We start from the raw sequence: 53939 nt of genomic DNA, 5'->3' as shown, positions 1-53939 counted from the left end.
CTGAAAGATCGAGTCGATTATGGATTCAGCAAAGCACTTACAGGTCGACGGAGTTCTGCAGCATCCCCCAATCAGTCCCCTCTCCCTCTGGGAGAGGGCTAGGGTGAGGGGCTTTTGATCTTTAGAGAGCCTTGGTCACCACCGGCGAATTCATCTTGGCCAACCCGAGATTCTTCAGCGCCAGTTGCAGCGAGCTGTGGATAACCTGCGGGTTATCGATCTTCATCAGTTCCGCCAGCATCTCCTGTGCCTTGCTCAGGTTCACCTGGCGCAACATCCACTTGACCTTCGGCAGGTTGGTGGCGTTCATCGACAGGCTGTCGAAACCCATCGCCATCAACAGCACCGCCGCCGCCGGATCACCAGCCATCTCGCCGCAGATGCTCACCGGTTTGCCTTCGGCGTGGGCGTCAGTGACCACGGTTTGCAGAGCTTGCAGCACCGCAGGGTGCAGATAGTCGTAGAGGTCGGCGACGCGCGGGTTGTTGCGGTCTACCGCCAGCAGATACTGGGTCAGGTCGTTGGAGCCGACGGAGAGGAAGTCGACCATCCGCGCCAGTTCCTTGGTCTGGTACACCGCTGCCGGGATTTCGATCATCACGCCGATCGGCGGCATCGGCACGTCGGTGCCTTCGTCGCGCACTTCGCCCCAGGCACGGTGGATCAGGTGCAGGGCCTCTTCGAGTTCGTGAGTGCCGGAGATCATCGGCAGCAGAATCCGCAGGTTATTCAGGCCTTCGCTGGCCTTGAGCATCGCCCGGGTCTGCACCAGAAAGATTTCCGGGTGGTCGAGGGTGACGCGGATACCGCGCCAGCCGAGGAACGGGTTGTCTTCCTTGATCGGGAAGTACGACAGCGACTTGTCACCGCCGATGTCGAGGCTGCGCATGGTCACCGGTTGCGGGTGGAACGCGGCGAGCTGTTCGCGGTAGATCGCCAGCTGTTCCTTCTCGCTCGGGAAGCGCTGGTTGATCATGAACGGCACTTCGGTGCGGTACAGACCAACCCCTTCGGCGCCACGCTTCTGCGCCCGCGCCACATCGGCGAGCAGGCCGGTATTGACCCACAGTGGCATGCGATGGCCATCGAGGGTCACGCACGGCAGGTCGCGCAGGGTGTCGAGGCCCAGCGCCAGTTGTTTCTCTTCTTCGACGACCTCGGCGAACTGCTTGCGCAGCACTTCGCTGGGGTTGGTGTAGACCTCGCCACGGGTGCCGTCGACGATCATTTCGATGCCGTCGACCTTGGCGTACGGCAGATCGACCAGGCCCATCACCGTCGGAATGCCCATGGCTCGGGCGAGAATCGCGACGTGAGAGTTACCCGAACCGAGCACCGAAACCAGACCGACCAGCGTGCCTTCCGGCACCTCGCCGAGCATCGCCGGCGTCAGCTCTTCGCTGACCAGAATGGTTTTTTCCGGGTAGACCAGGTTCTGCTGACGCTCTTCCTGCAGATAGGCGAGCAGACGGCGGCCAAGGTCTTTGACGTCCGAAGCACGCTCGCGCAGGTAGGCGTCGTCCATCAGTTCGAAACGGTTGACGTGCTCAGTGACCACCTGACGCAGCGCGCCCTGAGCCCACTGCCCCGTCTTGATCACGGTGGTGATTTCGCTGCCCAGCGAGGCATCGTCGAGCATCATCAGGTAGACGTCGAACAACGCGCGCTCTTCCGGGCGCAGTTGGGTCGCGAGTTTGGCGGACAAGGCGCGCATGTCGGCGCGCACGCCTTCGATGGCGGTCTTGAACAGCGCCAGCTCGGCGTTGATGTCGGTGATGGTCTTGTCCGGCACCACGTCCAGGTCCGCCGGCGGCAGCATGACCACGGCGGTACCGACGGCAGCACCCGGCGAACCCGGCACGCCGACGAACTTGGCTTCCTGAATGCCCTTGCCCTGCCGGCCCAGACCACGGATCGAACCGGTGGCCTCGGCGTGGGCGATTACGCCGGCGAGCTGCGCGCTCATGGTCACGAGGAAGGCTTCTTCACCTTCGTCGAACTGGCGGCGTTCTTTCTGCTGGATGACCAACACGCCGACGACGCGGCGGTGGTGAATGATCGGTGCACCGAGGAACGAGGCGTAACGCTCTTCACCGGTTTCGGCGAAATAGCGATAGCGCGGGTGAACCGAAGCGTTTTCCAGGTTCAGGGGTTCTTCACGCGTGCCGACCAGACCGACCAGACCCTCGTTGGGGGCCATGCTGACCTTGCCGATCGAGCGCTTGTTCAAGCCCTCGGTGGCCATCAGGACGAAGCGATTGGTTTCCGGATCAAGCAGGTAGACCGAGCAGACCTGGCTGCCCATGGCCTCTTTGACGCGCAACACAATAATCCCCAACGCCGCCTTGAGATCCTTGGCGGAGTTAACTTCCTGGACGATCTTGCGCAGCGTATTGAGCATGGCTCGGGGTCGAACTCCGTCGTCAGTCGCGCGCTAAAAGGCGCGGGGCAAGCTCTTTGAGAGCGCGTCGATACACCTCGCGCTTGAATGTCACCACCTGGCCCAACGGATACCAATAGCTGACCCAGCGCCAGCCATCGAACTCCGGTTTACCGGTCAGATCCATCCGCACCCGCTGCTCGTTGGAGATCAGGCGCAGGAGAAACCATTTCTGTTTCTGGCCGATGCACAGCGGTTGGCTGTGGGTACGCACCAGGCGTTGCGGCAAACGATAGCGCAACCAGCCTCGGGTACAGGCCAGTATTTCAACATCTTCACGTTCCAGGCCAACTTCTTCGTTCAGCTCGCGGTACAAGGCGTCTTCCGGCGTCTCCTCGGGGTTGATCCCCCCTTGCGGAAACTGCCAGGCGTCCTGATTGATACGGCGAGCCCATAGCACCTGGCCGGCGTCATTCGTCAGAATGATCCCGACATTGGGGCGGAAACCATCGGGGTCGATCACGGCAACAACCTCGCAAACGCATGTCGCCGCATTGTTCCACAAAGCTTGATGAGGCGGCAACGAAGGTTCCTACCTTATGTGCACTCTTGTGAAAAGACCGTATTCTTGTCGCCTTTTTACTGACTTTTCAGCGGGTAACTGCAATGCGCCTGGCTTTATTCGATTTGGACAACACCCTTCTGGGCGGCGACAGCGATCACGCCTGGGGCGATTATCTGTGCGAGCGCGGCTTCCTCGACCCGATCGCCTACAAGGCGCGCAACGACGAGTTCTATCAGGATTACCTGGCCGGCAAGCTCGACAACGCCGCCTACCTGAACTTCTGCCTGGAAATTCTCGGCCGCACCGAAATGGCCGTACTCGATGCCTGGCACAGCGATTACATGCGCGACTGCATCGAGCCGATCGTGCTGCCCAAGGCACTGGAGCTGCTGAAAAAGCACCGCGATGCCGGCGACAAACTGGTGATCATCACCGCCACCAACCGTTTCGTCACCGCGCCGATCGCTGTGCGCCTGGGCGTGGAAACCCTGATCGCCACCGAATGCGAAATGGTCGACGGCCGCTACAGCGGGCGCAGCACCGACATCCCGTGCTTCCGCGAAGGCAAGGTCACGCGCCTCAATCGCTGGCTGGAAGAGACCGGGCATTCGCTTGAGGACAGCTATTTCTATAGCGATTCGATGAATGATCTGCCGTTGCTGGAACAGGTGGCGAATCCGGTGGCGGTGGATCCTGATCCGAATCTGCGGGCCGAGGCCGAGAAGCGTGGCTGGCCGGTGATCAGTCTGCGCGGCTGACTCCGCCTTCGCGAGCAAGCTCGCTCCCACAGGGAATTTGTGAACGACACAGATCCAATGTGGGAGCGAGCTTGCTCGCGAATGGGATCGACGCGGTCTCAAGCCTTAAACCGGCTTGGCCCCCATCAACGCCGCTATGGCGACAAACCCGACGCCGCTGACAATCGCCAGGGCCAGATTGAACTTGCGATTGCCCACCCCGCTTGTCCACAGCCGATCCAGCCGGACCAGCAGCCAGACTGCGCTGAGCGTGGCCACGGCGTAGATCACGCTGGACCCCAGAATCCACAATTGCCCCAGTGGCCAGCCAACCAGGTGCACCAGCCACCAGCCAGTGAAAGGCATGCTGAGCATGCCGATCAGCATCAGACACCAGATGAACAGCCAGGGACGGCGCATCGTACTGGCAGGCCCTTCACTGCGATTTCGCCAGGTCAGGGCGGCGAGCACCAGCCCGCTCACGAGGATGACCACGGTCGCCGCGACGTGGAGGACTTTCAGGGTGGTCAGGGTTTCCATGTCGTTCTCTTCCGTAGATCCATGCCCATCAGCGTAGCCGCTTAGCCAAGAAACAGCTGATAGGCCGGGTTGTCGCTTTCATCCCAATACGGGTAGCCGATTTCCGCCAGTGCCGCCGGCACCAGATGACGCTCGTCATGGGGCACTTGCAGGCCGGCGACCACGCGGCCGTCCGCTGCGCCGTGGTTACGGTAGTGGAACATCGAGATGTTCCAGCGCCCGCCGAGCTTGTTGAGGAAGTTGAACAAGGCTCCCGGACGCTCCGGGAATTCGAAGCGCAGCACCACTTCATCGACCACCTGCGCCGCGCGGCCGCCGACCATGTGGCGGATGTGCAGCTTGGCCAGTTCGTTGTCGGTCAGGTCGATAACCGGAAAACCCTGCTCGGTCAGGCTCGCCAGCAAGGCGCTGCGCGGATCGTTGTCCGGGTGGGTCTGCACGCCAACAAAGATGTGTGCTTCGCTGCCGGTGTTGTAGCGGTAATTGAATTCAGTGATCTGGCGCTTGCCGATGGCTTCGCAGAACGCCTTGAAGCTGCCGGCCTTTTCCGGGATGGTCACGGCGATGATCGCCTCGCGACCTTCGCCCAGTTCGGCGCGTTCGGCGACGTGGCGCAAACGGTCGAAGTTGACGTTGGCACCGGAGTCGATGGCGACGAAAGTCTGGCCGCTGACGCCACGCTGCTCAACATACTTCTTGATCCCGGCCACGCCCAGCGCGCCGGCAGGTTCGGTGATCGAGCGGGTATCGTCGTAGATATCCTTGATCGCCGCGCAGATCTCATCAGTGCTGACGGTGATCACCTCATCAACGTAATCCTTGCAGATCTCAAAGGTGTACTGGCCGATCTGCGCCACCGCCACGCCGTCGGCGAAGATGCCCACGGTCGGCAGAACCACGCGCTCGCCCGCTGCCATTGCCGCTTGCAGGCAGTTGGAGTCGTCCGGCTCGACGCCAATTACCTTTATGTCCGGACGCAGGTATTTCACGTAGGCCGCGATCCCGGCGATCAGACCACCACCGCCAACCGGGACGAAGATCGCGTCCAGCGGCTGCGGGTGCTGACGCAGGATTTCCATCGCCACGGTGCCCTGCCCGGCGATGGTGTGCGGATCGTCGTACGGGTGGATGTAGACGTAGCCTTTTTCATCGACCAGTTTCAGCGAATAGGCCAGCGCTTCCGGGAACGAGTCACCGTGCAGCACCACTTTGCCGCCGCGCGAACGCACGCCTTCGACCTTGATTTCGGGGGTGGTCTTGGGCATGACGATGGTGGCTTTGACGCCCAACACTTTCGCCGCCAGGGCCAGCCCCTGCGCATGATTGCCCGCCGACGCGGTGACCACGCCACGAGCGCGCTCTTCGTCGCTCAATTGCGTCAGCTTGTTGTAGGCGCCGCGAATCTTGAACGAGAACACTGGCTGCAAGTCTTCGCGCTTGAGCCAGATGTCATTGCCCAGCCGCTCGGAGAGCTGGCGAGCGTTCTGCAGCGGGGTTTCTACGGCAACGTCATAAACGCGCGAGGTGAGGATCTTTTTGACGTACTGTTCGAGCATCGGAAAGCATCACTGGCGATTGGGCGGGACCAGCGAGTCTAACCCGCCTTTTGCCGAGGCGACCACACTAAACAGGTGGTTTTAGAGTCTGGAAACCCATTCTTGAGTGAGCACCGTTGTGGCGAGGGGATTTATCCCCGCTGGAGTGCGAAGCGCTCCCCTGCATTTTTTCAGTTACACCGCGTTCCAGGGTTTTACGACGACTGCGTTGCCGAACGGGGATAAATCCCCTCACCACAGCTTGTTTCCCCCTCTACCACCGCGAGGCCTATAATGCCGGCCTTTCTGCCCAACCCTTGCCCGCTTCCGGAGCCCGCATGACCCAGGATCAACTCAAACAGGCCGTGGCCCAGGCCGCTGTCGACTTCATCCTGCCGAAACTCGACGACAAGAGCATCGTCGGCGTCGGCACCGGCTCCACCGCCAATTGCTTCATCGATGCACTGGCCCAGCACAAGGGCGCGTTCGATGGCGCGGTCGCCAGCTCCGAAGCCACCGCCGCGCGCCTCAAGGGCCATGGGATTCCGGTGTATGAGCTGAATACCGTCAGCGATCTGGAGTTCTACGTCGACGGCGCCGATGAAAGCGATGCGCACCTGAACCTGATCAAGGGCGGCGGCGCCGCCCTGACCCGCGAGAAGATTGTCGCCGCCGTGGCCAAGACCTTCATCTGCATCGCCGACGCCAGCAAACTGGTGCCGGTGCTCGGCGAATTCCCGCTGCCGGTGGAAGTCATCCCGATGGCCCGCAGCCACGTTGCCCGCCAATTGGTGAAACTCGGTGGCGACCCGGTGTACCGCGAAGGCGTGTTGACCGACAACGGCAACATCATCCTCGACGTGTTCAACCTGCAGATCACCAACCCGGTGGAGCTGGAAGCGCAGATCAATGCCATCGTCGGCGTGGTCACCAACGGCCTGTTCGCCGCGCGCCCGGCGGATCTGTTGTTGCTGGGCACCAGTGAAGGCGTGAAGACGCTGAAGGCTGAATAACAGACTGCCCACTTGCCTTGGGCTGATAAATAAACCTGTGGGAGCGAGCCTGCTCGCGAAAGCGTCGGGTCAGTCAACATATTCAGAGACTGGTCCACCGCCTTCGCGAGCAGGCTCGCTCCCACAGTGTTTTGTGGTGTTGGTCAGTTTTGTGTGGGCTTCTTGAAGACGTAAAACAGATTCGGCTCGCTCACCAGGTACAACGTGCCGTCATCATCCATCGCAATTCCCTCCGCCTGCGGCACGGTTTTCTGCAAACCCTGACGCCCGCCGCTGATCGACATGGTGCTCAAGGGGCGCCCGTCGACATCCAGTTCGATAATCAACCGCGACTCGTCCGACAGTGCCAGCAAGTGCCCGCTGCGTTCGTCGTACTGCAGACTCGACAGATCACGCACGAACATCCCGGCATCGCGCTTGGGGTTGTTGATCACGTGCACCGCGTAGGTCTTGTCCGGTTTGAAGTGCGGAAAACCGTGGACCTCGTAGATCAGCATCGGGTCGCGTTCTTTCGCCACGAACAGCCGCTTGCCCACTGAATCGTAAGCCAGCCCTTCGAAACCCTTGTTGCCGGACATGTGCACGCCGAGAGTCATTTGCTCGGCATCTTCGGCATCGAGAAAAGTGGTGTCGGCCTCGAGGTGGATCTTGATCAGCCGTTGCTGACGCTCGTCGGTGATCACGTAGGTGTCGGCACTGATGTACTCGACGGCTTCCGGATCGCCAAACCCGACCAGAGCGATGCGCCGCAGAATCTTGCCTTCCAGGGACAATTCGACCAGTTCGGAATTCTTGTTGGTCACGGTGAACAGACTTTTACGCACCGGATCGTAGGTCAGCGCCGAAACGTCATCGTCGAGCCCGTCGATCGGCCGCGCCTCGATGGCCACCCGATATTGATCCAGGCCGATCGCCTCGCTGCTCACCGGTTGCCACAGCGTGTGCAGGTTGAACCAGGCGCGCTCGAACAGGCGCAGGTATTGGCCGATCGCGATCATGGCGATCAGGACAATCATCAACAGGACGAGAATCAGTGGTTTGGGGCGGGCAAGTCGACGCATTCAGGCAGGCTCGGATTCATGACAGGCCGATGAAATATCACGCCCGTCTGAATTGAAGCTTAATGGCCACTTGCCTCGCACGACAACTGCGCAATTCCGCAATTGCTGTAGGGAAAGTTACCGATGTTTTTCGAATCGGTAGAACAGGTTCGGTTCGCTGACCATGTACAGCGTGCCGTCCTCATCCATGGTCATGCCTTCGGCGCGGGGGATGGTGTCTTTCAGACCGTTGAAATTGCCGAGCAATGTCATGAAGCTGACTTGCTTGCCGGCTTCGTCCAGTTCCAGCAACAGGTGCGAATCGGCGGACAACACCAGCAGATGGCCAGTGCGCGGATCGACAGCCAGCGCCGACAGGTTGCGCAGATCCAGCTGATCGCTGGCCAGTTTCTGCTTGTCGCCCTGCAGGGTCTGGCCGCCATCGCTTTTCCACGCGAACAGCGCCGGGGGGCGTTCCTCCCCCAGAATAAGTCGCTGATTGCGCGGATCCCACGTGATAGCCTCAAAAGCCTTGTTCTGATCTTTCGACGGCCCGAGGTCGTATTTGGGGAAATCGGCGATGTTCAGCTCACGGGTCGCGGCATCGACCTTAACGATCGACAACGTATGCTCACGCTCATCGACAATGGCCAGCAAACCGTTTTCCATGACCGTCAAGCCTTCCGGATTGCTCCAGCCCACCAACGGCATCTTGCGCAAAACGTCGCCCTGAAGCGTCAGCTCGACCAGGAAGGCATTCTTGCCCATCACCGCAAACAGGGTCCTGGTCTGCGGGTTGTAGGCCAGATCCGAAGCTTCGTCCTTCTCCATGCCCGGCAGCGGCTTGGCATCGATCACCACCTGATAGTCCGGCAGCCAGACACTCTCCTTCTGCTCTGCCTTGCTCTCGAAGCGCTCCAGCACCCACAGCACGCCGCGATCATCCCAATGCATGGCGAACGCCAGCCCATAGGCTGCGGCGATGACCAGCAACAGCCAGACATACCAGCGCAGGACGAAGCGCGAACGGGAGGGGGATTTCTGCTGAGTTGGAGATGCCATCGAGGGATGCGTTCCGTTAATTCAGGCCGAGGGTAATAGCACAAAGAGGCCGGCTGAGACGCCAGAATCGCGGGAATTATCCAGAGAGGATGTGAAAAAAACGGGAAATGGCGGGATTGGCGTGTGCATTTTGCCAGCAGCAACACATTACAGATATGGAATGGCCCTTGTGGCGAGGGGATTTATCCCCGTTGGCGCGCGAAGCGCGCCCCTCTTGATCTTGAAGAGGGGCCTGCTGCGCAGTCCAACGGGGCGGTGCGACGTTTCGCTAAACCCCCTCACCACAAAGCTCACCCCTGCAAGGGGTTCTGCGGTTAGCGCACGCTGCTGCTGAAGCGGCTCGCCCCCGGCAGTTCGAGGACGATTTCATCGCCGACGTTCAGCGGGCCGACGCCCACTGGCGTACCGGTGAGGATCACGTCGCCGGCCTGCAGCGAGAAGCAGCCGGCCATGTGCTGGATCATCGGCACGATCGGGTTGAGCATCGCGCTGCTGTTGCCGTCCTGGCGCACTTCGCCGTTGATGGTCAGGCGGATGCCAATGTCGGTCAGGTCAGCGAAGGTGCTGCCGACCACGAACGGCGCGATCACCGCCGCGCCGTCGAACGACTTGGCGATTTCCCACGGCAGGCCCTTGGCTTTCAGCTCGGCCTGCTTGTCGCGCAGGGTCAGGTCCAGCGCCGGGGCGAAGCCGGAGATCGCATCGAGGACTTCTTCACGGCTTGGTTTGGTCGACAGCGGCTTGCCGATCAACACGGCGATTTCCGCTTCGTAGTGCACTGAACCACGCTCGGCCGGAATGCTGAACCCGCCTTCCAGCGGCACCACGCAACTGCCCGGCTTGATGAACAGCAGCGGCTCGGTCGGCACCGGGTTGTCCAGTTCCTTGGCGTGCTCGGCGTAATTGCGGCCAATGCACACGACTTTCCCGATCGGGAAGTGAATGCGCGTGCCGTCGACGTACTGGTGCTGATAGCTCATTTACCGACTCCTGCCTTTATTGATTCAACAGAGATTACCGATCAAACCGGGAAAATCTTGCCCGGGTTCATGATGCCGTTCGGGTCGAACACTGCCTTGACCGCTTTCATGTACTCGATCTCGGCCGGCGAGCGGCTGTAGGTCAGGTAATCACGCTTGGTCATACCTACGCCGTGCTCGGCCGAGATCGAGCCGTTGTACTTCTCGACGGTTTCGAACACCCACTTGTTGACGGAGGCGCACTTGGCAAAGAACTCGTCCTTGCTCAGATTTTCCGGCTTGAGGATGTTCAGGTGCAGATTGCCGTCGCCGATGTGGCCGAACCAGACGATTTCGAAATCCGGGTAGTGCTCGCCAACGATCGCGTCGATTTCGCGCAGGAACGCCGGCACTTTCGAGACGGTAACCGAGATGTCGTTCTTGTACGGCGTCCAGTGGGAGATGGTTTCGGAGATGTACTCGCGCAGCTTCCACAGATTGTGCAGCTGGGTTTCGCTCTGGCTCATCACGCCGTCAAGCACCCAGCCCTGTTCTACGCAGTGTTCGAAGGTCTCCAGCGCGCTGTTGGCCACTTCTTCGGTGGTCGCTTCGAATTCCAGCAGGGCGTAGAACGGGCACTCGGTCTCGAACGGCGCCGGCACGTCACCACGGCCCATGACCTTGGCCAGGGCCTTGTCGGAGAAGAATTCGAACGCGGTCAGGTCGAGTTTGCCCTGGAAGGCATGCAGCACCGGCATGATCGAATCGAAATCGGCGGTGCCGAGGACCATCGCCGTGAGGTTTTTCGGCGCGCGATCGAGGCGCATGGTCGCTTCGACAACGAAACCGAGGGTGCCTTCGGCGCCGATGAACAGCTGACGCAGGTCGTAACCGGTAGCGTTCTTGATCAGGTCCTTGTTCAGCTCGAGCACGTCGCCCTTGCCGGTGACGACTTTCATGCCGGCCACCCAGTTGCGGGTCATGCCGTAGCGAATCACTTTGATCCCGCCGGCATTGGTGCCGATATTGCCGCCAATCTGGCTGGAACCTGCCGAGGCGAAGTCGACCGGATAGTACAGGCCGTTTTCTTCGGCGACGTTCTGCAGATGCTCAGTGACCACGCCCGGCTGGCAGACGGCGGTGCGGTCGGTGAGGTTGACGTCGAGAATCTGGTTCATGTAATCGAACGAAACCACCACTTCGCCATTGGCCGCCACTGCTGCGGCGGACAGCCCGGTGCGCCCGCCGGATGGCACCAGCGAAATTTTGTGGGTGTTGGCCCAACGCACCACGGCCTGCACTTGCTCGATGGTCTTGGGAAACACGATGGCGCTCGGCGCCGGCGCGAAATGCTTGGTCCAATCCTTGCCGTAAGTGTTCAGGGAGTCGGCGTCGGTGAGGACTTTGCCAGGCTCAACCAGGGTCTTCAGTTCATCAATCAGCGCAGGATCGGTCATCGACAGAACTCTCGAACAATTCATGGTCATCCTGAGAACGCTTCACGTCGCAGGAATGAGTGTTTAGCGGGGTGGCTATGCTAGCATACCGACCCCGCAGGACAGTGCCCAAGGCCAGATCCGCGGTGACGGCTTTGTTGCCGTGCGGGTCAGCTCCAGGCTGCTCCCTCCCTGCCATTTTTCTCCGGGATACAGGTTTACGCAGATGAGCAAGACTTCTCTCGATAAGAGCAAGATCAAGTTCCTTCTTCTCGAAGGCGTCCACCAATCGGCTGTCGACGTCCTCAAGGCGGCGGGCTACACCAGCATCGAATACCTGACTGGTTCCTTGCCGGAAGCCCAGCTCAAGGAAAAGATCGCTGACGCTCACTTCATCGGCATCCGCTCGCGCACGCAACTGACCGAAGAGATCTTCGATCACGCGAAGAAACTGGTCGCGGTCGGCTGTTTCTGCATCGGTACCAACCAGGTTGACCTCAGCGCGGCCCGCGAGCGCGGTATCGCCGTGTTCAACGCGCCGTACTCCAACACCCGTTCCGTAGCCGAGCTGGTACTGGCCGAAGCGATCCTGCTGCTGCGCGGCATCCCTGAGAAGAATGCATCCTGCCACCGTGGCGGCTGGATCAAGTCCGCCGCCAACTCGTTCGAGATCCGTGGCAAGAAGCTGGGCATCGTCGGCTACGGCTCGATCGGCACGCAGCTGTCGGTGCTGGCTGAAGGCCTGGGCATGCAAGTGTTCTTCTATGACACCGTGACCAAGCTGCCACTGGGCAACGCTACGCAGGTCAACAACCTGCACGAGCTGCTGGGCATGTCCGATATCGTCACCCTGCACGTCCCGGAAACTGCGGCGACCCAGTGGATGATCGGCGAGAAGGAAATCCGCGCCATCAAGAAGGGCGGCATCCTGATCAACGCCGCGCGCGGCACCGTGGTCGAACTCGACGCCCTGGCGGACGCGATCAAGGACAAGCACCTGATCGGCGCGGCCATCGACGTGTTCCCGGTGGAACCACGCTCCAACGACGAAGAGTTCGAAAGCCCGCTGCGTGGCCTCGACAACGTGATCCTGACCCCGCACATCGGTGGCTCGACCGCCGAAGCGCAAGCCAACATCGGTCTGGAAGTAGCAGAGAAACTGGTCAAGTACAGCGACAACGGTACTTCGGTGTCGTCGGTGAACTTCCCGGAAGTGGCCCTGCCGGCTCACCCTGGCAAGCACCGCCTGCTGCACATCCACGAGAACATCCCGGGTGTGATGAGCGAGATCAACAAGGTTTTCGCCGAAAACGGCATCAACATCTCCGGTCAGTTCCTGCAGACCAACGAGAAAGTCGGTTACGTGGTGATCGACGTCGACGCCGAATACTCGGAGCTGGCGCAAGAGAAGCTGCAACACGTCAACGGCACTATCCGTAGCCGTGTTCTCTTCTGAAGAAGCAGCGGCAAGCTTCAAGCTACTAGGGGCAAGTGAACAGCGCTTTTGCTTCACCTTGCCGCTTGCAGCCAGCCACTTGAAGCTGAATTAAAAAAGGGAGCCCCGCAGGGCTCCCTTTTTTTATTTCACGTTGACCGTGATTTTTTCCGAAACGATCGATGGGTCGAACGGCATGTGGCCGCTGTCGCCGAGGATCAGTTGCAAGGTGTGTTTGCCCGGGGCCAGTTTGATCGTGGCTTCGGTCTGCGCCTTGCCGAAATGCATGTGATGGGCGTCAGTCGGGATCGGCGCGCCTTCGGCCGGCAGGTCGTCGACGTCGATCAGCAGGTGATGGTGGCCGGTGTTCTTGGTGGTGTCACCCGCCGGGGCCAGCGCGATGTTCTTGACGCCGAACTTGACCTTGAATTCCTGCGAGACGGTGGCGCCGTCCTCGGGAGAAACGATGAACACTTCAGCATCCTTCGGCGCCGGTGTCGCCGCACTGGCCAGCACCGAAACACCCATCAGCACACCGGCCAACGCTGCACGTGACAAAAAGCTTTTCATTTTCTTCTCCAGTTTTTCCGTAAAATCCGCACGGTCATGACAACTTCATGACCATTCGTTGTCGAAGGCACTCGACAACCATAGCAAAGCGAGCCTGAATCAGAGCGTCGCGATAATGATTTCAAAGGAGTGACCATGCGCCTGCTGCCTGGCCTGATCTGCCTGCTACCCCTTCTGAGCCCGCTGGCTCACGCCGAACTGATTGATGACGTCAACGACCGTGGCGAGCTGCGCATAGCCCTTGAGGCTAATACACCGCCCTTCAATTACAAGGAGGGCGACACCCTCACGGGGTTCGAGGTCGAGCTTGGGCAACTTCTGGCCCAAGAGCTGGATGTACGAGCCGACTTCATCGTCACCGACGAGGGCGACCTGCTCCAGGGCGTTGAAAGCGGCAAGTACGACGTCGCGCTCAACCACATAGCACTGACACCCGAACTCAAGGATCGTTTCGACTTCAGCGAGCCGTACGGCCAGGTCGACGGGCAGTTGTTGGCGAAGAAGGACGAGACGCCGCGGCCGATGGTGCTGGTGCAGGCGTTGACGGAAGAGAAGCCGAAAGCGGCGACGCCGGTGGAATTGGCGATACCGTTTCAGAAGGGTAATCCGGCGTTTCAGGCCAGCCTCAAGAGCGCGCTGGAGCGGATCAAGGCGGATGGGCGGTTGGCGGCGTTGTCCGAGAAGTGGTTGAAACCGTAAGAGCCCCTCACCCTAACCCTCTCCCGGAGGGAGAGGGAACTGATCCGGGGATGCTTTAGAGGTACGCCGACTTGGGATTGCTATACCGAATCCGAAATCGACTGATCATGGCTTTGTCGAATCCCTGGTCGCCAAGGTCTTTCAGGTCGATGGACAGCGCCAGACACCTCGGTTGGCCCCCTCTCCCCCCGGGAGAGGGCTGGGGTGAGGGCAACGATGGCGGATCAGTCCAAAGCCGCCAGAGTCACCGCCGCCTCAGCCAGTTCAAGCTCACTGAAAACCCGAACCCCATGACGCTTGAGCAACGCCGCCGTCACCCCTTCGCCATTGACCTTGACCCCGCTGAACGTGCCGTCATACGTCAACAGATTCCCGCAAGACGGACTGTTGGCCTTGAGCACCGCCACCCGAATGCCGTGCTTTTGCACCAGTTCCAGCGCTTGCCGCGCCCCCTCGAGAAACTGCGCGCTGACATCCTCGCCATCAGTAGTGATGACTGCGGCAATGCCATCCAGCACCTGACCGCCCTGCCCGCCAGGAATCTCCGCCGCCGCCCGCGGCGTCGGCAATCCACCCGCCACCTCCGGACACAACGGCACCACGCGCCCTTCTTCGATCCACTGCTCAAGCAGATCAAACGGCCCGCTCGCACCACCGTCATAACGCACGCGATGGCCCAGCAGGCAGCGACTGACCAGGATCTTTTCCATGTTCAGAACGGCTCGTTGCCACGGCGACGGAACCAGCCAGTCAGCGACAGGCGCTCGCGATGGGCCGGCATCACTTCGTGGGGCACTTCGCCGGAGAGAAACACCACCAGACAGCCGCCGGTCGGCTGTACGTCATGCACACGTTCTTCGCCCAGGTACATGCGCAACTGTCCGCCGTCCTCCGGCAACCAGGCCTCGTTGAGGTAAATGACGGCCGAGACCATGCGCCGGTCATCATCGCGAAAGCGGTCAACGTGCTTGAGGTAAAACGCGCCGGGCGGGTACAGGGCGAAATGGCATTCGAAATCCTCAAGCCCCAGAAACAAGCCGCGATTGAGTGCCTCGCGCAGACTGTCCATCAGGCTCAGGTAACGGTCGGTGGCCTCGGCCTGACCCGGGTCGATCCACTGGATGTGATCGCCGCGAATACCCTCGCGAATCTCCGAAAACGGCCCGCGACCGACCGCTGCCGGCGCCAGCTCACCTTCGGCTTCACGTTTACGGCACTCGGCCGCCAGCGCCCGGGTCAGATCGGCGGGCAGGAAGATGTTCTGCTGCGACCAGCCGTGTTCGGCCAGGTCGTCGACAATGCGTAACAGCAGCGGGTGTTCAGAGGATATCGGCATGGCGCGCATAGTATGCCGACGGCGATAAATCCGACAGAGCCACGCAGCGGCTTGCTACGAATTCTCGACAAGTACCGGCACCGCACGGACAATAGTCCGCTGCTGACAGGAGTCCCTATGCGCCGTTTGCTTTTTTCACTGTTGATGTTCTGCGTATTGCCCGCCTGGGCGGACGGCCACGATCAGTTGTACAAGGTCGCCGGCTGGCCAGAACAACGCGCGCATTTCAACGATGCCCTGAGCGCCGCCCAGCAGCGCTATCAGAACAGCCTGCCGCCTGCGGTATTTCAGGCGCTGGTCAACAACAGCAATCAACGCTTTGCCGCGCAGGCCATGGATCAGCGTGCCGAAGCGCAACTGCGGCAGAAACTCGCCGACCCTAAACCGGCGCTGACCTTCTTCCAGTCACCGCTGGGCAAGAAAATCGTCGCCGCCGAATTGCTGGCGACCCGCCGCGACCAACTGGCAAAAAACGCCCAGGGTCTGCCGAAGATGCAGGCCAGCGACAGTCGCTTGCTGATCATCGGCCATCTCGCCCAGGCCCTGCCAGCCCGAGAGGCTGGCGCCGAGGTCAGCCTGGCGATTGCCGGCGTAGCGGCGGACAGCTTGAGTTCGATGATCCCGGGACTGCTCGGCGGTGGACAGGCGCAGGGCATGTTGAACGGTCAGCGCCAGCGGCTGATGGATCAGATCGGCGCCGATCTGAACAACACGCTGCTCTATGTCTATCGCGACTTGTCGGATGAGGAGCTCGAAGAATTTGCGACGTTTGCCGAGTCGACCGAGGGCAAGGCTTATTACCAGGCGGCGCTGGCGGCGATTCGGGCGGGGTTGGCGGTCGGCCAATAATCTTCGTCGCCAGATAAGCCGCCTTCGCGAGCAAGCTCGCTCCCACAGGGTTTGCATTCCAATGTGGGAGCGAGCTTGCTCGCGAAGAGGCCGGCACAGCGCTACAGATTTCTGCCCCTGATCCGCTTGCTCAAGAATTCGAAATACTCCTCACGCATCTCCGCCGTTTCATTGGCCAGGTTATGCCGTGCCTCGGCCAACAGCAGAATCTGCGGCCGGTCGAACTTCCATTTCAACACCTGCAGATTGTGCTGCCAGTCGACAGTCATGTCCGCCTGCCCCTGAATGATCAGCGGCCGTCGCGGACTTTTTTTCGCGTGCTCGACGCGGATGATCCAGCGCGACAGCGCGCCCACCCATTTCGTCGGCAGGCGTCTTGGCTGTAACGGATCGGCCTGCAGAAACGGCAGAAAATCCGGATCATTGGAATTCTCGCTAAAGCGTCGCACCACGCCGCGCACAAACGGCCGCAGCAGGTAATAACTCAGCTGCGACCAGCCCCACGCCCTCGGCCTTACCAATGGCGCCAGCAGAATCACTTGCCCCTGCGCCGGGCTCTTCTCGCCATGGTTGAGCAGGTGATCGACGACAATCGCGCCACCGGTGCTTTGCCCGCACAAATGCCAAGGCTGCGGCAGCGCGATCGAGTTCGCTTCAGCAAACAGCGCCTGCAACACGTCCTGGTATTCAGAGAAATCACGAATGCTTGCCCGTGGCCCGCTCGACAGACCATGCCCCGGCAAGTCGCAGGCGATCACGGCGAAATCCTGATCCAGCGCCCACTCGATCACATGCCGGTACAGGCCGATGTGATCGTAGTAACCATGCAGCAGAAACAGCGTCGCCTTGACCTTCTCCGGCCACCAGCAATGGCTGACCAGCTCGTAGCCATCGACTTCGAAACGACCCATGCCGCGCCAGACGTCGCGCTCGGCAAAGTCGGTCTTGTAGAAGCGCTGATAAGCCTTCGCCTCATCCGATAACGGCTGCCACTCGGCCAATGGCTTGAGGCTCGCGCGTAAATGATCGGGGTCGAAAGTATCAGGCATGCGGGTATTCCAGAGCGGTAAACGGACTTTATCGGCCTGCGATATTCATCTGTCGGAGCAAGCATGGCAAGCTAGCCAACCTTTTCAGATTCCGAAATCATGCGTTCGCCCTACCGCACCGCACTGTTCGCCAGCCTGCTCGCGCTGATCTGCGCCGGGGTGCTGTGGGCGGCGTATGACTGGTTTCAGGGCCGCTATCTGCGCGCGTTCAGCGAACATACGGCGGTATTTTCCGGTGACCCGCTGCGCCTGCCGGACAACCTCGCCGGGCCGGGCAATATCCGCCTGGTGCACTTCTGGGACCCGGCCTGCCCGTGCAACGTCGGTAATCAACAGCACCTGAGCGAGATGGTCGAACAGTTCGGCCCTCGCGGCGTGGAGTTCTTCGCCGTGCAAAAGCCCGGCAGCCACGGCCAGTTGCCCGCCACCCTCGCCAGCCTGAAAACCATCATCGTCCTGCCCGGCGCCGAACAGATCCCCGCCAGCCCCGCCGTGGCGATCTGGGATCGTAGCGGCAAACTCGCCTATTTCGGCCCGTACAGCGAAGGCCTGACCTGCAACTCCAGCAACAGCTTTATCGAACCGATCCTGCATGCCCTGACGGAAGATCGCCCGGTCAATGCTACCCACACCTTGGCGGTGGGGTGTTATTGCCCGTGGCCGGCGGACGCGAAGTAAGGCATTCCGGACTTTTCAAGGACAGCGCTGCACCGCACAGATGCTCTGTGCTAAATGTTTGCAGCCCGACGGGCGGCCTTTTCGCCTGCACAAGGAGTCACCATGAAGCGTGCGTTGATCGTCGTTGCCTTGCTCATCGTTGTCCTGCTCGGCGCCGCCGGCGGGCATATCTACAGCAAGCAGCCGACGCGCCAGGGCCAGGTCGAGCTGCGCAATCTGCAAGGCTCGGTGACCGTGCGCTACGACGAGCGCGGTGTGCCGCATATCCGCGCCGAGAACGAAACCGACCTCTATCGCGCCCTCGGTTACGTGCACGCGCAGGACCGCCTGTTCCAGATGGAAGCCATGCGCCGCCTCGCCCGGGGCGAGCTGGCCGAAGTGCTCGGGCCGAAACTGCTCGACACCGACAAACTGTTTCGCAGCCTGCGCATTCGCGAGCGCGCGGCCAGTTACGTCGCCAGCCTCGACAGGCAGTCGCCGGCGTGGAAGGGCCTGCAAGCCTATCTGGATGGCATCAACCAATATCAGGACACCCACGCCGCGCCGATCGAGTTCGACGTGCTGGGCATCCCCAAGCGGCCGTTCACTGCCGAAGACAGCATCAGCGTCGCCGGCTACATGGCCTACAGCTTTGCCGCCGCGTTTCGCACCGAGCCGCTGCTGACCTACGTGCGCGATCAGCTCGGCGCCGATTACCTCAATGTGTTCGATCTCGACTGGCAGGCCAAAGGCGTTCTGGCCACCGATCACACCCGGCACGCACCGGCCCTCGCCGCCGGCGACTGGCAGGACCTCACCGCCCTCGCCCGCCTCAGCGAACAGGCGCTGCTCGACAACGGCCTGCCGCAGTTCGAGGGCAGCAACGCCTGGGTGATTGCCGGCAGCCGCAGTCAGAGTGGCAAGCCGTTGCTGGCCGGCGATCCGCATATCCGTTTCTCGGTGCCGTCGGTGTGGTACGAGGCGCAGCTGTCGGCACCGGGTTTCGAGTTGTACGGCCATCATCAGGCGCTGGTGCCGTTCGCGTTTCTGGGACACAACCTCGATTTCGGCTGGAGCCTGACCATGTTCCAGAACGACGATCTCGACCTGATCGCCGAGAAGGTCAACCCGGACAACCCCAATCAGGTCTGGTATCGCGGCCAGTGGACCGAGATGCTCGTCAGCGAACAACAGATCAATGTAAAGGGTCAGGCGCCGGTGACTCTCACCTTGCGCCGGTCCCCGCACGGCCCCATCGTCAACGATGCCCTCGGCAGCGCTGCCGGCAAGACCCCGATCGCGATGTGGTGGGCCTTCCTCGAAACACCCAACCCGATCCTCGACGGTTTCTACCAGCTCAACCGCGCCGACACGTTGGCCAAGGCCCGCGCGGCAGCGGCCAAGGTGCAGGCGCCGGGCCTGAATCTGGTGTACGCCAACGCCAAAGGCGATATCGCCTGGTGGGCCTCGGCCCTGCTGCCCAAACGTCCGGCCGGGGTGAAACCGGGCTTCATCCTCGACGGCAGCACGGCTGAAGCGGACAAGGAAGGTTACTTCCCGTTCAGCGCCAACCCGCAGGAAGAGAACCCGGCGCGCGGCTATATCGTCTCGGCCAACTTCCAGCCCGTGTCGCCGACCGGCATGGAGATCCCCGGTTACTACAACCTTGCCGATCGTGGTCAGCAGCTTGACCGTCAGCTCAGCGACAACCGGGTGAAGTGGAGCAACGAGGCCAACCAGCAACTGCAACTGGGCACGGCGACCGGTTACGGCCCGCGCCTGTTGGCGCCGCTGTTGCCGGTGTTGCGCGAGGTGGTGAGTGATCCGGCGCAGCTGAAACTGGTCGAGCAACTGGCGCAGTGGCCTGGCGACTATCCGCTCAATTCGATCAGCGCGACGGTGTTCAACCAGTTCCTCTATGACCTTGCCGATGCGGCGATGCGCGATGAGTTGGGCAATGACTTCTTCGAGACACTGCTGTCGACGCGGGTAATCGATTCGGCGTTGCCACGCCTGGCGGCCAAGGCGGACTCACCGTGGTGGGACAATCGCAGCACGCCAGCCAAAGAAACCCGCGCCGATGTCGTGCGCACGGCGTGGGCGGCAAGCATGGCGCATCTGAAACTGACCCTCGGCGATAACGTGGCCGGTTGGCAGTGGGGCGCGGCGCACACCCTCACCCACGGCCATCCGCTGGGGCAGCAGAAGCCGCTGGATCGCCTGTTCAACGTCGGCCCGTTCGCAGCGCCGGGCAGCCACGAAGTGCCGAACAACCTCTCGGCGAAGATCGGCCCGGCACCATGGCCGGTGACCTATGGACCGTCGACGCGACGTCTGGTGGATTTTGCCGATCCGGTGCATGGCCTGACGATCAACCCGGTCGGCCAAAGTGGCGTACCGCTGGACAGTCACTATGACGACCAAGCCGAGGCGTATGTGGAGGGGATTTATGCGCAGGCGCATTTCAGCGAGGAAGAGGTGCTGGCGAATACGCGCAGTACGTTGAAGCTGTTGCCTGCGCGCAAGCCCTGAAGAGCCCCTCACCCTAGCCCTCTCCCAGAGGGAGAGGGGACCGATTGGGGGATATTGGGGAGAAACGCCGACGTGCAAGATTGGCACCGAATCCATAATCGATAAGGTCTTTCAGGTCGATGTAACACGCCAGACAACGCGGTCGGCCCCCTCTCCCTCTGGGAGAGGGCTGGGGTGAGGGCTTTCGAGCTCAAGCCCGGATCAAACATCCAGCGCAAAATTCAGCCGAAACTGCTGGGGCGTCACGCCCAAGCGCCGGTTGAACACACTGCGCATATGCTGCGCATCACGAAACCCGCACTGATAGGCCACGGTCTTCAGCGGCGCCGTGGTGCTTTCCAGCATGACCCGCGCCGCATCCACCCGCGCCCGTTCGACAAACTCCGCCGGTGTCACTTTCGCTTCTCGCGCAAACACCCGGGAGAAATTGCGCGCACTCATGTTCGCGGCATTGGCCAGATCGGCGATCGTCAGATCGCCAGTGAGGTTGGCCAGCACATACAACTGCACCAGCGCCACCGCTGACGTCGGCTCGGCATGCGGCGTGAGGAACGGGCTGAACTGCGATTGCCCGCCCGAGCGCTGGGTGAACACCACCAGCCGTTTCGCCACACTCAGCGCGACCTCGGCACCGTGGTCGCGCGCCAGCAGGTACAACGACAGATCGATGCCTGCCGTGACCCCGGCCGAGGTATAGAGCGCGCCGTCCTCGACATACAGGCGATCCGCCTCGACCCGCGTGGTCGGGCACAATTGCGCCAACGCCTCGGCATCGTTCCAGTGCGTGGTGACAGTGCGCCCCTCGAGCAAACCGGCGCGGGCGAGCATGAACGCGCCATTGCAGATCGAGCCGCAACGCCGGGCGCGGCCACAGGCTTCACGCAGCCAGGCATCGAACGTGGGACCAAAATCCATGAACGGCAATTGCGGGCCGCCGGCGACCAGCAACAGGTCGTAGGCTTCGGTTGTTTCGCTGAAATGGCGGTGGGCATTCAGGCTCATTCCGTTGGAACAGGCCATCGGTCCATGCTCGACGCCGATCACTTGCAAGCGATAGTGATCCTGCAGCGCAAGAAAGCGGTTGGCTTCGGCAAACACGTCCATGGGGCCGCTGACGTCCAGTGACTGCACGCCGGGGAACACCACAATGGCGACGGATTTGTTCATGACTGAAACGTCCTCGATCCTTTGGCAAACACACAAACCCGTGGGAGCGAGCTTGCTCGCGAAGAGGCCAACACACGCAACATAGCTGTCGAATGAGAAACCGCTTTCGCGAGCAAGCTCGCTCCCACATGGGCCATGTCCAACTGGTTGGTCGAGCTAACCCTGGCCAGCCCACACCCGACAAGTGAGCTTGGCACGATTTGCCGGTGCAATGGCAAGGATCGCAGCCACGCCTCGATTGTTCGCTTGGCGCGCGGGGAACAGACTTTCCCCAGCAGCGCCACCACGGCGTTTTGACGAGGAAACCGTTATGACCAGCACCATCGCCGGCATCAAGATCCCTGACAGCGCCCTCGCCCGGGCCACCACCGAGTACATTCGCGACATCGAATCCGACCTGCTTTATCACCACTCGCGCCGGGTGTTTCTGTTCGGTGCCTTGAGCGGCGAGCGCCAGCAATTGGCCTATAACCCGGAGCTGCTGTATGTCGGCGCGATGTTCCACGACCTTGGTCTGGTCGCAGGCCATCGCAGCGATAACGAGCGCTTCGAAGTGGACGGCGCAAATGCCGCCGCAGCCTTTCTCAAACCGTACGGGCTGAGCGACGACGATATCGAGCAGGTGTGGCTGTCGATCGCATTGCACACCACGCCGGGCGTGCCCAGGCATCTGCGCCCGACCGTCGCGCTGGTGACCGCCGGGGTGGAGATGGACGTGCTGGGCATGGACTACGCGGCGTTCAGCAGCGTGCAGCGCGAAGCGGTGGTGCATGCGCATCCACGTGGGGAGGGTTTCAAGGAGTGCATCATCTGCGCGTTCGCCGACGGCTTGCGTCATCGCCCGCAGACCACGTTTGGCAATGTGAAGACTGATGTGCTGGTGGATCAGGAGCCAGGGTTCAAACCGATGAATTTCGTCGAGGTCATCCGCCAGTCTCCCTGGACTGCTTAAAACCAGATTTGGAGCTGGGCCCTGTGGCGAGGGGATTTATCCCCGTTGGGTTGCGAAGCGACCCCAAAAAAAAGGCCTGCTGCGCAGTCCATCGGGGATAAATCCCCTCACCACAAAAGCCCGCTCCCACATTTTGATTTGGGTTGGCCTCAGGAATGAAACCAACCCGCCGGCTCACACAGTCTGTGGCGCAGGCGCGCGTCGCGCGTCCGGTTGCTTCCACGAATCAGCCGCGCTTTCTTCGATGGCTTGCTGGATGGCTTTCTTGCGTGCTTCTTCGGCGCGGCGGCTGAAGAACCAGACGAGGAAGGTCACCAGCGACACCGCCAGCAGAATCAGACTGGCCACGGCGTTGATTTCCGGTTTCACACCCAGGCGCACGGCCGAGAACACTTCCATCGGCAGGGTCGTCGAACCCGGGCCGGACACGAAGCTTGCCAGCACCAGGTCATCCAGCGACAGCGCGAACGACATCATGCCGCCCGCCGCCAGCGACGGCGCGATCATCGGGATGGTGATCAGGAAGAACACCTTCCACGGCCGCGCACCCAGGTCCATCGCCGCCTCTTCGATCGACAGGTCCAGCTCACGCAAGCGCGCTGACACCACCACCGCCACATACGCCGCGCAGAACGTGGTGTGGGCGATCCAGATGGTGACGATACCGCGCTCCTGCGGCCAGCCGATCATCTGCGCCATGGCCACGAACAGCAGCAACAGCGACAGACCGGTGATCACTTCCGGCATCACCAGTGGTGCAGTCACCAGGCCACCGAACAGCGTACGGCCCTTGAAGCGGGTGATACGGGTCAGCACGAACGCTGCCAGGGTACCCAGTGCCACCGCCGCCACGGCGGTGTAGCAGGCGATTTCCAGCGAGCGCAACACCGAGCCCATCAATTGCGAGTTGTCGAGCAGGCCGACGTACCACTTGATCGACCAGCCGCCCCACACCGTCACCAGTTTCGAGGCGTTGAACGAGTAGATCACCAGGATCAGCATCGGCAGATAGATGAACAGCAGACCCAATATCAGCATCAGGCTGGAGAAACGGAAGCGCTTCATTCTTTACCCTCCATTTCCTTGGCCTGACTGCGGTTGAACAGAATGATCGGCACAATCAGGATCGCCAGCATCACTACCGCCAGCGCGGACGCCACCGGCCAGTCGCGGTTGTTGAAGAACTCTTGCCACAACACCTTACCGATCATCAGGGTTTCCGGGCCGCCGAGCAGTTCCGGGATCACGAACTCGCCGACCACAGGAATGAATACCAGCATGCAGCCGGCGATGATGCCGTTCTTGGACAATGGAATGGTGATCTTCCAGAAGCTGTTGAACGTACTCGAACCCAGATCGGACGCGGCTTCCAGCAGACTCTGATCGTGTTTGACCAGGTTGGCGTAGAGCGGCAGGATCATGAACGGCAGGTACGAATAGACAATCCCGATGTACACCGCCAGGTTGGTATTGAGAATCTGCAGCGGCTCGTCGATCAGGCCCATGCTCATCAGGAAGCCGTTGAGCAGGCCGTTGTTGCTGAGGATGCCCATCCATGCGTAGACGCGGATCAAGATCGCCGTCCAGGTCGGCATCATGATCAACAGCACCAGCACCGTTTGCAGCTCTTTGCGCGCGCTGGCGATGGCGTAGGCCATCGGATAGCCGATCAGCAGGCAGAGCAAGGTGCTGATAAAGGCCATTTTCAGCGAGCCGAGATAGGCCGCGATGTACAGCTCGTCGTCACCAAGCAACGCGTAGTTGCCCAGGTTCAGCAGCACTTGCAGCTTCTGCTCGGCGTAGGTGTAGATCTCGGTGTACGGCGGGATCGCCACGTCGGCTTCGGCGAAGCTGATCTTCAGGACGATGAAGAACGGCAGCATGAAGAACAGGAACAGCCAGATGAACGGCACCCCGATGACCAGCTGCCGGCCATTGGGGATGATTCGGTTTATACGGCGTTTGAATTTGCGCATGTTCATGAGCGAAGTACCACGCCGCTATCGTCTTCCCACCACACGTAGACCTGATCGCCCCAGGTCGGACGCGCGCCGCGACGTTCGGCGTTGGCGACGAACGACTGCACCAGTTTGCCGCTTGGCAATTCGACGTAGAACACCGAGTGCCCGCCCAGATAAGCGATGTCGTGGACCTTGCCGCTCGACCAGTTGTACTCGCAGGTCGGCATGTCGGCGGTGACCAGCAGTTTTTCCGGGCGAATCGCGTAGGTGACCGACTTGTCCTGCACCGAGGTGCTGATGCCGTGGCCGACGTAGATCTGCCGGTCGAGGTCCTTGCAGGTAATGGTCGCGTGGCCTTCGGCGTCGTCGATCACTTCGCCTTCGAAGATGTTGACGTTGCCGATGAATTCGCAGACCAGACGGCTGGTCGGGGTTTCGTAGATGTCGATCGGACTGCCGATTTGCGCGATCCAACCGAGGTGCATGATCGCGATGCGCTCGGCCATGGTCATGGCTTCTTCCTGGTCGTGGGTGACCATGACGCAGGTCACGCCAACGCGCTCGATGATTTCCACCAGTTCCAGCTGCATCTGCGAGCGCAGCTTTTTGTCCAGAGCGCCCATCGGCTCGTCGAGCAGCAACAGTTTCGGCCGCTTGGCCAGCGAACGGGCCAGGGCCACACGCTGGCGCTGACCGCCGGAGAGTTGATGCGGCTTGCGCTTGGCATACTGGCTCATCTGCACCAGCTTGAGCATCTCGGCCACGCGGGCGTCGATTTCAGCCTTGGGGATCTTGTCCTGCTGCAGGCCGAAGGCGATGTTCTGCGCCACGGTCATGTGCGGGAACAAAGCGTAAGACTGGAACATCATGTTGATCGGACGGTCGTACGGCGGCATGTCGGTGATGTCGACGCCGTCGAGGAAAATCCGCCCTTCCGTGGGCCGTTCGAAGCCAGCAAGCATCCGTAGCAAGGTGGATTTGCCCGATCCCGAACCGCCGAGCAGGGCAAAAATTTCGCCCTTCTTGATTTCCAGGGACACGTCGTCCACGGCAATCGTCTCGTCGAACTTCTTCGTGACCCGGTCGATTTTGACCAGCACCTGTTTCGGTGTCTGGTCGCCCTCGAGGGCTTTCTTGTAGGCGCCGGAGGCAACTGCCATTTACGAAACTCCCAACAGAAGCAGCAGTTCGCCCCGCAAGACGAACCCTGGATAGTTTGTGCGTTATTTGCCCGACTTGACCTTGGTCCAGCTACGGGTCATCAAACGCTGAATATTGGCTGGCAACTCGGTCGACACGTAGGTCTTGTCGAGGACTGCTTGCGGTGGGTAAACCGCTTCATCGGTGCGAATGGATTGTTCCATCAGCTTGTCCGAACCCGGGTTGGGGTTGGCGTAACCGACGTAATCACTGACCTGGGCGATCACCTCAGGTTTCAGCAAATAGTTGATGAAGGCGTGGGCTTCCTTGACGTTGGACGAATCCTTGGGGATCGCCAGCATGTCGAACCACAGCGCGCCGCCCTCTTTCGGGATCGAATAGGCGATGTTGACGCCCTTCTTGGCTTCCTCGGCACGGTTCTTCGCCTGGAAGATATCGCCGGAGAAACCGATGGCCACGCAGATGTCGCCGTTGGCCAGATCGCCGATGTACTTCGAGGAATGGAAATAGGTCACGTAGGGACGCACCGCGAGCAACTTGGCGGTGGCCTTTTCATAGTCTTTGGTGTTGGTGCTGTTGGCGTTCAGGCCCAGGTAATTGAGCATGGTCGGCATCATTTCATCAGCCGAATCGAGGAACGCGACACCGCAGCTGTGCAGCTTCTTGATGTTTTCCGGCTCGAACAGCACGGCCCAGGAATCGATCTTGTCGATACCGAGCACGGCCTTGACCTTGTCGACGTTGTAGCCGATGCCGTTGGTGCCCCACAGATACGGCACGGCGTAGAGGTTGCCGGGATCGTTCTGCTCCAGGCGCTTGAGCAGCACCGGGTCGAGGTTGGAATAATTGGGCAGTTGCGCCTTGTCGAGCTTCTGGAACGCGCCCGCCTTGATCTGCTTGCCAAGGAAGTGGTTCGACGGCACGACCACGTCGTAACCGGTACGCCCGGCGAGCAGCTTGCCTTCCAGGGTTTCGTTGGAGTCGAAAACGTCGTAGACCGGTTTGATCCCGGTCTCTTTCTCGAAGTCGGCCAGGGTCGATTCGCCGATGTAATCGGACCAGTTATAAATATGCACCGTACCGGCGGCCTGGGCTCCGACAGCGATTGTCAGGCCGGCAGCGACCAGCAGGGCTTTGCGCAAAGAAGAAAATACAGGCAAGTGGAGGTCCTCTAAATTGATTGGGCCCAAGTTGCCCCGCGCTGCATGACAGCCATGGCTGCCCGACAACAAAACCGGCGCGCAACTTACCCTCGAAAAACCGATCCAGCAAAACTTTCTGTCATTTAATTAACCGCTGGCCGCCGTCGCGACGACGACGGCCAGTGGTTGTGGCGACAAACCGGCTTATTTGCCCGATTTGATCTTGGTCCAGCTGCGCGTGATCAGACGCAGCGTTGCAGCGTCCAGATCGCTGATCGCATAGAGCTGCTTCTTCACTTCAGCCGACGGGTAGATGCTCGGGTCGCTGGTGATGTCCTTGTCCACCAGAGGCGTTGCCGCCTTGTTGCCGTTCGGGAAACGCACGGCGTTGGTGATGCCGGCCATCACTTGCGGCTCCAGCAGGTAGTTCATGAATTTGTAGGCGGCTTCGACGTTTTCGGCATCCTTGGGAATGGCGACCATGTCGTAGAAAGTACCGGCGCCTTCTTTTGGAATGGTGTAGGCCAGCTTGACCTTGTCACCGGCTTCCTGAGCGCGGGTCTTGGATTGCTCCAGGTCACCCGAGTAACCGACGGCGACGCAGATGTTGCCGTTGGCCAGATCGGAGATGTACTTGGAAGAGTGGAAGTAGGCGACCGAAGGACGGATCTTCAGGAACAGGTCTTCGGCGGCTTTCAGGTCAGCCTTGTCCTTGCTGTTGGTCGGCTTGCCCAGATAGTGCAATGCCGCCGGAATCATTTCGGTCGGGGCATCGAGGAAGCTCACGCCGCAGCTTTTGAGTTTCTCGATGTTTTCCGGCTTGAACACCACGTCCCACGAATCGATCTTGTCGATACCCAGCGCAGCCTTGACCTTGGCCGGGTTGTAGCCGATGCCGATCGAGCCCCACATGTACGGGAAGGCGTGTTTGTTGCCCTGGTCGCTGGCATCGCCAACGGCCTTGAGCAGATCTTCGTCGAGGTTTTTCCAGTTCGGCAGCTTGGACTTGTCCAGCTCCTGGTAAACGCCGGCCTTGATCTGCTTGGCGAGGAAATTGTTGGAAGGCACCACGATGTCGTAACCGGACTTGCCGGCCAGCAGCTTGGCTTCCAGGGTTTCGTTACTGTCGAAGACGTCGTAGACGACTTTGATCCCGGTGGCTTTTTCGAAGTTGGCCACGGTGTCCGGCGCGATGTAGTCGGACCAGTTGTAGACGTGCAGTACCTTGTCGTCCGCGTGCACCGCACCCGCCATCATGCCCGCCATGGACAGCGCGAGCAGAGTCTTGCCAGCTAGCTTTTTACATAATGCCTTCATGCGTCATGCTCCAAATTTTTCTTTTTTGAACCACTTTGTTCAGCGGCCGAACCCGGACAACTGGAACCGCGGCTAGTCTGGCAAGATCCGAGGCGGTCTTTCAACAAAAGACCAGCCTTTCTGACAGCTTTGAGCGAGTGCGCCGCAGCTCCCCCGCCCAAAGCCTAGCACCTAGGCCTGCAGCGCACCGAGGGTCAGGTCCAGACACTTGCGTGCTTTTGTAACCAGCTCATCGATCTCCGCTTTGCTGATCACCAGCGGCGGCGCGATGATCATGGTGTCGCCCACCGCGCGCATGATCAGGCCATTGTCGAAGCAGAACTGCCGGCAGATCATGCCCACACCCTTGCCTTCGTAACGCTTGCGCGTGGCCTTGTCCTGCACCAGCTCGATCGCCCCCAGCAGACCGACGCCGCGAACTTCACCCACCAACGGGTGATCGTTCAGCTCGCGCAGACGTTTCTGCAAATACGGTGCCGTTTCGTTGTGGGCGTTCTCGATAATTTTTTCATCGCGCAGGATACGGATGTTTTCCAGGCCCACCGCGGCTGCCACCGGGTGGCCGGAGTAAGTGAAGCCGTGGTTGAAATCGCCGCCTTCATTGAGCACGGCCACCACCGAATCACGCACGATCAACCCGCCCATCGGGATGTAGCCGGAGGTCAGGCCTTTGGCGATGGTCATCATGTCAGGCGCAAGGTCGTAGAAATCGCTACCGAACCACTCACCGGTACGGCCGAAACCGCAGATCACTTCGTCGGCAACAAAGAGAATGTCGTACTTGGCGAGGATTTCCTTGATGCGCGGCCAGTAGGTCTCGGGCGGAATGATCACGCCGCCGGCACCCTGGATCGGCTCGGCAATAAAGGCACCGACGTTGTCGACGCCGACTTCGAGAATCTTCTCTTCGAGCTGATTGGCCGCCCAGATGCCGAACTCTTCCGGCGACATGTCACCGCCTTCGGCGAACCAGTACGGCTGCGCGATGTGGACAATGCCCGGAATCGGCAGGTCGCCCTGCTCGTGCATATAAGTCATGCCGCCGAGGCTCGCGCCGGCCACGGTAGAACCGTGATAACCGTTCTTGCGGCTGATGATGACTTTCTTGTTCGGCTGGCCTTTGATCGCCCAGTAGTGGCGGACCATGCGCAACATGGTGTCGTTGCCTTCGGAGCCGGAGCCAGTGAAGAACACGTGGTTCATGCCTTCTGGCGCCACGTCGGCAATCGACTTGGCCAGTTCCAGTGCCGGCGGGTGTGCGGTCTGGAAGAACAGGTTGTAGTACGGCAGTTCGCGCATCTGTTTGGCGGCGGCATCGGCCAGTTCATCGCGACCGTAACCGATCGCCACGCACCAGAGGCCGGCCATGCCGTCGAGGATCTTGTTGCCTTCGCTGTCCCACAGATAAACGCCCTTGGCGTTGGTGATGATCCGCGGGCCCTTCTCTTTCAGTTGCTTGAAGTCGCTGAACGGGGCCAGGTGGTGATCGCTGCTCAGCGCTTGCCACTCACGGGTTTGCGGGTTGTTGCTGGTCATGCCAATTCTCCTTGTTATCGGTGAAGGCGCGACGGCTGGCCGCCGCGCCCGGCGCATCAGACGGCGAAGAGCAGGTACTCACGCTCCCAGGAGCTGATCACGCGCTTGAAGTTTTCATGCTCGGCCCGCTTGACCGCGACGTAGCCGGTGATGAAGGTCTTGCCGAGGTACTTCTCGATGGTCGCGCTGTTTTCCATGCGCTCCAGCGCGTCCTCGATGGTCAGCGGCAGGCGCAGGTTGCGGCGCTCATATCCACGGCCGACCACAGGGGCGCTCGGGTTCAGGCCCTCGACCATGCCGATGTAACCGCAGAGCAGGCTCGCGGCAATCGCCAGATACGGGTTGGCGTCAGCGCCCGGCAGGCGGTTTTCCACGCGGCGGTTCTGCGGTCCGGCATCCGGTACGCGCAGGCCGACGGTGCGGTTCTCTTCGCCCCACTCGACGTTTACCGGTGCCGAAGTGTCCGGGAGGAAGCGGCGGAACGAGTTGACGTTCGGCGCGAACAGCGGCAACAGCTCGGGAATCAGTTTCTGCAGACCACCGATGTGGTGCAGGAACAACTGGCTCATGGTCCCGTCTTCGTTGGAGAAGACGTTCTTGCCGGTCTGAATGTCGATGATGCTCTGGTGCAGGTGCATCGCGCTGCCCGGCTCGCCGGTCATCGGCTTGGCCATGAATGTCGCTGCCACGTCGTGCTTGAGCGCGGCTTCACGCATGGTGCGCTTGAACACCAGAATCTGATCGGCCAGCGACAGGGCGTCACCGTGACGGAAGTTGATTTCCATCTGCGCCGTGCCGTCCTCGTGGATCAGCGTGTCGAGGTCCAGCTCCTGCAATTCGCACCAGTCGTAGACGTCTTCGAACAGCGGGTCGAATTCGTTCGCCGCTTCAATGGAGAACGACTGCCGGCCGATTTCCGGACGGCCCGATCGGCCGATCGGCGGCTGCAACGGATAGTCGGGGTCGTCGCTGCGCTTGGTCAGGTAGAACTCCATTTCCGGCGCCACGATTGGCTGCCAGCCCTTGTCGGCATACAGCTTCAAGACTTTCTTGAGGACGTTGCGTGGCGACAGCTCGATCGGGTTGCCTTGCTTGTCGTAGGTGTCGTGGATCACCTGCGCGGTCGGCTCGATGGCCCACGGCACCAGGTACACGGCGTTCTGGTCGGGGCGGCAGATCATGTCGATGTCGGCCGGGTCGAGCAGTTCGTAATAGATGTCGTCTTCGACGTAGTCGCCGGTCACGGTCTGCAGCAGCACGCTCTCGGGCAGACGCATGCCTTTCTCGGCGATGAACTTGTTGGTCGGCGAGATCTTGCCCCGGGTAATGCCGGTCAAGTCGCCGATCATGCATTCGACTTCTGTGATCTTGCGGTCTTTCAACCAATCGGTGAGCTGGTCGAGGTTGTTACTCATAAATGCCTCTGGGCTGAGTCTGCTGACGCGATGTCAGGCAATTTTGACGCTTGCGGCGTCGCGTTAAAGGGGGCTTGCTCGCGCAGTGCCGGCTTACGCCTGGCACCGCGCATAGACAATGAAAGAGGAGCTTACCTGCCCTTGACGCTGGCGTTGCATTTCCCGTGCACTTTGCAAACGTGCAGAATCACAAGCATGACGCTGAGTGCGGCACGGGCTTTGGAAGGGAAAGAGTTCTATAGTGAAAGGAGACGCCATAAAGCGGATGCTGTGCCCGACGTCCAGAATATCGGACGCTGCCGTTTTGCCGGATGTGGACGAACGTGTCGTCGACAGGCTGCGCGCCTTGCTGGCTGCGCTACGGACGGATTGATCGCCACTGATGTGATGAGCATGCAGACCGGACTGTTGCGAGCAGTCGGTGATGCCGATTAACGGCAGGCGAGACATGAAGCACCCCGGTATTATTGCTGTTATGGGTTTGACCGGAGCTTAGCCTTGTTCATTTTTTTACACAACACCCCCGTAAAAAATACAACACGGCCTGCTCAAGCCCGCAGCTGAGCAACGTTCAAGGTTTGAAAAAACGCCCCAAAGTGCCCCATAAATGCCCTTCAAGCGCTTTTTCGGGGCAAAAAAGGCCTCGCTTGACTTCGGCAGGCCGTTCGGGTTGACTGAAACCAGAAAAGATCAATGATTGATATTTTTAACAACAAAGGTGTTGCATCATGTCGGTACCCCCGCGTGCCGTTCAGCTTAACGAAGCGAACGCGTTCCTTAAGGAACATCCTGAGGTTCTGTACGTTGACCTTCTGATTGCGGATATGAATGGTGTGGTGCGCGGCAAGCGCATCGAACGCACCAGCCTCCACAAGGTTTACGAGAAAGGCATCAACCTGCCGGCCTCTCTATTTGCTCTGGATATCAACGGCTCCACGGTGGAAAGCACCGGTCTGGGCCTGGACATCGGCGACGCCGATCGCATCTGCTATCCGATCCCCGATACCCTGTGCAACGAGCCATGGCAGAAGCGCCCGACCGCGCAGCTGTTGATGACCATGCACGAACTCGAAGGCGATCCGTTCTTCGCCGATCCCCGTGAAGTGCTGCGCCAGGTGGTGACCAAGTTCGACGAGCTCGGCCTGACCATCTGCGCCGCCTTCGAACTCGAGTTCTACCTGATCGACCAGGAAAACGTGAACGGCCGTCCGCAGCCGCCACGCTCGCCGATCTCCGGCAAACGCCCGCACTCGACGCAGGTCTACCTGATCGACGACCTCGACGAATACGTCGACTGCCTTCAGGACATTCTGGAAGGTGCCAAAGAGCAAGGCATCCCGGCCGATGCGATCGTCAAGGAAAGTGCCCCGGCGCAGTTCGAAGTGAACCTGCACCACGTCGCCGACCCGATCAAGGCCTGCGACTACGCCGTCCTGCTCAAGCGTCTGATCAAGAACATCGCCTACGACCATGAAATGGACACCACCTTCATGGCCAAGCCTTATCCGGGCCAGGCGGGCAATGGTCTGCACGTACACATTTCGATTCTGGACAAAGCCGGCAAAAACATTTTTGCCAGCGAGGATCCCGAGCAGAACGCCGCGCTGCGTCACGCGATCGGCGGTGTGCTCGAGACCCTGCCGGCGCAGATGGCTTTCCTCTGCCCGAACGTCAACTCCTACCGTCGCTTCGGCGCGCAGTTCTACGTACCGAACTCGCCGTGCTGGGGCCTTGACAACCGCACCGTGGCGATCCGCGTACCAACCGGCTCTGCCGATGCCGTACGTATCGAGCACCGCGTGGCCGGCGCCGACGCCAACCCGTACCTGCTGATGGCTTCGGTACTGGCCGGCGTGCACCACGGCCTGGTCAACAAGATCGAACCGGGCGCGCCTGTCGAAGGCAACAGCTACGAACAGAACGAGCAGAGCCTGCCGAACAACTTGCGCGATGCCCTGCGCGAGCTGGACGACAGCGAGGTGATGGCCAAGTACATCGATCCGAAGTACATCGATATCTTCGTCGCCTGCAAGGAAAGCGAGCTGGAGGAGTTCGAACACTCCATCTCCGACCTTGAGTACAACTGGTATCTGCATACCGTTTAAGCAGATTACAGCTTCAGGAAAAACGCCGTTGGCTGATTCAGCCAGCGGCGTTTTTTTATGGCCGAACACAAAACCTGTGGCGAGGGGATTTATCCCCGTTGGGTTGCGAAGCAGCCCCAAATCCATCCCACTCGGTATGTCAGGAATACCCGGCTCTCAGGGTTTACGACTGCTGCGCAGCCGAACGGGGCGGTGCGACGTTTCGCTAAATCCCCTCGCCACAGGGTACTGGCAGACAACACCTGAACCGCCTCGTACAATGCCCGCTGCCCCGCAGGAGACTTCCATGACGCGTCCCGCCACCGTCCGCAAACCCCGTGCCCGCAGTCAGGCGCGGATCGATTCGATCCTCGATGCCGCGCGCACGCTGCTGGCGGCCGAGGGCGTGGCCAGTCTGTCGATCTACAGCGTCGCCGAGCGCGCGCAGATTCCGCCCTCCTCCGTGTATCACTTCTTCGCCAGCGTCCCGGCGCTGCTCGAAGCCCTGACCGCCGACGTCCACGCAGCCTTCCGCGCCTGCCTGCAAGCGCCGATCGATCACGATGCTTTGCGTGACTGGCGTGACCTGTCGCGACTGGTCGAACAGCGCATGCTCGAGATTTACGACGAAGACGCCGCCGCGCGGCAATTGATCCTGGCGCAACACGGCCTGACCGAAGTGACCCAGGCTGACCGCCAGCACGATCTGGAACTGGGCGACCTGATGCACAAGCTGTTCGACCAGCATTTCGAATTGCCGAGGCTGCCGGACGATGTCGATGTGTTTGCCCTGGCGATGGAACTGGGCGACCGGGTTTATGCCCGTTCGGTGCAGCAGCACGGGCAGATCACCCCGCGCATGGCCGAGGAAGGGATGCGCGTGTTTGATGCCTATATCGGGTTGTACCTTCCGCCATATTTACCCAAAAGAAATCTCTAGCGCATGCACCGGCCCTTTCGCGAGCAGGCTCGCTCCCACATTTGAAATGCGTTCCCCTGTGGGAGCGAGCCTGCTCGCGAAAGCCGCGCCGCCGAATCCGCGACAGGCACAAAAAACCCCGCAGGGCTCACACCCTCCGGGGTTGTTTTTTGCTCACCGGCTTACAACTTGGCGATCGATACCTCGGTGGATTTCACAAAGGCGATCACTTCGCTGCCGACCACCAGCTCCAGCTCTTTCACAGAGCGGGTGGTGATCACCGAAGTGACGATGCCCGAAGCGGTCTGCACGTCGATTTCCGACAGCACGTCGCCGAGGACGATTTCCTTGATCGAGCCTTTGAACTGGTTGCGCACGTTGATGGCTTTGATAGTCATGGCATTTCTCCTAGGATCGAAATGAGCTGCAAGCAGCAAGCTATAAGCTGCAAGTAAAAGCACCAGGCTTGTTCTTGCGGCTTGTAGCTTGAAGCTTGCAGCTGCTTCATTGCGCCCAACGCAATTGCGCAGGCAGGGGTGAAACGGGTTCCGGCGCCGGCGGTTCGCCGGGCAGGGACAGAACACGGTTGAGCACTTCGGTTTCCAGTGCGGCGAGGCGATGCGAGCCACGGACACGCGGGCGCGGCAGTTCGACGTGCAGGTCGAGGCCGACTTCGCCGTCCTCGATCAAAATCACCCGATCAGCGATCGCCACCGCTTCACTGACGTCATGGGTTACCAGCAGCACGGTAAAACCGTGTTGCTGCCAGAGCCGTTCGATCAGTTGCTGCATCTCGATGCGGGTCAGCGCATCCAGCGCGCCGAGCGGTTCGTCGAGCAGCAGCAGACGCGGCTGGTGAATCAGCGCCCGGGCCAGCGCCACGCGCTGCTTTTGGCCACCGGACAACGCCGCCGGCCACTCATTGGCACGATCAGCCAGACCCACGGCTTCCAGTGCATCCAGTGCTTGCTGGCGCCAGTTGCCCTTGAGGCCGAGACCGACGTTGTCGATGATCCTTTTCCACGGCAGCAGCCGCGCTTCCTGGAACATCAGCCGCGTATCGTCGCGCGCCTGGCTGAGCGGCGCGGAGCCGGCCAGCAGCTCGCCGCCAGTCGGTTGATCGAGGCCGGCGAGCAAGCGCAAGAACGTGCTCTTGCCACAACCGCTGCGCCCGACCACGGCGACAAACTGCCCCGCCGGAATGTGCAGATCGATGTCGCGCAGCACCTGGCGCGCGCCGAAGGTTTTCTGCAGGTTGCGCACCGCCAGTGGAATCCCGCGCAACAGGCGTGGAGGTTGTTGAGCGGTCATGCCGCACCTCCCTTGGCAACCTGATAGGCCGGATGCCAGCGCAGCCACACACGTTCAAGTCCACGGGCGGCGAGGTCGGCGAGTTTGCCGAGCACCGCGTAAAGCAGGATCGCCAGCACCACCACGTCGGTCTGCAAGAACTCGCGGGCGTTCATCGCCAGATAGCCGATACCGGAGCTGGCCGAGATGGTTTCAGCGACGATCAGCGTCAGCCACATGAAGCCCAGGGCGAAGCGCACGCCGACCAGAATCGACGGCAACGCTCCCGGCAGAATCACCTGCCAGAACAGGCTGAAACCGCTCAGACCATAACTGCGCGCCATTTCCACCAGCGCCGGGTCGACGTTGCGGATGCCGTGGTAAGTGTTGAGGTAAATCGGGAACAAGGTGCCCAGCGCCACGAGGAAAATTTTCGCTGATTCGTCAATGCCGAACCACAGGATCACCAGCGGAATCAGCGCCAGATGCGGCACGTTGCGGATCATCTGCACCGAGCTGTCGAGCAGGCGCTCGCCCCACTTCGACAGGCCGGTGATGAAGCCCAGCACCAGACCAATGCTGCCGCCGATGGTAAAACCGAGTGCCGCGCGCCAGCCGCTGATTGCCAGGTGTGTCCAGATCTCGCCGCTGCGCACCAGACTGACGCCGGCTTCGATCACCGCTACCGGTGCCGGCAGAATCCGCGTCGACAACCAGCCCGCCGACACCGACAACTGCCACACCGCCAGCAGCAACACCGGCAACGCCCAAGGCGCGAGGCTGTGGATAAATTTCTTCATGGCCGCGCCTCAGCTCTGCGATGCGGCTTTGGGCAGAATGTCGTTGGCGACCATCTCGCCAAACGGGCTGACATAACCGGCGCTCTTCGGCAGTTCCGGGCGTTCAACGTCAAGATGCGGGAACAGCAGCTCGGCCACGCGATACGATTCTTCGAGGTGTGGATAACCGGAGAAGATGAAGGTGTCGATGCCCAGATCGGCATATTCCTTGACCCGCGCTGCCACGGTCGGGCCATCGCCGACCAGCGCAGTACCGGCACCGCCACGTACCAGACCGACGCCGGCCCAGAGGTTCGGGCTGACTTCCAGATTGTCGCGGCTACCGCCGTGCAGCGCGGCCATGCGTTGCTGGCCGACCGAGTCGAAACGCGCCAGCGACGCCTGCGCACGTTGGATGGTGTCGTCGTCCAGGTGCGAGATCAGCCGGTCCGCCGCCTGCCAGGCTTCGGCGTGGGTTTCACGCACGATCACATGCAGACGAATGCCGAAGCGCACGGTACGGCCGAGTTTGGCGGCTTTGGCCCGGACTTGTGCGATCTTCTCGGCCACCGCTGCGGGCGGCTCGCCCCAGGTCAGGACCATCTCGACTTGCTCGGCGGCCAGATCCTGCGCCGCTTCGGAGGAGCCACCAAAATACAGCGGCGGACGCGGTTGCTGGATCGGCGGATACAGCAGCTTCGCGCCCTTCACGCTGATGTGCTCGCCGTCGTAATCGACGGTTTCGCCTTCCAGCACACGGCGCCAGATGCGGGTGAATTCCACCGAGGCTTGATAGCGTTCCTCATGGTTGAGGAACAGGCCGTCGCCGGCCAGTTCTTCCGGGTCGCCACCAGTCACCAGATTGAACAGCGCACGCCCGCCGGACAAACGATCCAGCGTCGCTGCCTGGCGCGCCGCGACCGTCGGGGAAATGATCCCGGGGCGCAGGGCGACGAGGAATTTCAGACGCTGGGTCACTGGAATCAGTGAGGCCGCCACCAGCCACGAGTCTTCGCAGGAACGCCCGGTCGGAATCAGCACCCCGCCAAAACCCAGACGATCCGCCGCTTGCGCGACCTGTTGCAGGTAACCGTGATCAACCGCGCGGGCGCCTTCGGCGGTGCCAAGGTAATGGCCGTCGCCGTGGGTCGGCAGGAACCAGAAGATGTTGAGGCTCATGGAGTGGTCTCCTTGTGGATTCGAATTACTGGGCGGGGGAGCTTTGGGCCACAGCGGCCGGCGGGGTCCAGATCACATCCTTGATGCTCAACGGCTTGGGAATCAGCTTGAGCTGGAAGAACGTGTCGGCGATTTTCTGTTGCGCCGCGACCACTTCCGGGGTCAGGAACAACGCGCCGTAGCCCTGGCGTTTCACCGAGGTCAGGGTGATGTCCGCCGGCAGGCCAAGCAGTGGCGCGACCTGTTGCGTCACGTCTTCGGGATTGGCTTGCGACCATTCACCCACCGCGCGCACTTCTTCGACGAGGGTCTTGATCACCTCGGGATTTTTCTGCGCGTAAGGTTTGGTCGCGAGGTAGAACTGATGGTTGTCGACGATGCCTTTGCCGTCACGCAGGGTGTGCGCTTGCAGTTGTTTCTCGGCAGCGGCCTGGTACGGATCCCAGATGACCCAGGCGTCAACGCTGCCACGTTCGAACGCAGCGCGGGCATCGGCCGGCGGCAGGAACACGGTCTGAATATCGCTGTACTTGAGGCCGGCGTCTTCCAGTGCACGCACCAGCAGGTAGTGCACGTTGGAGCCTTTGTTCAGGGCGACTTTCTTGCCTTTGAGATCGGCCACCGATTTGATCGGCGAGTCTTTCGGCACGAGGATCGCTTCGCTGTTCGGCGCTGGCGGTTCGTAGGCAACGTAGAGCAGATCAGCGCCGGCAGCTTGAGCGAAAACCGGTGGGGTTTCGCCGGTCACACCAAAGTCGATTGAGCCGACGTTGAGGCCTTCGAGCAGCTGCGGGCCGCCGGGAAACTCAGTCCATTGCACGTCGACGCCTTGCGCGGCGAGGCGTTTTTCCAGCGTGCCCTTGGCTTTGAGCAGCACCAGTGTGCCGTACTTCTGATAACCGATCCGCAATGTCTCGGCTTGAGCTTGGGTGATGGCGCCGAAGGTGACAGCCGCAGCAAACAGAGCGACCAGACCACGACGCAAAAATACAGTGCGCATAGCGCTCTCCTTTTTGCTGTTGGGTTTTGGCTGCACCTGCTTGCCCGTTGGCGGGCGAGTAAGGCCAGTACTTCAAATTTCGATGAGGCTTAAATGCTCCAGCGAGCACTCAACAAACGTTCGTTCAGCAGGCCTGGCTCCAGCGGTTTCGGCCGGCGCGCCATGGCGCCGATGAACTGGTCCAGGGCCTCGTGCAAGCGCTGCTCCAGGGCCGGCGCCAGTTGCGCGGCGGCACTGCCTTCGCCATAAGCGATCTGGCTGTCCTCGGCGAAAATGCCCTGAAGCATTTCCTGCGCTTTGAGTGCCGACAGCACGGGCTTGAGGGCGTAATCGACCACCAGCATGTGGGCGATGCTGCCGCCCGTGGCCATCGGCAAGACAATCTTGTGGTTCAAGGCACGCTCGGGGAGCAGATCCAGCAGGGTCTTCAGCGCACCGGAAAACGAGGCCTTGTACACCGGCGTGGCGATCAGCAGGCCATCGGCGTTTGCGATCTGTTGCAGCAGGTCGAGGACCTTCGGGCTGTCGAAGCGCGCGTGGAGCAGATCCTCGGCCGGAAAGTCCCGCACCTGATAACTCACCACTTCCACCCCTTGCTGTTGCAACCAGCGTTGCGAGCGCTCCAGCAGCACCCCGGAACGGGAGCGCAGACTGGGGCTGCCACCGAGTGAGACGACCAGCATTGCAGATACCTTTAAGCGTTACGGGCGATTCGCAGGCTGCGATCTCGCTTCAATGGCAGTGACCTTACCAGCTGATTTATATATCCATAAATCATATTTATTCATTTGGTTATGCATTTAAGAGATATACCACCGAGCAAAATCCAGCCGAAAAAAAAGGCCGTCGAAACGGCCGAAATTCCCCTGCGTTGTAGTCACACGAAGATCGTTCCCACGCTCTGCGTGGGAATGAATCCATGGACGCTCCGCGTCCACTGTGACGCGGAGCGTCACGGGCGGCATTCCCACGCAGAGCGTGGGAACGATCAAAATCTCACTGACTTATTTGTTCGGCTGCGGCGTCAGGCGCAGGTACGGCTTCACCGCGCGATAGCCTTTGGGGAAGCGCTGCTTGATCTCGTCCTCATCCTTGAGCGACGGCACGATCACCACCTCTTCACCGTCCTGCCAGTTGGCCGGAGTGGCGACCTTGTAGTTGTCGGTGAGCTGCAGCGAGTCGATCACCCGCAGAATCTCGTGAAAGTTGCGCCCGGTGCTCGCCGGGTAGGTAATGGTCAGGCGGATCTTCTTGTTCGGATCGATGACGAACAGCGAACGTACCGTCAGGGTGTCGTTGGCGTTCGGGTGGATCAGGTCGTAGAGATCGGAGACCTTGCGATCGACATCGGCCAGGATCGGGAAGTTGACGGTAGTGTTCTGGGTTTCGTTGATGTCTTCGATCCACTTGTGGTGCGAGTCCACCGGGTCGACCGACAGCGCGATGGCTTTGACGCCGCGTTTGCTGAACTCATCCTTGAGCTTGGCGGTGAAGCCCAGCTCGGTGGTGCACACCGGGGTGAAATCCGCCGGATGGGAAAACAGCACGCCCCAGCTATCGCCCAGCCATTCGTGGAAACGAATCTTGCCGGCGCTGGAGTCTTGTTCGAAATCGGGGGCGATGTCGCCGAGTCTGAGGCTCATGGTGCTGCTCCTGATGAGGGATGGGAGACAACAACTGTAGCTCGGGATCAATCAGCGTGAAAAAGAATAAATAAATAGATATCTAGATGATTCGGGAATATTAAAGATCTGTTCATTGGACACCGGCCTGCATCGCGACGAACATCGGTTGCAAGGTTCGAGAAGGCCTTGAGTTGCAGCAAAGAGGGAAATCGAGAAGGGCTTACGGGGGTGAGCCTGACTCGAAACGCAAAAGCCCCGTCCGGCGCGATGCCGGACGGGGCTTTTTTTGCTTCAGTTACTTGGTCGAGCTGTTACAGCAGCGGGATCGAGTAGCTGAGGATCAGGCGGTTTTCGTCCTGGTCGCGTTGACCGGCGATATCGGTGCGCCACGAAGCGTTTTTCCACATGAAGCCGACGTTTTTCAACGGGCCTTCTGGAACAACGTACGCTACGGTCAGATCGCGTTCCCACTCGGAAGCGCCATTGGAAGTCTGGACGCGACGAGCGTAGGTATCAACGTTGTCACCGCGCAGGTAAACCATGCCGGCGGTCAGGCCTGGCACGCCAACTTTGGCGAAGTCATAGGAGTAGCGTGCTTGCCAGGTGCGCTCGCCGGCACGGGCGAACTTCTGGATCTGCATGTCGGTGATGGTGTAGTTCGACGAGCCGTCACCCTGGTTCAGCCAAGGGAAGTCGCTGCTGCCATTGCTCACCTGATAGCCACCACCAAAGGTGTGACCGGCAACGGTGTAAAGGAACAAGCCGCTGTACAGGTTGTTGTCGACCTTACCTTTGCCGTTACCCAGCGTACTGTTGCCGTACGCACCGTTGCTGAAGTAGTCCGAATCGTTGCCATTGCGGCCGTCATCGGAGCTATTGAAGTACCGGAAGTCGGACTTCAACACACCTGGGCCAATCGACCAGTTATGCACCAGACCCAGGAAATGCTGCTTGTAGAAGTTTTCCAGGTTGCCGTAGTAGTACTGGGCCGTCAGATCCTTGGTGATCTTGTAGTCACCACCCGCGTAGATGAACTTGTTGCTGTTTGTGGTGCGCGCAGTTGCGCCACCGATCGACAGCTGCTCATTGTTGCTGGAGTTACGACCTTTCACGTGTTCGATCTGGCCACCGACCAGAGTCAGGTCCTTGATCTCGCCGGAAGTGATCTGGCCACCCTGCCAGGTTTGTGGCAGCAGACGACCATCGTTGGTCACGATGACCGGGTTCTTCGGCTGCAAGGTACCCAGCTTCAGTTCGGTCTGGGAAATCTTGGCCTTGGCCGTCAGACCCAGGCTGGAGAAGTTATCAACCGCCTGACCGTTGGATTCGCTTGGGAAAACAGTGCCGCCGTAGGCACTGCCAGGGGTGCCATCACCGTTAACGTTGCCGTTGGTGCCGCCGCCCGAATCCAGACGTACGCCCAGCAGGCCGATGGCATCGATACCGAAGCCGACAGTGCCTTGGGTGTAACCCGAAATGAAACGCAGATCGAAGCCTTGGCCCCATTCTTCGTTGCGACTTGGTTCGGCAGTGCCGTTACGGTTGTCAGTGTTGATGTAGAAGTTGCGCAGACCCAGAGTAGCCTTGCTGTCTTCGATGAAACCGGCGGCGCCTGCCTGCTGCGCCATAACCCCAACGGCCACAGCCAGGGCCAAGGTGGACTTGTTCATGTATCGCTCCTCTCGTTCTAATTCTTGTGTTCCTGGTTCGGGGTCGATTTGCCCTGAATCCTAAGATGCGCGATTAGCGCCAGACCGTGACTGCCAAGTCAATCGTAACCTTGTGTGTCTACGACCATCGTCTAATCGCCAGTGATTGGGTCCCTGCAGCGTAAAGACTTCCTGATAATCCCAAAAAGAATTTATTCATCCTTTTTCATACCATTCGGACATATGGCCCATTAATGGCCCTTTGCGCCGGGAAACAGCGTATCGGCGCCTAAGCTCATTCCTAAATGGTATTTGTTGACCTTTTTTTAGATCGATTAGCTTTGCCGTGCTCCCAACACGGCAAATCCCATCGAAAAGGCGACGCATCATGGCGAAACGCGCACTATCAAGTCAATTTGTTACAGTTTGTGTGTCGGCACTGTTTTCTTTTTCCGCACATGCCGCCGGTCTGACGGTCGGCTACCAGACCGGGATCGATCCGAGCAAAGTGCCGCAGGCCGATGGTGTCTATGAAAAAACCATCGGCGAGAAGATCGACTGGCGTCGTTTCAACAGCGGCCCGGAAGTCGTCACTGCCATTGCTTCTGGCGACGTGCAGATCGGCAACCTTGGCTCAAGCCCACTGGCGGCAGCTACTTCACGCAATCTGCCGATCGTGGCGTTTATCGTTTCGGCGCAGATTAATGCCGCAGAAGCCTTGGTGGTGCGCAACGGCAGCGGCATCGACAAACCGCAGGACCTGATCGGTAAAACCATCGCCACACCGTTCGTGTCGACCTCGCACTACAGTCTGCTTGGGGCGCTGAAGCACTGGGGCCTGAATACTTCGCAAGTCAAAGTGGTCAACCTGCAACCGGCGGAAATCGCCGCCGCGTGGAAGCGTGGCGACATTGACGGGGCGTTTGTCTGGTCGCCGGCGCTGGGCGAGATCCGCAAGACCGGCAAGACCCTGACCGACGCCGCCCAAGTCGGCCAGTGGGGTGCGCCGACCTTCGAGGTGTGGGTGGCGCGCAAGGACTTTGCCGAGAAGCATCCCGAGGTCGTGGCCAAGTTTGCCAAGGTCACCCTGGAGTCGTTCGCTGATTACGCCGCACACAGAGACAGCTGGACGGCCGACTCGGTGCCTGTGCAGAAAATCGCCAGATTGACCGGTGCCAACGCAGCAGATGTGCCGGAACTGCTGGCCGGTTCGGCGTTCCCGGATGCCAAGGCGCAGCAAAGCACGGCGCTGCTGGACGGCGGCACCGCCAAGGCCATTGCCGAAACGGCGAAATTCTTGAAGGAACAAGGCAAGGTCGAGACGGTGCTGCCTGATTATTCGCCGTACGTCAGCGCCAAATTCATCACTGACTGAATGCAGAACCCTGTGGTGAGGGGATTTATCCCCGCTGGGTCGCGTAGCGACCACCTATGGTTTCACTTGGAAACGCAAGGGGACTGCTGCGCAGTCCAGCGGGGATGAATCCCCTCGCCACAGGAGACCTCGCCGTTGTTCAGAGGGTCTTTTCGAAGATCTTCGAATTGCGCTGATAGTTGTACAGCGACGCCCGCGCCGCTGGCAGGCGTTCGACGCTGCTTGGCTCGAACCCGCGCTCGCGGAACCAGTGCGCAGTACGCGTGGTGAGTACGAACAGGGTCTTCAAACCCTGCGCCCGTGCGCGGGTTTCGATGCGTTCGAGCAATTCGTCGCCGCGACCGCCATGGCGATACTCCGGATTCACCGCCAGACACGCCAGTTCGCCGGCATCGGAATCGGCAATCTGATACAGCGCCGCACAGGCGATGATCATGCCTTCGCGCTCGACCACGCTGAACTGCTCGATCTCGCGCTCCAGCACTTCCCGCGAGCGGCGCACCAGAATGCCCTGCTCTTCCAGCGGACTGATCAGGTCGAGCAAACCGCCGACGTCTTCAATCGCCGCCTCGCGCACCAGTTCGAATTGCTCTTGCGCAACCAGCGTACCGCCACCGTCGCGGGTGAACAGCTCGGTCAGCAGCGCGCCGTCTTCGGCGTAACTGACGATATGACTGCGCGCCACGCCGCCACGGCAGGCTTCGGCGGCGGCATCGAGCAACTCCGCTTGATAGTTGCTCATGCCCAGACGCTGCAAATGGGCCGGCACTTGCTGCGGGCGCAGCTCGCGTACCAGCTTGCCGTTTTCGTCGATCAGGCCGAGCTCGGCGCCGAACAACAGCAGCTTGTCCGCGCCCAGATCAATCGCGGCGCGGGTGGCGACGTCTTCGCAGGCAAGGTTGAAGATTTCGCCGGTCGGCGAATAGCCCAGCGGCGACAGCAGCACGATCGAGCGCTCGTCGAGAAGGCGATTGATGCCCTTGCGGTCAACCCGACGCACTTCACCGGTGTGGTGATAGTCGACACCTTCCAGCACACCGATCGGCCGCGCGGTGACGAGGTTGCCGCTGGCCACGCGCAGGCGCGAGCCCTGCATCGGCGACGAAGCCATGTCCATCGACAGCCGCGCTTCGATGGCGATGCGCAACTGGCCGACCGCATCGATCACACACTCCAGCGTCGCGGCATCGGTGATGCGCATGCCGTGATGGTAATGCGGGGTCAGGCCACGGGCGGCGAGGCGGGTTTCGATCTGCGGGCGCGAGCCGTGCACCAGCACCAGACGCACGCCCAGACTGTGCAGCAAGACCAGGTCGTGGACGATGTTGCCGAAATTCGGATGCTCGACGCCGTCGCCGGGCAGCATGACGACGAAGGTGCAATCGCGATGGGCATTGATGTAAGGGGACGCGTGGCGAAGCCAATTGACGTATTCGGGCATGAACCTGGGCCTGTAATAAAGAGCAGCCGAAAAAAGGGGCGAAACGAAAAACGCACAGCGGGCTGATGGTTATCGTCGGAACAGGCTTGGCGACACGCGCGCTCTCCTCATGAATACGGGTTGTGGTGCAGGCAATTTACCGGGTTGATGCAAGACATTTAACCCAGTGGGAGCGAGCCTGCTCGCGAAAGCGGTGGATCAGGTTCATCAATGGCGACTGACAAAACGCTTTCGCGAGCAGGCTCGCTCCCACACAGGGCCGTCATCGTTCGTCTGTCGTCAGGCAGTAATGTTCAATCAACTGCCGAATCAGATGCACGGTAGGCTGCAAACGTGACATTTCTAGGTACTCGCCGGGTTGATGCGCGCAGGCAATGTCGCCGGGGCCGAGGACGATGGTTTCGCAGCCGAGGCGCTGAAGATAAGGCGCTTCGGTGCCGAACGCTACTGCTTCGGCGCGATGGCCGGTGAGCTTTTCGGCGATGCGCACCAGTTCGGCATCTTCGGACTGCTCGAACGGCGGCACTTCCGGGAACAGCGGTCGGTAATCGATTTTCACCTTATGCCGCTCGGCCACCGGGTTGAGCTTGCGCAGGATTTCCGCGCGCAGCACGCTCGGGTCCATGCCCGGCAGCGGCCGCAGGTCGAACTCCAGCGAACACTGGCCGCAGATGCGATTGGGGTTGTCGCCGCCATGAATGCAACCGAAGTTCATCGTCGGTTGCGGCACGCTGAATTGTGGATTGCTGAATTCGCGCTGCCACAACAGGCGCAGACCGCGCAGTTCGCCGATGGCATCGTGCATCGCTTCAAGGGCGCTGTGGCCCAGACGCGGATCAGACGAGTGGCCGCTCTGCCCGAGAATGTCGATGCGCTCCATCATGATGCCTTTGTGCATGCGGATCGGCTTGAGCCCGGTCGGCTCGCCGATCACCGCCGCGCGGCCCAGCGGTTGCCCGGCCTCGGCCAGTGCGCGGGCGCCGGACATCGAGCTTTCTTCGTCGCAGGTGGCGAGAATCAGCAGCGGTTGCTTGAACGGCTGATCAAGCAGCGGCTGCACGGCTTCGATGATCAGCGCGAAGAAGCCCTTCATGTCACAACTGCCCAGCCCGACCCAGCGGCCATCAACCTCCGTGAGCTTCAGCGGGTCGGTCTGCCACAACGCGTCGTCGTACGGCACGGTGTCGCTGTGCCCGGCCAGCACCAGGCCGCCGGGGCCGCTGCCGAAACTGGCGAGCAGATTGAATTTGCCGGGGCTGACCTGCCGGATATCGCAGCTGAAGCCCAGGTCACCAAGCCAGCCCGCCAGCAGATCGATGACGGCGCGGTTGGACTGGTCCAGGTTCGGTTGAGTACAGCTGACCGATGGCGCGGCAATCAGCGCGGCGAACTGGTCTTGCATGGACGGCAATGGCATCACTGACTCCAGGTCCCGGATTGAGGCCCACTATAGAACCATCCGGCGCGCGGAATAAACCGCCGCAGGGCGTAGGAAGTTTGACTCCTGTACACTGCACGGCCTTGGCAGCCACACATTCCCCCGGCTGCGCTCCCGATTCTGGATGTTCCGGCCATGCAAAAAGAAACTGAAATCAAACTCCGCGTCAGCCGCGAAACCCTCGCTGCCCTGCGCGAGCACCCGCTGCTGAAGAAACGCAACAAAAGTGGCTGGGAACGCCGTGAGTTGATGAACCAGTACTTCGACACCCCCGAGCGCGACCTCGCCCAAGCCAAAGTCGCCCTGCGCCTGCGCAAGGACGGTGACGAAGTGATTCAGACCCTCAAGACCCGTGGCCAGAGCGTCGCCGGTCTGTCCGAGCGTAACGAGTACGACTGGAAACTGGCGAAAGCCAAGCTCGACGTGAAAAAACTCGACGGCGAATGCTGGCCCGAGTCGCTGGCCGAGCTGGACAAGAAAACCCTCAAGCCGATCTTCACCACCGATTTCGTCCGCGAGCGCGCCGAAATCGCCTGGGGCCGTGGCAAGACCAAAGTGGTCATCGAAGCCGCGCTGGACCTCGGTCATGTGGTGGTCGGCAAGCAGAAGGAAGAAATCTGCGAGCTGGAACTGGAACTGCGCGAAGGCGAGCCTGCCGCGTTGCTGGAACTGGCTGCCGAATTGGCCGAAACCCTGGCGCTGATGCCATGCGATATCAGCAAGGCTGAGCGCGGTTATCGTCTGCACGACGCCAACAGTTACTCGCTGAGCCTGCCGGCGCCGCAGCTGACCACCGAAACCCGTCTCGACGACGCCTTCGCCGCGCTGAGCTGGCATCTGCTCGGCAGCAGCCAGCGTCTGGCCGAACAATATCGCTTCAACGGTCACTGGCGTCTGTTGCAGGACTGGGTCGAGAACCTCGCGGAAATGCGCGCCCTGCTCAGCAGCCTCGGCCAGGCGGCGCCGCGTCAGTCGACCCACGATTTGCGTGTGGCCCTCGATGCCTTGCTCGAAGACTGGCGCCCGTTGGTGCAGGTCGGCATCGAAGATGAAGACGTGCGCAAAGCCGCGCCGGAGCAGTTCCTCGAAGAGCTGGAAGATCCGCGCTGGGGCCAGTTCTCGCTGAACGCTTCACGCTGGCTGTTGGCCCGCACCTGGACCGCCGACCGCAACACCCGTGGCAACCGTCAGGGTGACGCGCAACTGCACAGCTGGTTGCCGCGTCTGTTGGGCGAAGAAGCCACCGCTCTGCAGCTGCAACGCTATCAGCAGCAGCCGGAAGATCTCGCTGAACAACTGCCGCGTATCGAACGCATTCAGGTCTGGTTGCACCACGCGCGCAACGTGCTGGACATCCCGGAAATGGATCGCCTTTACGGTGAGCTGAACAAACTGGCGCAACTGGCCAACGAGCCGACCATCACCGACGAACTGCTCGATGCACGCAAGCATCAGGCGATTGCGGTGTACCAGAACCGCGCCTGGAAAATCCTGCTGCGCATGTGATGACCCTGTGGCGAGGGGATTCATCCCCGCTGGGTCGCAAAGCGGCCCCGTTCTTAAAAAAGCGGGGACTGTTGCGCAGCCCAGCGGGGATAAATCCCCTCGCCACAAAGGCCATCCGCACTAGACCGGCAGGCTGGTGGTGGACTTGATCTCCGACAGCGCCACGATCGAATTCACTTCCTGTATCCCCGGCACCAGCGATAGCTTCTCGAAGAAGAACCGCTCGTACGCCTCGATATCCGCCGCGACAATGCGCAGCATGAAATCCACCGCCCCCATCAGCACATAACACTCCAGCACTTCCGGAAAGCCGCGAATCGCCTCGGTGAACTCGGTGAAGTTCGAACGCCCATGAGCGTTGAGTTTGATCTCGGCAAAGATCTGCGTGTTCAGGCCGATCTTCTTGCGATCCAGCAAGGTCACCTGGCCGCGAATGATGCCCTCCTCCTTCATCCGCTGAATCCGCCGCCAGCACGGCGATTGCGACAGGCCGACCTGCTCGGCGATCTGCGCGCTCGACAGTGAAGCGTCTTCCTGCAGCAAGGCGAGGATCTTGCGGTCGTAGGCGTCCAGCTCGCTGTGCATAAAAAATCCTCAAAGATCAGCTTTCACGAATCAACTCTTTCGATAAATCCGTTCAGACGCCGATCATAGCCAAGAAATACCCCGCACCGAATGTAAAAATTTCTCCAGTGATTTTGGAGACTCGCCATGCCGCACCTTGAAGCCGTAAACACCCCCGCCGCCCGCGCTGATGTCTGGAACGTCAACAACGCCCACTGCCTGGCGCAATACCAAATCCTCGCCGAGGCCGAGCCGGATCTGCTGGTGCGCGTGTTGAATCTGTTCGCCTTGCAATTTCTGACGCCGGAGCAGGTCAAGGTCCAGCGCCAGGACGATCTGCTGTCGATCGATCTGCTCATGAGCGGCCTGAGCTGGCATCGCGCGCAAGTGATCGCGGAGAAACTGCGTAACCTGATCAGCGTCTGCGCCGTGGACCTGCACAACGCCGACACGGCGTGGCAGGCGCCCGCACAGGCTGCCGGCTGACAAATTCGGCAACGGCTTCGTCGGGTAGTGGCCCAACGGTCAGCGGGGCCACGACTATCCTTTTGCGCATGACGCTTAAAAAGGAAAGCCGCATGTCCGTTCAATTTGTCACTCAGGACCGCTGGCTGGACCTCAACGATGTATTACGGGAACTGGTCGCCCAAGGCTTCATCTGCCAGGACGCGGCGGAACAGGCGCTCAATGCCCGCCGTCGCCATGCTGCTCACGGGCAGATGCATCCGCTGGAATTCATCGCCAGCCAGCAACTCGACGACCTCAGCCGTCCGGGCAAACATCTGGATCTGGAAAGCCTGACCCTGTGGCTGGCGCAACAGGCCGGTCAGCCGTATTTGCGCATTGATCCGCTGAAAATCAATGTCGCGGCGATCACGCCGCTGATGTCCTACGCCTTCGCCCAGCGCCACAAGATTCTCGCCGTCGCCGTGGATCGCGACTCGGTCACCGTGGCCAGCGCTCAGCCCTACGTCAGCGGTTGGGAAGCTGACCTGACCCACGTATTGAAGCTGCCGATCAAACGGGTCGTGGCCAACCCGGTCGACATCCAGCGCTTCAGCGTCGAGTTTTTCCGGCTGGCCAAATCGGTCAGCGGTGCCAGCAATGCCGACGCCCAGGGCGGCAATCTCGGCAACTTCGAACAACTGCTCAATCTCGGCGCCAGCGACCAGGAACCGGACGCCAACGACGCGCACATCGTCAACATCGTCGACTGGCTGTTCCAGTACGCCTTCCAGCAGCGCGCCAGCGATATCCACATCGAACCGCGCCGTGAGCACGGCACCGTGCGCTTTCGCATCGACGGCGTGTTGCACAACGTCTATCAATTCCCGCCGCAGGTGACCATGGCGATCGTCAGCCGCCTGAAAAGCCTTGGCCGCATGAACGTCGCGGAAAAGCGCAAACCCCAGGATGGCCGGGTCAAGACCAAGACCCCGGACGGCGGCGAAGTGGAGTTGCGTTTGTCGACCTTGCCGACGGCGTTCGGCGAAAAAATGGTCATGCGGATTTTCGACCCGGAAGTGCTGCTGAAGAATTTCGACCAGTTGGGTTTCAGCGCCGACGACCTGCGCCGCTGGCAGGACATGACCCGCCAGCCCAATGGCATCATTCTGGTCACCGGGCCGACCGGTTCTGGCAAGACCACCACCCTGTACACCACGCTGAAAAAACTGGCGACGCCAGAGGTCAACCTCTGCACCATCGAAGACCCGATCGAAATGGTCGAGCCGGCCTTCAACCAGATGCAGGTGCAGCACAACATCGAACTGACCTTCGCCGCCGGGGTGCGCGCGCTGATGCGACAGGACCCGGACATCATCATGATCGGCGAGATCCGCGATCTGGAAACTGCGGAAATGGCGATTCAGGCCGCGCTCACCGGGCACTTGGTCCTGTCCACCCTGCACACCAACGACGCGCCGAGCGCCATCAGCCGTTTGCTCGAACTCGGTGTGCCGCATTACCTGATCAAAGCCACCGTGCTCGGCGTTATGGCTCAGCGTCTGGTGCGCACTTTATGTCCGCACTGCAAGGCGCCGCTGACGCTCGAAGATGAAGACTGGCAAACCCTGACCCGGCCCTGGCAGGCGCCGCTGCCGAGCAATGCGCAACGGGCGATCGGATGCCTGGAATGCCGCGACACCGGCTATCGCGGGCGCGCCGGCGTGTACGAAATCATGCAACTGAGCGACAGCCTCAAAGCATTGATCACCCCGGATACCGACCTCACCGCGATCAGGCGTCAGGCCTTCAAGGAAGGCATGCGCAGCCTGCGCCTGTCCGGCGCGCAGAAAGTCGCGGCGGGGCTGACCACGGTGGAAGAAGTGCTGCGGGTGACGCCGCAAAGTGAGTTGAAATAATTCAGCACGGAACTGGATCGGGGGATCGGCTATCCAACCCCGTAGTCAATCCCAGGAGTCACCTCATCATGCGTCTCAAACTCGCTGTCGCCACCTTGGCCCTGCTGTCGCTTCCCGTTGGTTCGGCCATGGCGGACAGCTTTTGGCGTAACGTCATCTCCTCCGGCGCCACCACCGGTTCGACCTACCTGACCTTCAAGGATCACAAGCTGATCGTCGCCGCCCAGGACGACGCCGGCAGCTTCGTCGCCAGCGACGGCGGCATCCGTGGCCCGTACCTGGAAGCAGCGATGCAGAAAGTCCGCGCCGACAACCCGGGCCTGCAGGCTTCGGACATGGAACTGGCGAACGCGATTCTGGCGAAGAACGCCGTGGCTTCCGAGTAAGCCTCGCACCCTCAAAAATGCCGCTCGATCGAGCGGCATTTTTTTGCCCGGATTACCGCCTCACCACCATGCCTTGTGGGAGCGAGCCTGCTCGCGAAAGCGGTGAGCCAGTCACCGAAAATGCTGGCTGGACGATTGCTTTCGCGAGCAGGCTCGCTCCCACAGGGAGGTGGTGGATTTAGAGATCAGCGGTAATCATCCACCGGCACACACGCGCAATACAGATTGCGATCGCCATAAACGTTATCCACCCGATTCACCGCCGGCCAATATTTGTGCAAGCGTGTGTGCGCATCCGGGGTGATGGCCTGTTCGATGCTGTAAGGCCGTTCCCAGATCCCAGTGACATCGGCCAAGGTATGCGGCGCGCGTTTGAGCGGATTGTCTTCGCCCGGCCAGTTGCCCTTCTGCACTTCATTGATCTCGGCGCGAATGCTCAGCATCGCCGCGATGAAGCGGTCGAGCTCTGCCTTGGACTCGCTCTCGGTCGGCTCGACCATCAACGTACCCGGTACCGGGAAGGACATGGTCGGCGCATGGAAGCCGTAATCCATCAGACGCTTGGCGACGTCCTCCTCGCTGATGCCGGTCTGCGCCTTCAGTGGGCGCAGATCAAGAATGCATTCATGCGCCACCCGGCCGTTGCGCCCGGCGTAAAGCACCGGGAATGCTCCGGATAGATGCTGCGCCAGATAATTCGCCGCCAGTATCGCCACCTCGCTGGCGTCCGCCAGTTGCGGGCCCATCATGGCGATGTACATCCAGCTGATCGGCAAAATGCTCGCACTGCCCCACGGCGCTGCGCTGACTGCGCCGTTCTGTGCCAGCGGCCCGTCAATCGGCACCACCGGATGATTGGCGACGAACGGCGCCAGATGCGCGCGAACCCCGATCGGGCCCATGCCCGGCCCGCCGCCGCCATGGGGAATGCAGAAGGTCTTGTGCAGGTTCATGTGCGACACGTCGGCGCCAATGTCCGCCGGTCTGGCCAGGCCGACCTGGGCATTGAGATTGGCGCCATCCATATACACCTGGCCGCCGTGCTGATGGATCACTGCGCAGATTTCGCTGATGCCTTCCTCGTAAACCCCATGGGTCGACGGATAAGTCGCCATCAGGCACGACAACTTGTTCCCGGCCTCGGCGGCTTTCAGCTGCAAATCATCCAGATCGACATTGCCCGCCTCATCGCATTCGACAATGACCACACGCATCCCGGCCATCTGCGCAGACGCTGGATTGGTGCCGTGGGCCGACGACGGAATCAGGCAGATATCTCGCGCGCCCTCCCCTCGGCTCTCGTGATATTTACGGATCGCCAGCAGCCCGGCGTATTCGCCCTGCGCGCCGGAGTTGGGCTGCATGCAGATCGCATCGAAACCGGTAATCGCACACAGCCAACGCTCAAGCTCTTCGATCATCAGCGTGTAACCGACAGCCTGCTCCCTCGGCACAAACGGATGCAGATGGGCGAACTGCGGCCAGGTGATCGGGATCATCTCGCTGGTGGCGTTGAGCTTCATCGTGCACGAGCCCAGCGGGATCATCGATTGGTTGAGCGCCAGGTCCTTGTTTTCCAGCTGTTTGAGGTAACGCAGCATCTCGGTTTCGCTGTGGTGAGCGTTGAACACCGGATGTTGCAGGTACGGCGTACTGCGCTGGAGTTCGTCGGGAATTCCCGAGGCAATGTCCTGCGCATCAAGCGCATCCACGATCAGGCCGTGATCGGCGCCGAGCAGCACGTCAAACAGTTTCGCCACGGTGTGTTCATCACAGGTCTCGTCCAGACTCAGACCGACACGGCCGCGCCCAAGAATGCGCAGGTTGATCTGCGCTGCCTGAGCGCTTTCGATGATTGCGGTTTGTGCACCGCCGACCTCCAGAGTCAGCGTGTCGAAGAACTGCCTGTTGAGCCGTTTGATGCCGTTGCGCTCGAGTCCCGCCGCAAGGAGGCAGGTCAGGCGATGCACGCGCTGGGCGATACGCTTCAAACCCTCCGGGCCGTGATACACCGCATAACAACTGGCGATATTGGCCAGCAGCACCTGCGCTGTGCAGATGTTCGAATTGGCTTTCTCGCGGCGGATGTGTTGCTCGCGGGTTTGCAGGGCCATGCGCAGCGCGACGTTGCCGCGAGCATCTTTCGACACACCGATGATCCGCCCCGGAATCGCTCGTTTGTATTCCTCGCGGCTGGCGAAAAACGCCGCGTGCGGGCCGCCATAACCCATCGGCACACCGAAACGCTGGGACGAACCGAACACCACATCGGCACCCAACTCACCCGGCGGCGTCAGCACCAGCAGGCTGAGCAAATCGGTGGCGACGCAGGCCAGGGCCTGTTGTGCGTGCAGGTGGTTGATCAAGGGTTTGAGATCGCGAATTTCGCCGTGGGTGTCGGGGTATTGCAGCAGCGCGCCGAACACCTCGTGCTGCGCCAGGTTATCCACCGCGTCGACGATCAGCTCGAAGCCGAAACCTTCGGCGCGGGTCTGTACCACGGAGAGGGTTTGCGGATGGCAATTTTCATCCACAAAAAACAGATTGCTCTTCGACTTCGCCACGCGCTTGGCCAAAGCCATGGCTTCGGCCGCTGCGGTAGCCTCATCGAGCAGCGAGGCGTTGGCCAGTTCCAGGCCGGTGAGGTCGATGGTCAGCTGCTGAAAATTCAGCAGGGCTTCGAGCCGGCCCTGGGCGATCTCTGGTTGATATGGGGTGTACGCGGTGTACCAGCCGGGATTTTCCAGCACGTTGCGCAAGATGACGGTCGGCGTGACGGTGCCGTGGTAGCCCATGCCGATCAGGCTGGTGAACAGCTGATTCTGCTCGGCATAACCGCGCAGCTTCTCCAGTGCAGCCTGTTCGTCGAGAGCCGGCGGCAGATCCAGTGCGCGATTGAAGCGAATGCCCGGCGGCACGGTCTGCTCGATCAGCTCGGCGCGACTGCCCAGGCCCAGGCTGTCGAGCATCGCCTGCTGCTCGGCGGCATCCGGGCCGAGGTGGCGGCGCAGAAAGGCTTGGGGATCGCGTAACTGGCTCAGGGACGGCGACTGGGACATGACGGGCTCTCCTGGCTGGCGCTTGGCGTCAATCGACACGGTCAAACCAGCATAGCAGGCGAATTTTCAAGATCACGCCGCCCCTGTGGGAGCGAGCCTGCTCGCGAAAGCGGTGTTTCAGAAACCTTGGCATTGACTGATATGGCGCTTTCGCGAGCAGGCTCGCTTGTATGGTAGGACTTGAAGGGAGGAGGAGGGACAAGGCTCGATTCTGACTGTTAGCGCAGTACAGACCGT

Annotated in this window: 48 protein-coding genes; 15 read left to right on the top strand and 33 right to left on the bottom strand. The window is 60.8% G+C overall.

Translation table 11 applies throughout. From position 1 onward, the window contains the following. Positions 1–121: 121 nt before the first annotated feature. Together ptsP and AAEZ10_RS25490 are read right to left on the bottom strand one after the other, a co-directional pair. The gene (gene ptsP, locus AAEZ10_RS25495; RefSeq protein ID WP_024014698.1) at positions 122–2401 is read right to left on the bottom strand and encodes a phosphoenolpyruvate--protein phosphotransferase; all 2280 of its coding nucleotides are present in this window, start codon (positions 2399–2401) and stop codon (positions 122–124) included. 22 nt (positions 2402–2423) lie between these two features. Then, positions 2424–2903: an RNA pyrophosphohydrolase gene (locus tag AAEZ10_RS25490; RefSeq protein ID WP_003229203.1), complete on the bottom strand. Its 480-nt coding sequence runs from the start codon at positions 2901–2903 to the stop codon at positions 2424–2426. A gap of 143 nt (positions 2904–3046) precedes the next feature. Between AAEZ10_RS25490 and AAEZ10_RS25485 the strand changes: the two genes are divergently transcribed. After that, on the top strand, positions 3047–3703 hold the full coding sequence (locus AAEZ10_RS25485; protein WP_073471005.1) for a histidinol-phosphatase: 657 nt from the start codon (positions 3047–3049) through the stop codon (positions 3701–3703). Positions 3704–3808: 105 nt separating this feature from the next. On the opposite strand, the gene AAEZ10_RS25480 is transcribed toward AAEZ10_RS25485, so the two are convergent. Both AAEZ10_RS25480 and ilvA read right to left on the bottom strand, forming a co-directional pair. Beyond that, on the bottom strand, positions 3809–4222 hold the full coding sequence (locus tag AAEZ10_RS25480) for a DUF2269 family protein (protein ID WP_122612339.1): 414 nt from the start codon (positions 4220–4222) through the stop codon (positions 3809–3811). A gap of 41 nt (positions 4223–4263) precedes the next feature. Then, positions 4264–5778 (bottom strand): threonine ammonia-lyase, biosynthetic, encoded by a 1515-nt coding sequence (gene ilvA / locus AAEZ10_RS25475; protein WP_071172186.1) that lies wholly within the window; start codon positions 5776–5778, stop codon positions 4264–4266. A 317-nt stretch (positions 5779–6095) separates the two neighbouring features. Here ilvA and rpiA point away from each other — a divergent pair, with 317 nt between their 5' ends. Continuing rightward, the gene (gene rpiA / locus AAEZ10_RS25470) at positions 6096–6770 is read left to right on the top strand and encodes a ribose-5-phosphate isomerase RpiA (RefSeq protein ID WP_007913886.1); all 675 of its coding nucleotides are present in this window, start codon (positions 6096–6098) and stop codon (positions 6768–6770) included. Between the two features lie 143 nt (positions 6771–6913). Here the strand turns inward: rpiA and AAEZ10_RS25465 are convergent, their stop codons facing one another. The 4 genes from AAEZ10_RS25465 to AAEZ10_RS25450 all read right to left on the bottom strand — a co-directional run bounded on the left by AAEZ10_RS25465 (position 6914) and on the right by AAEZ10_RS25450 (position 11288). Continuing rightward, a complete protein-coding gene (locus AAEZ10_RS25465) occupies positions 6914–7831 on the bottom strand; it encodes an SdiA-regulated domain-containing protein (protein WP_350571495.1) in 918 nt (305 codons plus the stop codon). Positions 7832–7948: 117 nt separating this feature from the next. Then, on the bottom strand, positions 7949–8872 hold the full coding sequence (locus tag AAEZ10_RS25460; RefSeq protein WP_243241367.1) for an SdiA-regulated domain-containing protein: 924 nt from the start codon (positions 8870–8872) through the stop codon (positions 7949–7951). Positions 8873–9186: 314 nt separating this feature from the next. Then, a complete protein-coding gene (locus tag AAEZ10_RS25455) occupies positions 9187–9852 on the bottom strand; it encodes a fumarylacetoacetate hydrolase family protein (protein WP_130928465.1) in 666 nt (221 codons plus the stop codon). 41 nt (positions 9853–9893) lie between these two features. Then, entirely contained in the window at positions 9894–11288 is a 1395-nt protein-coding gene (locus AAEZ10_RS25450) for a D-2-hydroxyglutarate dehydrogenase (RefSeq protein WP_350571501.1), read from the bottom strand. Between the two features lie 205 nt (positions 11289–11493). Between AAEZ10_RS25450 and serA the strand changes: the two genes are divergently transcribed. After that, on the top strand, positions 11494–12723 hold the full coding sequence (gene serA / locus AAEZ10_RS25445) for a phosphoglycerate dehydrogenase (RefSeq protein WP_024014707.1): 1230 nt from the start codon (positions 11494–11496) through the stop codon (positions 12721–12723). A gap of 123 nt (positions 12724–12846) precedes the next feature. On the opposite strand, the gene AAEZ10_RS25440 is transcribed toward serA, so the two are convergent. Then, positions 12847–13272: a DUF4399 domain-containing protein gene (locus AAEZ10_RS25440; protein WP_024014708.1), complete on the bottom strand. Its 426-nt coding sequence runs from the start codon at positions 13270–13272 to the stop codon at positions 12847–12849. 135 nt (positions 13273–13407) lie between these two features. Here AAEZ10_RS25440 and AAEZ10_RS25435 point away from each other — a divergent pair, with 135 nt between their 5' ends. Continuing rightward, on the top strand, positions 13408–13971 hold the full coding sequence (locus tag AAEZ10_RS25435; protein WP_282387028.1) for a transporter substrate-binding domain-containing protein: 564 nt from the start codon (positions 13408–13410) through the stop codon (positions 13969–13971). 224 nt (positions 13972–14195) lie between these two features. Here the strand turns inward: AAEZ10_RS25435 and AAEZ10_RS25430 are convergent, their stop codons facing one another. After that, positions 14196–14681, bottom strand: coding sequence for a 2-thiouracil desulfurase family protein (locus AAEZ10_RS25430; RefSeq protein WP_122506166.1), 486 nt, complete (start codon positions 14679–14681; stop codon positions 14196–14198). 2 nt (positions 14682–14683) lie between these two features. After that, entirely contained in the window at positions 14684–15316 is a 633-nt protein-coding gene (locus tag AAEZ10_RS25425) for a 2OG-Fe(II) oxygenase (RefSeq protein ID WP_071172179.1), read from the bottom strand. Positions 15317–15424: 108 nt separating this feature from the next. On the opposite strand from AAEZ10_RS25425, the gene AAEZ10_RS25420 reads away from it, so the two are divergent. After that, positions 15425–16156, top strand: coding sequence for a DUF2059 domain-containing protein (locus AAEZ10_RS25420; RefSeq protein WP_024014712.1), 732 nt, complete (start codon positions 15425–15427; stop codon positions 16154–16156). 101 nt (positions 16157–16257) lie between these two features. On the opposite strand, the gene bipL is transcribed toward AAEZ10_RS25420, so the two are convergent. Further along, a complete protein-coding gene (gene bipL, locus AAEZ10_RS25415; protein ID WP_350571490.1) occupies positions 16258–17205 on the bottom strand; it encodes a phospholipase BipL in 948 nt (315 codons plus the stop codon). Between the two features lie 99 nt (positions 17206–17304). Here bipL and AAEZ10_RS25410 point away from each other — a divergent pair, with 99 nt between their 5' ends. Together AAEZ10_RS25410 and AAEZ10_RS25405 are read left to right on the top strand one after the other, a co-directional pair. Continuing rightward, positions 17305–17883, top strand: a complete 579-nt coding sequence (locus AAEZ10_RS25410; protein WP_024014714.1) for a DUF6436 domain-containing protein — start codon at positions 17305–17307, stop codon at positions 17881–17883. Positions 17884–17985: 102 nt separating this feature from the next. Beyond that, entirely contained in the window at positions 17986–20394 is a 2409-nt protein-coding gene (locus AAEZ10_RS25405) for a penicillin acylase family protein (RefSeq protein ID WP_350571488.1), read from the top strand. A gap of 201 nt (positions 20395–20595) precedes the next feature. Here the strand turns inward: AAEZ10_RS25405 and AAEZ10_RS25400 are convergent, their stop codons facing one another. Further along, positions 20596–21561, bottom strand: a complete 966-nt coding sequence (locus AAEZ10_RS25400; RefSeq protein ID WP_243241357.1) for a GlxA family transcriptional regulator — start codon at positions 21559–21561, stop codon at positions 20596–20598. Between the two features lie 310 nt (positions 21562–21871). Between AAEZ10_RS25400 and AAEZ10_RS25395 the strand changes: the two genes are divergently transcribed. Then, positions 21872–22513, top strand: coding sequence for an HD domain-containing protein (locus tag AAEZ10_RS25395; RefSeq protein WP_243241355.1), 642 nt, complete (start codon positions 21872–21874; stop codon positions 22511–22513). Positions 22514–22687: 174 nt separating this feature from the next. Here AAEZ10_RS25395 and AAEZ10_RS25390 read toward each other — a convergent pair whose 3' ends face one another. From AAEZ10_RS25390 to AAEZ10_RS28050, 8 genes are all read right to left on the bottom strand, one after another. Beyond that, positions 22688–23578, bottom strand: coding sequence for an ABC transporter permease subunit (locus AAEZ10_RS25390; RefSeq protein ID WP_323166945.1), 891 nt, complete (start codon positions 23576–23578; stop codon positions 22688–22690). Next, a complete protein-coding gene (locus AAEZ10_RS25385) occupies positions 23575–24456 on the bottom strand; it encodes an ABC transporter permease subunit (RefSeq protein ID WP_177180879.1) in 882 nt (293 codons plus the stop codon). The genes AAEZ10_RS25390 and AAEZ10_RS25385 overlap by 4 nt, the downstream gene beginning before the upstream one ends. 35 nt (positions 24457–24491) lie before the next feature. Beyond that, entirely contained in the window at positions 24492–25634 is a 1143-nt protein-coding gene (locus tag AAEZ10_RS25380) for an ABC transporter ATP-binding protein (protein WP_016772662.1), read from the bottom strand. Between the two features lie 63 nt (positions 25635–25697). Beyond that, the gene (locus AAEZ10_RS25375) at positions 25698–26795 is read right to left on the bottom strand and encodes a polyamine ABC transporter substrate-binding protein (protein WP_051600552.1); all 1098 of its coding nucleotides are present in this window, start codon (positions 26793–26795) and stop codon (positions 25698–25700) included. Positions 26796–26981: 186 nt separating this feature from the next. Then, the gene (locus AAEZ10_RS25370) at positions 26982–28094 is read right to left on the bottom strand and encodes a polyamine ABC transporter substrate-binding protein (protein ID WP_350571485.1); all 1113 of its coding nucleotides are present in this window, start codon (positions 28092–28094) and stop codon (positions 26982–26984) included. A gap of 171 nt (positions 28095–28265) precedes the next feature. Continuing rightward, a complete protein-coding gene (locus AAEZ10_RS25365) occupies positions 28266–29630 on the bottom strand; it encodes an aspartate aminotransferase family protein (protein ID WP_122506170.1) in 1365 nt (454 codons plus the stop codon). Positions 29631–29686: 56 nt separating this feature from the next. Then, the gene (locus AAEZ10_RS25360; protein ID WP_016772658.1) at positions 29687–31045 is read right to left on the bottom strand and encodes a glutamine synthetase family protein; all 1359 of its coding nucleotides are present in this window, start codon (positions 31043–31045) and stop codon (positions 29687–29689) included. Between the two features lie 93 nt (positions 31046–31138). After that, on the bottom strand, positions 31139–31495 hold the full coding sequence (locus tag AAEZ10_RS28050) for a glutamine amidotransferase (protein ID WP_143170051.1): 357 nt from the start codon (positions 31493–31495) through the stop codon (positions 31139–31141). Positions 31496–31773: 278 nt separating this feature from the next. On the opposite strand from AAEZ10_RS28050, the gene AAEZ10_RS25350 reads away from it, so the two are divergent. Continuing rightward, the gene (locus AAEZ10_RS25350) at positions 31774–33150 is read left to right on the top strand and encodes a glutamine synthetase family protein (RefSeq protein ID WP_016772657.1); all 1377 of its coding nucleotides are present in this window, start codon (positions 31774–31776) and stop codon (positions 33148–33150) included. A 286-nt stretch (positions 33151–33436) separates the two neighbouring features. Beyond that, positions 33437–34069 carry a TetR/AcrR family transcriptional regulator gene (locus AAEZ10_RS25345; protein ID WP_041476873.1) on the top strand — a complete coding sequence of 211 codons (633 nt, stop codon included), beginning with the start codon at positions 33437–33439 and terminating at the stop codon, positions 34067–34069. 161 nt (positions 34070–34230) lie between these two features. Here the strand turns inward: AAEZ10_RS25345 and AAEZ10_RS25340 are convergent, their stop codons facing one another. The 8 genes from AAEZ10_RS25340 to AAEZ10_RS25305 all read right to left on the bottom strand — a co-directional run bounded on the left by AAEZ10_RS25340 (position 34231) and on the right by AAEZ10_RS25305 (position 41591). After that, the gene (locus AAEZ10_RS25340; RefSeq protein WP_003229256.1) at positions 34231–34446 is read right to left on the bottom strand and encodes a TOBE domain-containing protein; all 216 of its coding nucleotides are present in this window, start codon (positions 34444–34446) and stop codon (positions 34231–34233) included. 106 nt (positions 34447–34552) lie between these two features. Further along, the gene (ssuB, locus tag AAEZ10_RS25335) at positions 34553–35359 is read right to left on the bottom strand and encodes an aliphatic sulfonates ABC transporter ATP-binding protein (protein WP_122748322.1); all 807 of its coding nucleotides are present in this window, start codon (positions 35357–35359) and stop codon (positions 34553–34555) included. After that, positions 35356–36138 carry an aliphatic sulfonate ABC transporter permease SsuC gene (ssuC, locus tag AAEZ10_RS25330; protein WP_011336451.1) on the bottom strand — a complete coding sequence of 261 codons (783 nt, stop codon included), beginning with the start codon at positions 36136–36138 and terminating at the stop codon, positions 35356–35358. Before ssuC ends, ssuB begins: the two co-directional genes overlap by 4 nt. Positions 36139–36147: 9 nt before the next feature. Beyond that, positions 36148–37296 carry an FMNH2-dependent alkanesulfonate monooxygenase gene (ssuD, locus tag AAEZ10_RS25325; protein WP_350571481.1) on the bottom strand — a complete coding sequence of 383 codons (1149 nt, stop codon included), beginning with the start codon at positions 37294–37296 and terminating at the stop codon, positions 36148–36150. A gap of 25 nt (positions 37297–37321) precedes the next feature. After that, on the bottom strand, positions 37322–38296 hold the full coding sequence (locus tag AAEZ10_RS25320) for a sulfonate ABC transporter substrate-binding protein (protein WP_071172169.1): 975 nt from the start codon (positions 38294–38296) through the stop codon (positions 37322–37324). An 89-nt stretch (positions 38297–38385) separates the two neighbouring features. Then, the gene (gene ssuE, locus AAEZ10_RS25315; RefSeq protein WP_041476877.1) at positions 38386–38979 is read right to left on the bottom strand and encodes an NADPH-dependent FMN reductase; all 594 of its coding nucleotides are present in this window, start codon (positions 38977–38979) and stop codon (positions 38386–38388) included. Positions 38980–39300: 321 nt separating this feature from the next. Continuing rightward, on the bottom strand, positions 39301–39939 hold the full coding sequence (locus tag AAEZ10_RS25310) for a peroxiredoxin (RefSeq protein ID WP_350571478.1): 639 nt from the start codon (positions 39937–39939) through the stop codon (positions 39301–39303). A 293-nt stretch (positions 39940–40232) separates the two neighbouring features. Further along, complete coding sequence (locus AAEZ10_RS25305; protein WP_016772649.1) at positions 40233–41591, bottom strand: OprD family porin; 1359 nt, start codon at positions 41589–41591, stop codon at positions 40233–40235. A 364-nt stretch (positions 41592–41955) separates the two neighbouring features. On the opposite strand from AAEZ10_RS25305, the gene tauA reads away from it, so the two are divergent. Further along, positions 41956–42945 (top strand): taurine ABC transporter substrate-binding protein, encoded by a 990-nt coding sequence (gene tauA, locus AAEZ10_RS25300; RefSeq protein ID WP_350571499.1) that lies wholly within the window; start codon positions 41956–41958, stop codon positions 42943–42945. A gap of 139 nt (positions 42946–43084) precedes the next feature. Here the strand turns inward: tauA and argA are convergent, their stop codons facing one another. Together argA and argE are read right to left on the bottom strand one after the other, a co-directional pair. Beyond that, the gene (argA, locus tag AAEZ10_RS25295; RefSeq protein ID WP_016772647.1) at positions 43085–44386 is read right to left on the bottom strand and encodes an amino-acid N-acetyltransferase; all 1302 of its coding nucleotides are present in this window, start codon (positions 44384–44386) and stop codon (positions 43085–43087) included. A gap of 262 nt (positions 44387–44648) precedes the next feature. After that, positions 44649–45803 (bottom strand): acetylornithine deacetylase, encoded by a 1155-nt coding sequence (gene argE / locus AAEZ10_RS25290; RefSeq protein WP_122705617.1) that lies wholly within the window; start codon positions 45801–45803, stop codon positions 44649–44651. Between the two features lie 156 nt (positions 45804–45959). Here argE and AAEZ10_RS25285 point away from each other — a divergent pair, with 156 nt between their 5' ends. Then, positions 45960–47330, top strand: coding sequence for a CYTH domain-containing protein (locus AAEZ10_RS25285; RefSeq protein WP_350571475.1), 1371 nt, complete (start codon positions 45960–45962; stop codon positions 47328–47330). A 120-nt stretch (positions 47331–47450) separates the two neighbouring features. On the opposite strand, the gene AAEZ10_RS25280 is transcribed toward AAEZ10_RS25285, so the two are convergent. Beyond that, complete coding sequence (locus tag AAEZ10_RS25280) at positions 47451–47915, bottom strand: Lrp/AsnC family transcriptional regulator (protein WP_024014730.1); 465 nt, start codon at positions 47913–47915, stop codon at positions 47451–47453. A 126-nt stretch (positions 47916–48041) separates the two neighbouring features. Here AAEZ10_RS25280 and AAEZ10_RS25275 point away from each other — a divergent pair, with 126 nt between their 5' ends. From AAEZ10_RS25275 to AAEZ10_RS25265, 3 genes are all read left to right on the top strand, one after another. Beyond that, positions 48042–48380, top strand: coding sequence for an ACT-like domain-containing protein (locus AAEZ10_RS25275; RefSeq protein ID WP_281121042.1), 339 nt, complete (start codon positions 48042–48044; stop codon positions 48378–48380). A gap of 92 nt (positions 48381–48472) precedes the next feature. Then, positions 48473–50257 carry a type IV pilus assembly ATPase TfpB gene (gene tfpB, locus AAEZ10_RS25270; RefSeq protein ID WP_024014732.1) on the top strand — a complete coding sequence of 595 codons (1785 nt, stop codon included), beginning with the start codon at positions 48473–48475 and terminating at the stop codon, positions 50255–50257. Between the two features lie 65 nt (positions 50258–50322). After that, entirely contained in the window at positions 50323–50643 is a 321-nt protein-coding gene (locus AAEZ10_RS25265; protein WP_172667868.1) for a DUF2388 domain-containing protein, read from the top strand. Positions 50644–50828: 185 nt separating this feature from the next. Here AAEZ10_RS25265 and gcvP read toward each other — a convergent pair whose 3' ends face one another. Continuing rightward, positions 50829–53702 carry an aminomethyl-transferring glycine dehydrogenase gene (gene gcvP / locus AAEZ10_RS25260; protein WP_350571472.1) on the bottom strand — a complete coding sequence of 958 codons (2874 nt, stop codon included), beginning with the start codon at positions 53700–53702 and terminating at the stop codon, positions 50829–50831. Positions 53703–53939 lie beyond the last annotated feature (237 nt).

This window comes from Pseudomonas sp. H26/SER47-MNA-CIBAN-0231 (assembly GCF_040310465.1).
GTDB classification, from domain to species: domain Bacteria; phylum Pseudomonadota; class Gammaproteobacteria; order Pseudomonadales; family Pseudomonadaceae; genus Aquipseudomonas; species Aquipseudomonas atacamensis.
Note: the sequence above shows the minus strand (reverse complement) of the source record. Positions and strands in the feature narration are given on the sequence as shown.

Coding starts and splice junctions, on each gene's coding strand:
- AAEZ10_RS25480 (WP_122612339.1), bottom strand. CDS start 4,222: ATGGAAACCCTGACCACCCTGAAAGTCCTCCACGTCGCGGCGACCGTG.
- AAEZ10_RS25460 (WP_243241367.1), bottom strand. CDS start 8,872: ATGGCATCTCCAACTCAGCAGAAATCCCCCTCCCGTTCGCGCTTCGTC.
- AAEZ10_RS25280 (WP_024014730.1), bottom strand. CDS start 47,915: ATGCACAGCGAGCTGGACGCCTACGACCGCAAGATCCTCGCCTTGCTG.
- AAEZ10_RS25405 (WP_350571488.1), top strand. CDS start 17,986: ATGAAGCGTGCGTTGATCGTCGTTGCCTTGCTCATCGTTGTCCTGCTC.
- ssuE (WP_041476877.1), bottom strand. CDS start 38,979: ATGCTGGTCGTCTCACTCGGTGGCAGCCCCAGTCTGCGCTCCCGTTCC.
- ilvA (WP_071172186.1), bottom strand. CDS start 5,778: ATGCTCGAACAGTACGTCAAAAAGATCCTCACCTCGCGCGTTTATGAC.
- AAEZ10_RS25345 (WP_041476873.1), top strand. CDS start 33,437: ATGACGCGTCCCGCCACCGTCCGCAAACCCCGTGCCCGCAGTCAGGCG.
- ptsP (WP_024014698.1), bottom strand. CDS start 2,401: ATGCTCAATACGCTGCGCAAGATCGTCCAGGAAGTTAACTCCGCCAAG.
- AAEZ10_RS25305 (WP_016772649.1), bottom strand. CDS start 41,591: ATGAACAAGTCCACCTTGGCCCTGGCTGTGGCCGTTGGGGTTATGGCG.
- AAEZ10_RS25450 (WP_350571501.1), bottom strand. CDS start 11,288: ATGACCGATCCTGCGCTGATTGATGAACTGAAGACCCTGGTTGAGCCT.
- serA (WP_024014707.1), top strand. CDS start 11,494: ATGAGCAAGACTTCTCTCGATAAGAGCAAGATCAAGTTCCTTCTTCTC.
- AAEZ10_RS25435 (WP_282387028.1), top strand. CDS start 13,408: ATGCGCCTGCTGCCTGGCCTGATCTGCCTGCTACCCCTTCTGAGCCCG.
- argE (WP_122705617.1), bottom strand. CDS start 45,803: ATGCCATTGCCGTCCATGCAAGACCAGTTCGCCGCGCTGATTGCCGCG.
- AAEZ10_RS25365 (WP_122506170.1), bottom strand. CDS start 29,630: ATGACCAGCAACAACCCGCAAACCCGTGAGTGGCAAGCGCTGAGCAGC.
- AAEZ10_RS25440 (WP_024014708.1), bottom strand. CDS start 13,272: ATGAAAAGCTTTTTGTCACGTGCAGCGTTGGCCGGTGTGCTGATGGGT.
- AAEZ10_RS25285 (WP_350571475.1), top strand. CDS start 45,960: ATGCAAAAAGAAACTGAAATCAAACTCCGCGTCAGCCGCGAAACCCTC.
- AAEZ10_RS25275 (WP_281121042.1), top strand. CDS start 48,042: ATGCCGCACCTTGAAGCCGTAAACACCCCCGCCGCCCGCGCTGATGTC.
- AAEZ10_RS25310 (WP_350571478.1), bottom strand. CDS start 39,939: ATGAGCCTCAGACTCGGCGACATCGCCCCCGATTTCGAACAAGACTCC.
- AAEZ10_RS25400 (WP_243241357.1), bottom strand. CDS start 21,561: ATGAACAAATCCGTCGCCATTGTGGTGTTCCCCGGCGTGCAGTCACTG.
- gcvP (WP_350571472.1), bottom strand. CDS start 53,702: ATGTCCCAGTCGCCGTCCCTGAGCCAGTTACGCGATCCCCAAGCCTTT.
- bipL (WP_350571490.1), bottom strand. CDS start 17,205: ATGCCTGATACTTTCGACCCCGATCATTTACGCGCGAGCCTCAAGCCA.
- AAEZ10_RS25360 (WP_016772658.1), bottom strand. CDS start 31,045: ATGAGTAACAACCTCGACCAGCTCACCGATTGGTTGAAAGACCGCAAG.
- ssuC (WP_011336451.1), bottom strand. CDS start 36,138: ATGAAGAAATTTATCCACAGCCTCGCGCCTTGGGCGTTGCCGGTGTTG.
- AAEZ10_RS25380 (WP_016772662.1), bottom strand. CDS start 25,634: ATGGCAGTTGCCTCCGGCGCCTACAAGAAAGCCCTCGAGGGCGACCAG.
- ssuD (WP_350571481.1), bottom strand. CDS start 37,296: ATGAGCCTCAACATCTTCTGGTTCCTGCCGACCCACGGCGACGGCCAT.
- AAEZ10_RS28050 (WP_143170051.1), bottom strand. CDS start 31,495: ATGTCTCGCCTGCCGTTAATCGGCATCACCGACTGCTCGCAACAGTCC.
- AAEZ10_RS25370 (WP_350571485.1), bottom strand. CDS start 28,094: ATGAAGGCATTATGTAAAAAGCTAGCTGGCAAGACTCTGCTCGCGCTG.
- AAEZ10_RS25420 (WP_024014712.1), top strand. CDS start 15,425: ATGCGCCGTTTGCTTTTTTCACTGTTGATGTTCTGCGTATTGCCCGCC.
- tfpB (WP_024014732.1), top strand. CDS start 48,473: ATGTCCGTTCAATTTGTCACTCAGGACCGCTGGCTGGACCTCAACGAT.
- ssuB (WP_122748322.1), bottom strand. CDS start 35,359: ATGACCGCTCAACAACCTCCACGCCTGTTGCGCGGGATTCCACTGGCG.
- AAEZ10_RS25430 (WP_122506166.1), bottom strand. CDS start 14,681: ATGGAAAAGATCCTGGTCAGTCGCTGCCTGCTGGGCCATCGCGTGCGT.
- AAEZ10_RS25340 (WP_003229256.1), bottom strand. CDS start 34,446: ATGACTATCAAAGCCATCAACGTGCGCAACCAGTTCAAAGGCTCGATC.
- AAEZ10_RS25465 (WP_350571495.1), bottom strand. CDS start 7,831: ATGCGTCGACTTGCCCGCCCCAAACCACTGATTCTCGTCCTGTTGATG.
- AAEZ10_RS25455 (WP_130928465.1), bottom strand. CDS start 9,852: ATGAGCTATCAGCACCAGTACGTCGACGGCACGCGCATTCACTTCCCG.
- AAEZ10_RS25485 (WP_073471005.1), top strand. CDS start 3,047: ATGCGCCTGGCTTTATTCGATTTGGACAACACCCTTCTGGGCGGCGAC.
- AAEZ10_RS25350 (WP_016772657.1), top strand. CDS start 31,774: ATGTCGGTACCCCCGCGTGCCGTTCAGCTTAACGAAGCGAACGCGTTC.
- AAEZ10_RS25395 (WP_243241355.1), top strand. CDS start 21,872: ATGACCAGCACCATCGCCGGCATCAAGATCCCTGACAGCGCCCTCGCC.
- AAEZ10_RS25425 (WP_071172179.1), bottom strand. CDS start 15,316: ATGCGCGCCATGCCGATATCCTCTGAACACCCGCTGCTGTTACGCATT.
- argA (WP_016772647.1), bottom strand. CDS start 44,386: ATGCCCGAATACGTCAATTGGCTTCGCCACGCGTCCCCTTACATCAAT.
- AAEZ10_RS25320 (WP_071172169.1), bottom strand. CDS start 38,296: ATGCGCACTGTATTTTTGCGTCGTGGTCTGGTCGCTCTGTTTGCTGCG.
- rpiA (WP_007913886.1), top strand. CDS start 6,096: ATGACCCAGGATCAACTCAAACAGGCCGTGGCCCAGGCCGCTGTCGAC.
- AAEZ10_RS25390 (WP_323166945.1), bottom strand. CDS start 23,578: ATGAAGCGCTTCCGTTTCTCCAGCCTGATGCTGATATTGGGTCTGCTG.
- AAEZ10_RS25410 (WP_024014714.1), top strand. CDS start 17,305: ATGCGTTCGCCCTACCGCACCGCACTGTTCGCCAGCCTGCTCGCGCTG.